Annotated in this window: 57 protein-coding genes and 1 pseudogene (2 of these 58 cut by a window edge); 29 read left to right on the forward strand and 29 right to left on the reverse strand. The window is 67.7% G+C overall.

What is annotated here, in order from left to right; translation table 11 throughout:
* The 4 genes from EAX62_RS07555 to lipB all read right to left on the reverse strand — a co-directional run.
* A protein-coding gene (locus EAX62_RS07555; RefSeq protein WP_121901103.1) for an ABC-F family ATP-binding cassette domain-containing protein crosses the window boundary here: on the reverse strand, positions 1-622 show its beginning. It extends 1,139 nt beyond the left edge of the window; 622 of the gene's 1,761 nt are visible here — the first part of the coding sequence; it begins with the start codon at positions 620-622; the stop codon falls past the left edge of the window.
* A gap of 6 nt (positions 623-628) precedes the next feature.
* The gene (locus EAX62_RS07560) at positions 629-1,396 is read right to left on the reverse strand and encodes a DUF4191 domain-containing protein (protein WP_121901104.1); all 768 of its coding nucleotides are present in this window, start codon (positions 1,394-1,396) and stop codon (positions 629-631) included.
* Positions 1,393-2,337, reverse strand: coding sequence for a lipoyl synthase (gene lipA, locus EAX62_RS07565; protein ID WP_121901105.1), 945 nt, complete (start codon positions 2,335-2,337; stop codon positions 1,393-1,395). The genes EAX62_RS07560 and lipA overlap by 4 nt, the downstream gene beginning before the upstream one ends.
* A gap of 69 nt (positions 2,338-2,406) precedes the next feature.
* The gene (lipB, locus tag EAX62_RS07570; RefSeq protein WP_121901732.1) at positions 2,407-3,090 is read right to left on the reverse strand and encodes a lipoyl(octanoyl) transferase LipB; all 684 of its coding nucleotides are present in this window, start codon (positions 3,088-3,090) and stop codon (positions 2,407-2,409) included.
* A 194-nt stretch (positions 3,091-3,284) separates the two neighbouring features.
* On the opposite strand from lipB, the gene EAX62_RS07575 reads away from it, so the two are divergent.
* From EAX62_RS07575 to rarD, 4 genes are read left to right on the forward strand one after another with little or no spacing between them, the layout of a single operon-like run.
* Positions 3,285-4,448: a glycosyltransferase gene (locus EAX62_RS07575; protein WP_121901106.1), complete on the forward strand. Its 1,164-nt coding sequence runs from the start codon at positions 3,285-3,287 to the stop codon at positions 4,446-4,448.
* Complete coding sequence (locus EAX62_RS07580; protein WP_121901107.1) at positions 4,445-5,515, forward strand: hypothetical protein; 1,071 nt, start codon at positions 4,445-4,447, stop codon at positions 5,513-5,515. Before EAX62_RS07575 ends, EAX62_RS07580 begins: the two co-directional genes overlap by 4 nt.
* Positions 5,516-5,519: 4 nt before the next feature.
* Entirely contained in the window at positions 5,520-6,443 is a 924-nt protein-coding gene (locus tag EAX62_RS07585) for a glycoside hydrolase family 130 protein (RefSeq protein ID WP_121901108.1), read from the forward strand.
* 30 nt (positions 6,444-6,473) lie between these two features.
* The gene (gene rarD / locus EAX62_RS07590) at positions 6,474-7,382 is read left to right on the forward strand and encodes an EamA family transporter RarD (protein ID WP_121901109.1); all 909 of its coding nucleotides are present in this window, start codon (positions 6,474-6,476) and stop codon (positions 7,380-7,382) included.
* Positions 7,383-7,515: 133 nt separating this feature from the next.
* On the opposite strand, the gene EAX62_RS07595 is transcribed toward rarD, so the two are convergent.
* The 3 genes from EAX62_RS07595 to EAX62_RS07605 form a co-directional block, all read right to left on the reverse strand.
* Positions 7,516-8,613, reverse strand: a complete 1,098-nt coding sequence (locus EAX62_RS07595; protein WP_233557862.1) for a ScyD/ScyE family protein — start codon at positions 8,611-8,613, stop codon at positions 7,516-7,518.
* Positions 8,614-8,843: 230 nt separating this feature from the next.
* The gene (gene sucB / locus EAX62_RS07600) at positions 8,844-10,688 is read right to left on the reverse strand and encodes a 2-oxoglutarate dehydrogenase, E2 component, dihydrolipoamide succinyltransferase (protein ID WP_121901110.1); all 1,845 of its coding nucleotides are present in this window, start codon (positions 10,686-10,688) and stop codon (positions 8,844-8,846) included.
* 57 nt (positions 10,689-10,745) lie between these two features.
* Positions 10,746-12,149 carry a dihydrolipoyl dehydrogenase gene (locus EAX62_RS07605; protein WP_121901111.1) on the reverse strand — a complete coding sequence of 468 codons (1,404 nt, stop codon included), beginning with the start codon at positions 12,147-12,149 and terminating at the stop codon, positions 10,746-10,748.
* 171 nt (positions 12,150-12,320) lie between these two features.
* Between EAX62_RS07605 and EAX62_RS07610 the strand changes: the two genes are divergently transcribed.
* Both EAX62_RS07610 and EAX62_RS07615 read left to right on the forward strand, forming a co-directional pair.
* Entirely contained in the window at positions 12,321-13,112 is a 792-nt protein-coding gene (locus tag EAX62_RS07610; RefSeq protein WP_121901112.1) for a hypothetical protein, read from the forward strand.
* A gap of 110 nt (positions 13,113-13,222) precedes the next feature.
* Positions 13,223-13,558, forward strand: coding sequence for a hypothetical protein (locus EAX62_RS07615; protein WP_147454055.1), 336 nt, complete (start codon positions 13,223-13,225; stop codon positions 13,556-13,558).
* Between the two features lie 9 nt (positions 13,559-13,567).
* On the opposite strand, the gene EAX62_RS07620 is transcribed toward EAX62_RS07615, so the two are convergent.
* Positions 13,568-15,064 (reverse strand): leucyl aminopeptidase, encoded by a 1,497-nt coding sequence (locus EAX62_RS07620; protein ID WP_121901114.1) that lies wholly within the window; start codon positions 15,062-15,064, stop codon positions 13,568-13,570.
* Positions 15,065-15,129: 65 nt separating this feature from the next.
* On the opposite strand from EAX62_RS07620, the gene EAX62_RS07625 reads away from it, so the two are divergent.
* The gene (locus EAX62_RS07625; protein WP_199711203.1) at positions 15,130-15,450 is read left to right on the forward strand and encodes a hypothetical protein; all 321 of its coding nucleotides are present in this window, start codon (positions 15,130-15,132) and stop codon (positions 15,448-15,450) included.
* Here the strand turns inward: EAX62_RS07625 and EAX62_RS07630 are convergent.
* Together EAX62_RS07630 and EAX62_RS07635 are read right to left on the reverse strand one after the other, a co-directional pair.
* Complete coding sequence (locus tag EAX62_RS07630) at positions 15,423-15,629, reverse strand: hypothetical protein (protein WP_121901115.1); 207 nt, start codon at positions 15,627-15,629, stop codon at positions 15,423-15,425. The genes EAX62_RS07625 and EAX62_RS07630 overlap by 28 nt on opposite strands.
* Positions 15,629-16,333 carry a DUF3043 domain-containing protein gene (locus tag EAX62_RS07635; protein WP_121901116.1) on the reverse strand — a complete coding sequence of 235 codons (705 nt, stop codon included), beginning with the start codon at positions 16,331-16,333 and terminating at the stop codon, positions 15,629-15,631. Before EAX62_RS07635 ends, EAX62_RS07630 begins: the two co-directional genes overlap by 1 nt.
* A gap of 161 nt (positions 16,334-16,494) precedes the next feature.
* Between EAX62_RS07635 and EAX62_RS07640 the strand changes: the two genes are divergently transcribed.
* From EAX62_RS07640 to EAX62_RS07670, 7 genes are all read left to right on the forward strand, one after another.
* Positions 16,495-17,274, forward strand: a complete 780-nt coding sequence (locus EAX62_RS07640; protein WP_121901734.1) for a PspA/IM30 family protein — start codon at positions 16,495-16,497, stop codon at positions 17,272-17,274.
* Positions 17,271-17,588 carry a PspA-associated protein PspAA gene (gene pspAA / locus EAX62_RS07645; protein WP_233557863.1) on the forward strand — a complete coding sequence of 106 codons (318 nt, stop codon included), beginning with the start codon at positions 17,271-17,273 and terminating at the stop codon, positions 17,586-17,588. Before EAX62_RS07640 ends, pspAA begins: the two co-directional genes overlap by 4 nt.
* Positions 17,585-18,466 carry a glycerate kinase gene (locus EAX62_RS07650; protein ID WP_147454056.1) on the forward strand — a complete coding sequence of 294 codons (882 nt, stop codon included), beginning with the start codon at positions 17,585-17,587 and terminating at the stop codon, positions 18,464-18,466. Before pspAA ends, EAX62_RS07650 begins: the two co-directional genes overlap by 4 nt.
* Positions 18,467-18,551: 85 nt before the next feature.
* Positions 18,552-18,899, forward strand: a complete 348-nt coding sequence (locus EAX62_RS07655) for a HesB/IscA family protein (protein ID WP_199711204.1) — start codon at positions 18,552-18,554, stop codon at positions 18,897-18,899.
* A gap of 153 nt (positions 18,900-19,052) precedes the next feature.
* Entirely contained in the window at positions 19,053-19,919 is an 867-nt protein-coding gene (ctaC, locus tag EAX62_RS07660) for an aa3-type cytochrome oxidase subunit II (RefSeq protein ID WP_456119769.1), read from the forward strand.
* A gap of 44 nt (positions 19,920-19,963) precedes the next feature.
* Positions 19,964-21,643 carry an aa3-type cytochrome oxidase subunit I gene (gene ctaD, locus EAX62_RS07665; protein WP_325048818.1) on the forward strand — a complete coding sequence of 560 codons (1,680 nt, stop codon included), beginning with the start codon at positions 19,964-19,966 and terminating at the stop codon, positions 21,641-21,643.
* The gene (locus tag EAX62_RS07670; protein ID WP_121901118.1) at positions 21,640-22,038 is read left to right on the forward strand and encodes a cytochrome c oxidase subunit 4; all 399 of its coding nucleotides are present in this window, start codon (positions 21,640-21,642) and stop codon (positions 22,036-22,038) included. Before ctaD ends, EAX62_RS07670 begins: the two co-directional genes overlap by 4 nt.
* Before the next feature lie 76 nt (positions 22,039-22,114).
* On the opposite strand, the gene EAX62_RS07675 is transcribed toward EAX62_RS07670, so the two are convergent.
* From EAX62_RS07675 to ctaE, 9 genes are all read right to left on the reverse strand, one after another.
* The gene (locus tag EAX62_RS07675) at positions 22,115-23,275 is read right to left on the reverse strand and encodes an ABC transporter permease (protein WP_121901119.1); all 1,161 of its coding nucleotides are present in this window, start codon (positions 23,273-23,275) and stop codon (positions 22,115-22,117) included.
* Entirely contained in the window at positions 23,272-24,153 is an 882-nt protein-coding gene (locus EAX62_RS07680; RefSeq protein WP_121901120.1) for an ABC transporter ATP-binding protein, read from the reverse strand. Before EAX62_RS07680 ends, EAX62_RS07675 begins: the two co-directional genes overlap by 4 nt.
* Positions 24,154-24,252: 99 nt before the next feature.
* Entirely contained in the window at positions 24,253-24,903 is a 651-nt protein-coding gene (locus EAX62_RS07685) for a response regulator (RefSeq protein ID WP_199711241.1), read from the reverse strand.
* The gene (locus EAX62_RS07690; RefSeq protein WP_121901121.1) at positions 24,903-26,153 is read right to left on the reverse strand and encodes a sensor histidine kinase; all 1,251 of its coding nucleotides are present in this window, start codon (positions 26,151-26,153) and stop codon (positions 24,903-24,905) included. Before EAX62_RS07690 ends, EAX62_RS07685 begins: the two co-directional genes overlap by 1 nt.
* A complete protein-coding gene (locus EAX62_RS07695) occupies positions 26,153-27,619 on the reverse strand; it encodes a GuaB1 family IMP dehydrogenase-related protein (RefSeq protein WP_121901122.1) in 1,467 nt (488 codons plus the stop codon). The genes EAX62_RS07690 and EAX62_RS07695 overlap by 1 nt, the downstream gene beginning before the upstream one ends.
* Before the next feature lie 78 nt (positions 27,620-27,697).
* Positions 27,698-29,410, reverse strand: coding sequence for a cytochrome bc1 complex cytochrome b subunit (gene qcrB, locus EAX62_RS07700; RefSeq protein ID WP_121901739.1), 1,713 nt, complete (start codon positions 29,408-29,410; stop codon positions 27,698-27,700).
* On the reverse strand, positions 29,410-30,474 hold the full coding sequence (gene qcrA, locus EAX62_RS07705; protein ID WP_121901123.1) for a cytochrome bc1 complex Rieske iron-sulfur subunit: 1,065 nt from the start codon (positions 30,472-30,474) through the stop codon (positions 29,410-29,412). Before qcrA ends, qcrB begins: the two co-directional genes overlap by 1 nt.
* Positions 30,471-31,271 (reverse strand): cytochrome bc1 complex diheme cytochrome c subunit, encoded by an 801-nt coding sequence (gene qcrC / locus EAX62_RS07710; RefSeq protein ID WP_121901124.1) that lies wholly within the window; start codon positions 31,269-31,271, stop codon positions 30,471-30,473. The genes qcrA and qcrC overlap by 4 nt, the downstream gene beginning before the upstream one ends.
* A 27-nt stretch (positions 31,272-31,298) precedes the next feature.
* The gene (gene ctaE / locus EAX62_RS07715; RefSeq protein ID WP_456119770.1) at positions 31,299-32,003 is read right to left on the reverse strand and encodes an aa3-type cytochrome oxidase subunit III; all 705 of its coding nucleotides are present in this window, start codon (positions 32,001-32,003) and stop codon (positions 31,299-31,301) included.
* Positions 32,004-32,102: 99 nt separating this feature from the next.
* On the opposite strand from ctaE, the gene EAX62_RS07720 reads away from it, so the two are divergent.
* Genes EAX62_RS07720 through trpD form a run of 3 tightly spaced genes read left to right on the forward strand, consistent with a single transcriptional unit; the run spans position 32,103 to position 34,569 of the window.
* Entirely contained in the window at positions 32,103-33,131 is a 1,029-nt protein-coding gene (locus EAX62_RS07720) for a cytochrome c oxidase assembly protein (protein WP_121901125.1), read from the forward strand.
* Entirely contained in the window at positions 33,128-33,538 is a 411-nt protein-coding gene (locus tag EAX62_RS07725; protein ID WP_121901126.1) for a response regulator transcription factor, read from the forward strand. Before EAX62_RS07720 ends, EAX62_RS07725 begins: the two co-directional genes overlap by 4 nt.
* Positions 33,535-34,569, forward strand: a complete 1,035-nt coding sequence (trpD, locus tag EAX62_RS07730; protein WP_233557864.1) for an anthranilate phosphoribosyltransferase — start codon at positions 33,535-33,537, stop codon at positions 34,567-34,569. The genes EAX62_RS07725 and trpD overlap by 4 nt, the downstream gene beginning before the upstream one ends.
* Here trpD and EAX62_RS07735 read toward each other — a convergent pair.
* Positions 34,556-35,206, reverse strand: a complete 651-nt coding sequence (locus EAX62_RS07735; RefSeq protein ID WP_121901128.1) for an A24 family peptidase — start codon at positions 35,204-35,206, stop codon at positions 34,556-34,558. The genes trpD and EAX62_RS07735 overlap by 14 nt on opposite strands.
* 129 nt (positions 35,207-35,335) lie before the next feature.
* Positions 35,336-36,250: a sunset domain-containing protein gene (locus EAX62_RS17380; protein WP_121901129.1), complete on the reverse strand. Its 915-nt coding sequence runs from the start codon at positions 36,248-36,250 to the stop codon at positions 35,336-35,338.
* 132 nt (positions 36,251-36,382) lie between these two features.
* Between EAX62_RS17380 and EAX62_RS07745 the strand changes: the two genes are divergently transcribed.
* The gene (locus EAX62_RS07745; protein ID WP_121901130.1) at positions 36,383-36,892 is read left to right on the forward strand and encodes a peptidylprolyl isomerase; all 510 of its coding nucleotides are present in this window, start codon (positions 36,383-36,385) and stop codon (positions 36,890-36,892) included.
* A gap of 122 nt (positions 36,893-37,014) precedes the next feature.
* Here EAX62_RS07745 and EAX62_RS07750 read toward each other — a convergent pair whose 3' ends face one another.
* The gene (locus EAX62_RS07750) at positions 37,015-38,790 is read right to left on the reverse strand and encodes a DEDD exonuclease domain-containing protein (protein WP_121901131.1); all 1,776 of its coding nucleotides are present in this window, start codon (positions 38,788-38,790) and stop codon (positions 37,015-37,017) included.
* Positions 38,791-38,929: 139 nt separating this feature from the next.
* Between EAX62_RS07750 and EAX62_RS07755 the strand changes: the two genes are divergently transcribed.
* Both EAX62_RS07755 and EAX62_RS07760 read left to right on the forward strand, forming a co-directional pair.
* Positions 38,930-39,151, forward strand: coding sequence for a hypothetical protein (locus EAX62_RS07755; protein ID WP_233557865.1), 222 nt, complete (start codon positions 38,930-38,932; stop codon positions 39,149-39,151).
* Positions 39,152-39,197: 46 nt separating this feature from the next.
* Positions 39,198-40,334, forward strand: a complete 1,137-nt coding sequence (locus EAX62_RS07760; RefSeq protein WP_121901132.1) for a C40 family peptidase — start codon at positions 39,198-39,200, stop codon at positions 40,332-40,334.
* Between the two features lie 18 nt (positions 40,335-40,352).
* Here EAX62_RS07760 and EAX62_RS07765 read toward each other — a convergent pair whose 3' ends face one another.
* Positions 40,353-41,099, reverse strand: a complete 747-nt coding sequence (locus EAX62_RS07765; protein ID WP_121901133.1) for an alpha/beta hydrolase — start codon at positions 41,097-41,099, stop codon at positions 40,353-40,355.
* Positions 41,100-41,200: 101 nt separating this feature from the next.
* On the opposite strand from EAX62_RS07765, the gene EAX62_RS07770 reads away from it, so the two are divergent.
* The 5 genes from EAX62_RS07770 to EAX62_RS07790 all read left to right on the forward strand — a co-directional run bounded on the left by EAX62_RS07770 (position 41,201) and on the right by EAX62_RS07790 (position 46,282).
* Positions 41,201-41,962, forward strand: coding sequence for a lysophospholipid acyltransferase family protein (locus tag EAX62_RS07770; protein ID WP_121901134.1), 762 nt, complete (start codon positions 41,201-41,203; stop codon positions 41,960-41,962).
* Positions 41,959-43,152: a sensor histidine kinase gene (locus EAX62_RS07775; protein ID WP_121901135.1), complete on the forward strand. Its 1,194-nt coding sequence runs from the start codon at positions 41,959-41,961 to the stop codon at positions 43,150-43,152. Before EAX62_RS07770 ends, EAX62_RS07775 begins: the two co-directional genes overlap by 4 nt.
* A 19-nt stretch (positions 43,153-43,171) precedes the next feature.
* Positions 43,172-43,813 (forward strand): response regulator, encoded by a 642-nt coding sequence (locus EAX62_RS07780; RefSeq protein WP_121901742.1) that lies wholly within the window; start codon positions 43,172-43,174, stop codon positions 43,811-43,813.
* A gap of 61 nt (positions 43,814-43,874) precedes the next feature.
* Entirely contained in the window at positions 43,875-45,260 is a 1,386-nt protein-coding gene (locus tag EAX62_RS07785; protein WP_121901136.1) for a class II 3-deoxy-7-phosphoheptulonate synthase, read from the forward strand.
* Positions 45,257-46,282, forward strand: coding sequence for a threonine aldolase family protein (locus EAX62_RS07790; RefSeq protein WP_121901137.1), 1,026 nt, complete (start codon positions 45,257-45,259; stop codon positions 46,280-46,282). Before EAX62_RS07785 ends, EAX62_RS07790 begins: the two co-directional genes overlap by 4 nt.
* Here EAX62_RS07790 and EAX62_RS07795 read toward each other — a convergent pair.
* From EAX62_RS07795 to pknB, 4 genes and pseudogenes are all read right to left on the reverse strand, one after another.
* Positions 46,270-47,520, reverse strand: a complete 1,251-nt coding sequence (locus EAX62_RS07795) for a hypothetical protein (protein ID WP_121901138.1) — start codon at positions 47,518-47,520, stop codon at positions 46,270-46,272. The two genes, EAX62_RS07790 and EAX62_RS07795, sit on opposite strands and share 13 nt — an antisense overlap.
* Before the next feature lie 85 nt (positions 47,521-47,605).
* Entirely contained in the window at positions 47,606-48,526 is a 921-nt protein-coding gene (locus EAX62_RS07800) for a DMT family transporter (RefSeq protein WP_147454057.1), read from the reverse strand.
* 28 nt (positions 48,527-48,554) lie between these two features.
* Entirely contained in the window at positions 48,555-48,746 is a 192-nt protein-coding gene (locus EAX62_RS17510; RefSeq protein WP_407703320.1) for a PASTA domain-containing protein, read from the reverse strand.
* Between the two features lie 30 nt (positions 48,747-48,776).
* A pseudogene (gene pknB, locus EAX62_RS07805) lies at positions 48,777-50,636 on the reverse strand (Stk1 family PASTA domain-containing Ser/Thr kinase); the annotation flags it as partial.
* 124 nt (positions 50,637-50,760) lie between these two features.
* On the opposite strand from pknB, the gene EAX62_RS07810 reads away from it, so the two are divergent.
* Complete coding sequence (locus tag EAX62_RS07810) at positions 50,761-51,426, forward strand: hypothetical protein (RefSeq protein WP_121901141.1); 666 nt, start codon at positions 50,761-50,763, stop codon at positions 51,424-51,426.
* 56 nt (positions 51,427-51,482) lie between these two features.
* Here EAX62_RS07810 and EAX62_RS07815 read toward each other — a convergent pair whose 3' ends face one another.
* On the reverse strand, positions 51,483-52,580 hold the full coding sequence (locus tag EAX62_RS07815; protein ID WP_233557866.1) for a polyprenyl synthetase family protein: 1,098 nt from the start codon (positions 52,578-52,580) through the stop codon (positions 51,483-51,485).
* A gap of 47 nt (positions 52,581-52,627) precedes the next feature.
* On the opposite strand from EAX62_RS07815, the gene EAX62_RS07820 reads away from it, so the two are divergent.
* Complete coding sequence (locus EAX62_RS07820; protein WP_121901744.1) at positions 52,628-53,557, forward strand: methylenetetrahydrofolate reductase; 930 nt, start codon at positions 52,628-52,630, stop codon at positions 53,555-53,557.
* Here the strand turns inward: EAX62_RS07820 and EAX62_RS07825 are convergent.
* Positions 53,481-55,685 carry a HelD family protein gene (locus EAX62_RS07825; RefSeq protein ID WP_121901142.1) on the reverse strand — a complete coding sequence of 735 codons (2,205 nt, stop codon included), beginning with the start codon at positions 55,683-55,685 and terminating at the stop codon, positions 53,481-53,483. The two genes, EAX62_RS07820 and EAX62_RS07825, sit on opposite strands and share 77 nt — an antisense overlap.
* A 151-nt stretch (positions 55,686-55,836) precedes the next feature.
* Here EAX62_RS07825 and EAX62_RS07830 point away from each other — a divergent pair, with 151 nt between their 5' ends.
* Positions 55,837-56,667, forward strand: coding sequence for a DsbA family protein (locus EAX62_RS07830; RefSeq protein ID WP_147454059.1), 831 nt, complete (start codon positions 55,837-55,839; stop codon positions 56,665-56,667).
* A protein-coding gene (locus tag EAX62_RS07835) for a cytochrome c biogenesis CcdA family protein (protein WP_121901144.1) crosses the window boundary here: on the forward strand, positions 56,667-56,921 show its beginning. It continues 582 nt past the right edge of the window; the window shows 255 of its 837 coding nt (coding positions 1-255); the start codon lies at positions 56,667-56,669; its stop codon lies beyond the right edge, outside the window. The genes EAX62_RS07830 and EAX62_RS07835 overlap by 1 nt, the downstream gene beginning before the upstream one ends.

Below are 56,921 nucleotides of genomic sequence, written 5' to 3' on the forward strand. Positions count from 1 at the left end.
CGTAGCCACCGTCGTAGGCGTCGATGACGCCGTCGTGGACCTCCCAGATGCGGGTGCAGACGGCGTCGAGGAACCAGCGGTCGTGGCTGACCACAAGCATGGCGAGACCGGCCCGGTTCCGGGCGGCGAGGTGGTCCGCGAGGAAGGCTATGGCCTCGACGTCCAGGTGGTTGGTGGGCTCATCCAGCACCACGAGGTCGTGGCGCTCGAGCAGCACCTCCACGAGGCCGACGCGGCGGCGCTCGCCGCCGGACAACGTCCCGATGAGACGGTCCAGGTCAATGCCGGCCAGCAGGGACTCGACGAGCCCGCGACGCTGCGCGTCGGCGGCCCACACGTGGTCGGGTTCGCCGTTCAGGATGACGTCGCGGACGCTCTCATCCGGATGCCCGACGTGCTCCTGTGTCAGGACACCGATGGAGGTGGAGCCGGAGATGGTGACGCGGCCCTGGTCGGGCTCCAGTTCGCCGGTGAGGATGCGCAACAGGGTGGTCTTGCCGTCGCCGTTGCGGCCGACGACGCCGATGACCTCACCCGCACCGATGCCGGTGGAGATGGAGTCGAGGAGGATACGAGTACCGAATCCGTGCGTGACGGATTCCAGGTTGACGAGGTTTGCCACAGTGGATCAGCGGCCCCGCATGGCCTGGCGGGCGCCCTTGGTGGACATGGGCCCCTTCGGGACGGGCATCTTGGGCCGCATGGCATCCAGCGCGCGCAGCCGGGCTGCCACCTCGTCGATCTTGGCGGGCGCGAGCTGCTTGGGCAGCTTCTTGATGTGGGCCGTGAGCTTGTCCAGCGGTACCTGTCCGCCGCCCTTGCCCATCTGGATGACCTGCACGGCAACGCCGTAGGCCACCTGCTCATGCTTGCGCTTCTCGCTCGCGAGCTGGGCCTTGAGTGCCTTCGCATCCCCTTCGCCGATGAGCACGAGTCCGCCGGGGCCGAGGGCCCGGTGGATGACGTCGACGGAGTCGCGGTTGCGGGTGGCCGTGATGACGGGGGTGTACTTCCACTTCTTGCCCAGCATCTGCAGGGCCACCTCGGCGGAGCCTGCCTGGCCCTCGAAGCGTCGGTAGGCGGCCTTCTTGGCCCGCAGGACGAACAGGCCCATGGCGGCAAGGACGCCGACCGACAGTCCCAGAACGCCCCAGATGAGCGGTGAGCTCAGCAGGAAACCGATGATGAGGAACACGGCGAACACGCCGAGGCCGGCGCCGAGCAGGATCCACGGCAGGGGCTTGTCGTACTTCGCCGTGACCTTGTACGTCTCCGCGAACTGGCGCCACCGGCCCCAGTCGGCAGGGTCCTTCGAGTGCTTGCGGCGCTCCTTCTCCGCGCGCATCTCTGCCTTCTGCTTGGCCGCCAGGGCCTTGGCCTTCTCGCTTGCCATCACTTCTCCGTCGTACTCGTCTTCTTGCGGGCGTCCATGGCCGTGCGGTACAACCGGCCGGCTCGATAGGAGGAACGGACCAACGGCCCGGACAACACGCCAGAATAACCGATGTCTCTGGCCTCATCCTCCAGGGCCTCGAACTCGGCGGGCTCCACCCATCGGTCAACGGGAAGCAGGGTGGCGTTGGGACGCAGGTACTGGGTGATGGTGATGAGCTCCGCGCCCGCGTCGTGGAGGTCCTGCAGTGCGCTGGAGATCTCCTCGCGCGTCTCGCCCATGCCCAGGATGAGGTTCGACTTGGTGACGAGCCCCTTGTCCCGCGACATCCGGAGGACTTCCAGTGAGCGCTCGTAGCGGAAGCCGGGGCGGATGCGCTTGAAGATGCGGGGGACCGTCTCCACGTTGTGGGCGAACACTTCGGGGGCGGCGTCGAACAGTTGGTCCAGCAGTTCTGCCTTGCCGGAGAAGTCGGGGGCGAGCATCTCCACCCCGACGCCCGGGTTCACGGCGTGGATCTGGCGGATCGTCTCGGCGTAGAGCCAGGCGCCCTCATCTGCGAGGTCGTCGCGGCAGACACCGGTGACGGTGGCGTAGCGCAGCCCCATCTTCTTCACGGAAGACGCCACACGCAGCGGCTCGGAGGGATCGTAGCCCTCGGGTTTGGCGGACGTGATCTGGCAGAAGTCGCAGCGCCTCGTGCACTGGTCGCCCCCAATGAGGAACGTCGACTCCCGGTCCTCCCAACACTCGTAGATGTTGGGGCATGCCGCTTCCTGACACACCGTGTGCAGTTCGTTGTCGCCCACGATCGCCATGAGGTCCTGGTAATTCGGACCCATCCTGGCCGTCGTCTTGATCCACTTCGGCTTGCGCTCGATGGGCGTCTGTGAGTTCAGAGCCTCGACGCGCAGCAGCCGTCTGCCATCTGGTTTCACTGTCACGGGGTCAGCCTACTCGGTTGGCCGGTGCGGTCGTCTCCTGAGCGCAGCGCGAGCAAAGCCCCCAGGGGTTCACCCGGCGGGGGTGTAGCGCTCGAACGACATCATCTCGAGGAGGAACGGCTCCAAGTCGTGTGCCGTCCCCGCGACACTCCACTGGCCCGGCAGTTCTTCGGCCATCGAGGTGACGCCGGCGTCGGCGATGCCGCACGGAACGATGTTGGCGAACGCCCCGGTGCTCGGGGCCACGTTGAGGGCGAAGCCGTGGAGGGCGGTCCGTTGGGCGACGCGGACGCCGATGGCGCAGATCTTGCGCTCGGGTCGGTCGCCGTTGGCGTCGAGCCAGACCCCCGTGCGTCCTTCTATCCGGCGTGTGGTCAGCCCCTTGGCCGACAGCATGCGGATCACCGCCTCCTCGAGGCGCCTGACGTGATCCACCACTCCGATGCCCTCAGGGAGCCGGAAGATCGGGTAGCCCACGAGCTGGCCGGGTCCGTGGTAGGTGATCTTGCCCCCACGATCCACGTCGATGACGGGCGTCCCGTCGAAGGGCCGTTCCTGGGGTTCGGTGCGACGGCCCGCGGTGTAGACGGGGGCGTGTTCCACGAAGATCACGTGACCGGGACGAGCGCCCCGCGCCACGTCCGCGTGCACCAGCCGCTGGTAGTCCCAGGTCTGCTGGTAGTCGCTGAGGACCGGATCAGCACCGAGGCCCCGGTACTCGACGGTGGGGCGTCCCGACGCGTGGTCGTCCATGGGGATTGACGGGGGCAGCGGTGATGGCTTGGACAGCACGCGACCACACTACTCGTCGGCCCGACGGCGTACAGATCTTGTGTCCTACCACCCGTAGGGGTGGACCGTGGGGGGAAGTGCTGATAACACGGACGCGGAGGACTATGGTCGGGGCACAACCCTGTTGAGGGAAAATATCGCTGGGGGGTCTCGTGATGAAAGTTGCCATCGTTTCGACCTATCCGCCGCGCAAGTGCGGAATCGCGACGTTCGCCAAGGACGTGAGGGACTCGCTGCGTGCCCACACGGAAGAGGTGATGATTGTCGCCTCCGTGATGCGGCGCGAGGCTGAGCGCAGCGAGGTGATGACCCGGATCCGGCAGGGGGAACGCTCCGACTACTCCCGGGCTGCCACGATCATCAACCGTTCCGGAGCCGACGTTGTACTGGTCCAGCATGAGTTCGGGATCTTCGGTGGGGCGCAGGGAGCATTCCTTCTGGATCTCCTGCGCGATCTGGACGTGCCGTACTGCGTGACGCTCCACACCGTCCTGGAGAAGTTCACCCGAACCCAGGCGTCCGTGATGCAGGAACTGTGCGACGGTGCCGCTCTGGTGTTCGTGTTCTCGTCCCGGGCGAAGGATCTCCTTGCCGGGGCAGGTCTCGTTGATCCCGCCAAGGTGGCCGTCATCCCGCACGGCGCTCCGCTTGGACTGATCGACCCGGCCCACGACGCCGACCTCGTGGCGCGCCTGTCGAAACTGGTGGGCAGGGACACCGCCGGCCGCCCCGTCATGTCCACCTTCGGTCTGCTGTCACCCGGCAAGGGGCTGGAGCATGCCATCGAGGCGATTCCTGCCGTGCTGGAGGTGAGTCCGGACGTCCTCTACGTCGTGGCCGGGCGTACACATCCGGAGATCGTGAAGCGGCAGGGCGAGACGTATCGGGGCTCGCTGGAGTACCTCGTGGAGGTGCTGGGGATTGAGGACAACGTCGTTTTTGTCGACAAGTACCTCAGCGATGACGAGCTCGTCACGCTGCTGCGGTCCAGCCAGGTTTTCGTGACCCCCTACCCGGGAAGGGAACAGGTGGTCTCCGGGACGCTGTCCTTCGCCGTGGCAGCCGGCTGCGCAGTGGTCTCCACTCCGTATTACCACGCTGAGGACCTGGCGGAGTCGGGGGCGGTGGTCCTCGTGGACTTCGGTGACACACCCTCCCTTGCTCGCGGGATCGCAAGCCTCCTGGGTGACCCGGAGGCGCTGGCCCGGGCCCGTGCGGCCTCGCACGGTCTGGCCGCACAGATGTCGTGGGACGTCGTGGGTCAAAGGACGGCCCGGATGCTGGAGCTGTCCACGGACCGCGGGATGGTCACTGCGTGACCCGCGGGCACGGGCGCGCGCAGTGGGATGTGCTCCTGGCGACGCGCCACCTGGACGTGCTCGTCGACGACATCGGGATCCTGCAGCACGCGGATGGCTCTGCGCCCAACCTGTCGCACGGGTACTGCGTGGATGACGTGGCTCGCCTGTTGATCGTTGCCGCGGGGCTGCATCGGCGCCACCCGGAACGCGACGTGCACTGGCGGATGATGAACAGGGCACTGTCCTTCCTCATCGACGCCGAGGGCGGCGGTGTGATGCGCAATTTCATGTCGATCGAGCGTCGGTGGCTTGATGAGCCACACATGGGCGACCATGTGGGCCGCACGGTGTGGGGGTTGGGCGAGCTGCTGCGGCAGTTCCCGGACGTCGACTCCCTGGCCGTCCCCGCCCGCGACCTTCTGGATAGGTTGCTGCCGGCGTTGGAACGGCAGGACACCATCCACGAGTGGGCCTACTCGCTCCTGGGGTTGTCACGGTTGACCCCGGCGCAGTGGGGTCCACGACACGCGGGTGTGGCGCGGGACGGTTGTCGCTTCATGCTGGAGGCCAGGTCGGGACACGACGCCGCATGGCCATGGTTCGAGGACCGACTCACCTACGACAATGCCCGGCTGGCGCAGGGCCTCATCGCAATGGGCCACCGCGTGGGCAATGACGAGGCTGTCGCACTCGGCGCCGAGGCGCTGGGGTGGTTCTGGGGGCTGTGTGACACAGGCGCTCACGTCGACACCATCGGCAATGGGTGGCTCCAGCGGCGGCAGGACCACACCGCTTTCACGGGGGATGAACAACCAATCGACGTCGGTGGCCTCACGGAGGCATGTGTCGAGGCATTCTTGGTGCTGCAGGACGAGACATGGGCGGCGCGGGCCACAATGGCCTTCACGTGGTTCCTCGGTGTCAATCGGCTGGGACTGGCGTTGTTTGATGTGAACAGCGGCGGCTGCAGGGATGGGCTGGGGCAAACTGCCGTCAACAACAACCAGGGTGCCGAATCGACCCTCGCCTTCCTGCAGGCGGGGCTGGCGCTGGAAGGAGCGGGCACCACGGTGCCCGCGGTGTGACCACATGAGCGCTGAACTCTTGACCCGTTCCCCCCACAACCCCATCCTCACGGGTGACCAGTGGCCCTATCCCATCAACTCCGTCATGAACGCCGCGGCCACCCTGGTGGATGGGGAAACGCTGCTCCTGGTGCGGGTGGAGGACCGACGCGGCTTCTCGCACCTGACGGTGGCGCGATCCGCCGACGGGGAGACGGACTGGCGCATCGACGAGCAGCCCCTGATCGCGCCCGAGCACCACTACGAGGAGTGGGGTGTTGAGGATCCCCGCATCACGTGGCTGCCGGATGAGAACGTCTGGGTGATCGCCTACACGGCGTTCTCACCGCGGGGCACGATGGTGGCGCTGGCGCGCACAACCGACTTCGTCACCGTGGAACGTCTGGGACCGGTGGTGATGCCAGATGACAAGAACGCCGCGCTGCTGCCCTGCCGCGTCGACGGCGACTACCTCATGTACCACCGCCCGTCGCTCCGCAGCGAGATGCCCGGGGTGTGGTGCTCCCGTTCAACCGACCTCGAATCGTGGTCGGATGAGCGGCGGGTCATGGGCCCCCGGATGGGCAACTTCTGGGACTGCAAACGCATCGGCATGGGAACTCCGGCCATCTGGACGGAGCACGGGTGGTTGGCGTTCTACCACGGGGTCCGCGAAGCGGTGGCAGGGGACCTGTACCGGGTGGGGGCCGTCCTTCTCGACCTCGAGGATCCGGCCATCGTGACCCACCGCACCCAGGAATGGCTACTCAGCCCACATGAGGACTATGAGCGGATCGGCGACGTCCCCGGGGTGCTGTTTCCCTGCGGCGTGGTGGTGGAAGGCGACGCTCTGCGCCTCTACTACGGCGCTGCCGACACCTGCCTGGGGGTGGCGCACGGATCTCTCGCGCAGATCACACAGCACCTGCTGGGCTGTCCACCGGAATGATCCGACGGTGTTGGGTGCCATGATGCAGGGGTGAGAGCCGGAGTTGTCTACAGCGCAGCCGCCTACCTGCTGTGGTCGCTGTTTCCGCTCTATTTCACGTTGCTGGCCCGCTCCGGCCCACTGGAGATCATCGGCTACCGCGTGGTCTGTTCGCTCGTGTTCTGCGTGCTCATCCTCGCGGTGGTGGGCGGCTGGCGCGACGTGAGGGGCTTGCTGGCGCAACGTCGCACTGCTCTGATGCTGGTGGCCGCTGGGGTGTTGGTGACCGTGAACTGGACCGTGTACGTGGTGGGGGTGAACTCCGGACGCACCCTGGATGCTGCGCTGGGGTACTTCATCAACCCGTTGGTGGCCGCTGTCCTCGGCGTGGTGGTGCTGCGGGAAACCATGAGCCGGGTGCAGTGGGTGGCGTTCGTGGTGGGTGTTGTGGCCTGCGTCGTCCTCGCCCTCGGGTACGGCAAGGTCCCCTGGATCGCGTTCGGGGTCGCCAGCACCTTCGGGGTGTACTCGCTCGTCAAGAAACAGGTGGGGGCCAAGGTGACGGCGCTCTCAGGGCTGACCGTGGAGACGGCCACCGTGGCCCCCGTGATGGTGGCCTATCTGGTGTGGCTGACCCTCTCGGGCGGCTCAACCGTGGAAGTCGCCTCCCCCTACGGCCTGCTCATGATGGCGGCCGGCCCCATCACGGCCATCCCGCTCCTGCTGTTCGCGGCAGGTGCGCGGCGCGTCCGTCTCGTGACCCTGGGGATGATCCAGTACATCGCGCCCATCGGGCAGTTCCTTCTGGGATGGCTCGTCTTCCACGAGCCCATGCCACCGGAGCGCTGGGTCGGTTTTGCGCTCGTGTGGGTGGCCGTGGCCCTTTTTGCCGGCAGCGCATTGTGGCAATTGGCCCGCACATCAAGCAAGGTGCCTGCCCCCACAGTGGGTGAGAAGTGATGGAGCGGGCAGTCCTGGGGTGACGCGATACACCCTGGGAGCTGCAAAAGTGTCGGCCACCCGTGGAATGCGGCGTGCACCCCCGCCCTGATGGGGAAGGGGTGCACGCCGCCACGGGGCGAGGGGCGGTGCGTCACTTACCGCGTCGGGTGATCTCCACGATGGTGCCGGGAGCCTGGGACTCCTCGTCGCCGAGTGTGGCGGCCCAGACGGACCTGCCGCACGTCTCCACTGCCACGACGCCGGGCAGTTCGAGGAACGTGGATACCTTGCCGTGGTGCACCACGGAGATCTTCCCACCGAAGAGCTCCGCCACATAGATGTCGCCGTTGGGCGCCAGCGCGAGGTTTGTGGCGCCGAGGAATCCGGTCGCCACGGTCTTCAGATGCTTGCCGTTGGCATTGAGTCGATAGACCGACCCGCGAGCCCCCAGCACCGGCGATTCAGGCCCGCCCGGCAGTGTGGTCACGTAGAGCGCGCCGTCCCGGCCCACCTCGACGTCGGTGGGCACCGACTCGAAGTTGTACGTGATCCCCACGACGCACGCAGGCAGGCCCAGCGCCCCGGCCTGCTCGGCTGTGATCTTCAGAGGCTGTGCCGGCAGGACCGCCAGAGTGCTGAGCCTGCCGCGACGGTCAACCTTCCACACAACGTTGGCGCCGGCATCCGCGACCACCCAACCGTCGCCGTAGGCGGCCACCGAGTAGGCATGGGAATCCACCTCACCGGTGTAGGTGACGGGCAACCCGGCTGCGGTGAGCGCATCGGTGACGCACTTGCTGGGATTCTTGACGCCGTAGTGGATCACCTTGTCGGGATTGTTCTTCACCTCGAAGGCATGCGTGTCCACGTACGTCTTGTGCCCCCGCGGCCCCCAGATGTTCAAGCCGCTCTCGGTGTTGATGAAGCTGCCGGGATCGCTCACCGTGGTCGTGAACGCCATGGTCCGCCCGTTACGGGAGAGGGCCACGCCGGAGGCGCCGGGCTGATCCTTGGCCAGCGTGGTGATGGAGCCGTGCCGTGCCACCTTTCCGATGAGGTTCAGGCCGCCGTCCGCGACGAGGATTCCCCGCGACGTGACCTCCAGGTTGAAGGGGGCGGCGAGCGCCGTCGACACGACCGTTGTGTGCAGCGTGGGTGAGTCCTTGCCGTGTGCACCGGCCATCGTCGGTGTGGCCACGAACAAACCCACTGCGGCCAGGGCCGCGACTGCGTAACGCATTTTCCTCATGACGCCTCCAGAAAAGTGACGGGGCATGCGGCGTCGCAGGCGGCGCCGGAGGAGGGGGAGGCTCGGCGGGATCCTCTGGGAGGACTGGGTGCGTCGTTGCTTGCCGTGGGCTCCCAGTCTCCGCCCGACAAATATCCGGAGTCAATACTTGGAGCTGAAGAATCTGAGAAAAAACGGCCGGCGCGGGGATCCCGCGCCGGCCGTGGTATCTCGTGGTGGATGTCCGGGTGTTACAGGCCCAGTTCCCCGCCGAAGTCGCCCTCTTCGAGGCGAGCCTTGACGTGGCTGAGGAAACGGGCGGCGAGCGCACCGTCGACGAGTCGATGGTCGTAGCTCATGGAGAGGTACATCATGTCGCGGACCGCGATGACGTCCTGGCCGAACTGATCCTTCACCACCACTGGGCGCTTCACCAGTGCGCCGGTGCCGAGGATGGCCACCTCGGGCTGGTTGACGATGGGCGTGTCGAACAGCGTGCCTGCTGACCCGTAGTTCGTGATGGTGAATGTGCTACCGGACAACTCGTCCGGCCCCACCTTGCTGGCGCGTGTGCGGGCAGCGAGGTCACCGATCTTCTTGGCCAGTCCGGTGAGGTTGAGATCCCCGGCGTCCTTGATGACGGGGACGAGCAGGCCCTTCTCCGTGTCGACGGCGATGCCGATGTGCTCGCCGTCGGCGTAGGTGACGGTGCCGGCGTCGGTGTCAATACGGGCGTTGATCACGGGGAACGCCTTGAGCGCCTCGATGGCCGCCATGGTGATGAACGGCAGGTACGACAGTGATGCACCCTCGCGCTTCTTGAAGTCGTCCTTGGCCACCGCACGGATGCGGCTGATGGCCGTGACGTCCACCTCCACGGTCGCAGTCAGCTGCGCCGACACCTGCAGGGAGTGGACCATGCGGTTGGCGATGGTCTTCCGCAGACGGCTGAGCTTCTCCGTGGTGCCGCGCACCTCCGGCTTGGCCGCGGGGGCCGGCTGCGCGGAGGGCCTGTCGGCTGCTGCCGAGGCTGCAGGCTTGGCTGCTGCCTGCTTCGCGGCTTCCTTGGCTGCCTCCCCAGCGGCGAGCACGTCCTGCTTGCGGATACGGCCGCCCACACCGGTGCCCTTCACCGATGTGAGGTCCACATCGTGCTCGCGTGCGAGCTTGCGCACGAGCGGGGTGACGTAGGTGGCGTCCCCGTCGGCTTCGGCGGCCCGGCGGGCCACAGCCGCCCGAACGGCGGGCGACTGCTCCTGCGACGGCTTCGCAGCGGGCTTGGAGGGTGCCTTTTCCTGTGGCGCCTCGTCGGCAACCTCGGCGGGAGGCGTCTTGCTCGGCTTCACGTCTTCGGGATCTGTGCCGGCCTGCGTCGGGGCAGCCTTCGGGGTTGCCTGCTTCTGCTCGGGCTCGGCGGCGGGTTCGACCCTGGCCCCGGCGTCGGCTGCACCGACGACGGCCAGAACGGCGCCCACCTCGGCGACGTCGTCCTCCTTGAAACGGATCTCCAGGAGCGTGCCCGCGACGGGGGAGGGGATCTCGGTGTCGACCTTGTCGGTGGAAACCTCCAGGAGAGGCTCATCGACTTCCACGGCCTCGCCCACCTCCTTGAGCCAGCGAGAAATGGTGCCCTCGGTGACGGACTCACCCAACGCGGGCAGTGTCACCTCGGTGCCGGAGCCGCCGGAGGCCGGGGTCGAGGAGTCACCCTCGACGTCGTCCGCGGCCTTCGCCAGGGCGCCGTCAGCGGCCTCCTGTGTGGCGTCCTCGGGGACTTCTTGTGCCTGTGCCTCGTCCTGCTGGGAGGAGTCCTCGGCGGAGGGGGAATCGTCGGATGAGTCCGAACCTCCCGCGTCGGCGGCGTCGCCGACGATGGCGAGGACGGCGCCGACCTCGGCGATGTCATCCTCCTCGAAGCGGATCTCGAGCAGCGTGCCCGCCACGGGTGACGGGATTTCGGTGTCGACCTTGTCGGTGGAAACTTCCAGCAGGGGTTCGTCGACCTCGACGGTTTCTCCGACGGCCTTCAACCATCGGGAGACGGTTCCTTCAGTGACGGATTCGCCCAATGCCGGCAGCGTTACTTCGGTTGACATGGTGACAATTGCTCCTTCGCGGACCTGGAGTGTTCTCCCCAGCAACACTATCCCCTGTCAGGAGTGCATGTGCAGGGGACTGCCCGCCAACTTCAGGTTCGCCTCCGCCAATGCCTCGGACAGGGTGGGGTGGGGATGGACGATGTCGCGCAGGTCCTCGGGTGTTGCGCCCCAGCCCACCAGGAGTGCTCCCTCGGCGATGAGTTCCGCCACGTCGTCGCCGACTGCGTGAACGCCGAGGATCTCGCCGCCACTGCGACGTATCACGCGCACCAGCCCGGTCTCTCGCTCACCCGGTGGCCGGGACATCAGCGCCCGACCATTGCCGCGCAGCGGGTAGTCCGCCACCTCGACGGGTCCCTCCGCCTCGGCCTGCGTCGTGGTGAGACCCACCGAGGCCACCTGCGGATGCGAGTAGGTGATGCGGGCGATGTCGCTGTCGGCACACAGGGTGGTGCGGGACGAATGCTTGCCCTGGGTGTGGGCGATGTGTTCGGCCAGGAACAGGCCGTGCGCGTAGCCGCGGTGGGCGAGCTGCGGTCCCCGGACGACGTCGCCGGCGGCATAGACGCCCTTGACGCTCGTGCGCAGTGAGCTGTCCACGCTGATGTGCGCCCCGGCACGTTTCACCCCGGCCTCGTCGAGGCCGATTCCCTCCAGCATGGGTCGGCGCCCGGCCGCCACCAGCAGCACGTCCGCCTCCAGCGTGTCACCGCCCAGTTCCACGCGGACGCCGGAATCGGTGGCGTGGGCAGCTGTGATGGGACAGGACAACAAGACGTCCACGCCGCGTTTGACCAGTGCAGCCTGCAGGACTTTGGCCAGGTCAGGTTCCTCGGTGGGGAGGAGCGACGGGGTTGCCTCCACGAGTGTCACGGCCACGCCGAGGTCGGCCCACATCGACGCGAACTCCACCCCGATGACCCCGCCCCCCAGCACGATGGCCCGCTCGGGCAGCGTCGAGCGCTGGAGTGCATCCCAGCTCGTCAGAATCCGGGTGCCGTCCACGGCAAGCCCCAGGGTGATGGGTTCCGCGCCGGTGGCGATCACGACGGCGCGGGCACGCAGCACGGACCCGTCCACGTCGATGCCCGGCCCGCGCTGGTCCGTCACCAGGGAGCCGCGGGCGTTGACCAGCTTGATGCCGCGGGAGGCGATCAGCCCCTGGAGGCCCTTGTGCAGCTGACCCACGACGCCGGTGGCGTAGCCCAGGACGGCAGCCGCGTCGACGTCGCCCAGCGTGGCCCCGATCCCGAAGGCGGAGGCTGAGATGACGCTCTGCCTCACCTTGGCGGCCTGCAGCCAGCTCTTGGTGGGTATGCAACCGCGGTGCAGGCAGGTGCCACCCACTGGCCCCTCGTCGACCAGGGCCACGGACAGGCCCAACTGTGCGGCGCGCAGGGCGCAGGCGTAGCCGGCTGACCCGGCACCGAGGATGACGACGTCGAATTCCTGACTCATGGACGTCAGTCTGTCACGGGCGCCTCCGGGGGCCGGGCACGGTGAGTGCGCGCAACAGGGGCAATGGGCTCTGCCGCGCGCCCCGTGATGCCAAAGGTGCCTGTCAACCGCTATTCTCTTGCCCGGGTCACTCGGCCCGCACCCACGCATCCCCCCAGGAGTCCCAGCAACGTGAAGCTCTTCAAGAAGGTCGGCGCGCTCACCAGCGCCAGCGCACTGGCCGGCCTCGCCGTGTTCGCCGGCGCCGTCAGCGTCGCCAACGCTGCCCCCGTCACCCTTGTCATCGCCCCCAACTACGTCGTTCCAGGCGAAAGCGTCACGGTCACCATTGATGGGTGCAGCGTCGGTTCAACCCTGGACTTGATGGAAAACGGTGAGCCCTCGCTGAGCGAGACGGTCATCGAGGGCGGTCTCCCCTGGACGGCTGAATTCGGCTACAAGGAACTCGAAGCCGGAACGGTGTATGACTTCTCCGTCACCTGCACCCCCGCCGAGGGTTCCGACGAGGCCGTCACCTCCGCCAGCGACACCGTCACCGTCTTCGGTGCGAGCTACCTCGAGGCCGAGCCGGACACGTTCCACACCGGTGAGACCGTCAGCATCACAGCGGGCGACTTCCTGCCGGGCACTGCCGTGACCCTGGCTGTCATCCCGTCGGGCTCCGAGGTCTCCGTGTACTCGAGCGCGCTCGGAACCGCTGCCGACGACTTCTCCGTCACGGGCGACGTCGTGTTCCCCGAGGACCTCGAGTGCGGCACCTACACCGTCGAGATCACCGGCGGCGACGACTCCGTCTCCGCCGAGCTGAGCATTTGTGGGGCCACCACCCCCGAGCCCAGCCCGTCCCCGTCGGTCTCCGCCTCAGCGACCCCGACGCTCGCCCCGTCCGCCTCGCCCCAGCCGAGCGCCACGGCCTCGCCGACGCGGCCGACCAACCCCGGCCTGCCGTCCACCGGCAACTGATTCCGCTACTCGCTGACCAGCCATCCCCGTCCTGCCTCGGCAGGGCGGGGATGGCTGCGTCCGGGTCCCCGTATAGGGCCACTGTGGGAAGTCACGGCATACTGGGGGGCGTGGGTTGGTTCAGCAGGAAAAAGCAGCAGGCGCAGGTGGCCCGGGACGCCCGTGAGGTCCCCGACGTCCTCCGGGATCACCTGTCGAGTTTCGTGACCACCCGGCGAGGCGTGGAGGCGTGGCTGGAGCAGCCCACCAGCTTCAACAAACCGTCCATCCTTCTCGTGGCTGCCGACGGCGAATCGACCCGGCGCGCCCTCCCGTCCATCGACTACGGGTACGACTTCGCCGCTGGCCACGACATCCCCGCCTACGATGCGGGCGTCGTCCCGTACCCCAGCCGGATGCGTGAGTACGGGGTCCGCCACCGGAGCCAGCGGACCCCCCACGCGTGACGCCGGGCGTCAGCCCGCGAGCTGACGCGCCAGCGCGACCAGGGTGCGTACTGCCACCCCTGTTCCGCCCTTGGGCGTGTAGCCGTACTCGCCGTCCTCGTTGTTCGCCGGCCCGGCGATGTCGAGGTGGCCCCATGCAACGCCCTCGGGAACGAACCGCTGCAGGAACGCACCGGCAGCCAGTGCTCCGCCGTAGCGGTTCTTGCCCCCGGAGCGCATGTCGGCCACGGAGGATTCGAGTTGGGAACGGATCTCGTCGGTGATGGGCAGTTGCCAGAACTCCTCGCCGCCCGCCTCGGCAGCATCCAGCAGGCGATCAGCCGTCTCGTCATCGCTGGCCATGAGCCCACCCACGCGCATTCCCAGGGCGACCATGCAGGCGCCCGTGAGGGTGGCGACGTCGACGATCATCTGGGGCCCGTCAAGAGCTGCGCGGGCGATGGCGTCCGCCATCACGATGCGACCCTCGGCGTCGGTGTTGTAGTTCTCCACGGTCTGACCGTCGAACATGGTCATGACGTCGCCGGAGCGGTAGGAGGTGCCGGACGGCATGTTCTCGGCCATGGCGGCGTAGGCCGTGACCTTGATTTTCAGACCCAGCGCCGCGATGGCACCCACGGCTGAGATCACGGCTGCGGCACCGGACATGTCGTACTTCATCCCCGCCATCTGCCCGGCGGGCTTGATGTCCAGGCCGCCGGAGTCGAAGGTGATGCCCTTGCCCACCAGTGCCAGGTGGAATGATGCGCCGCGGGGGGCGTACTGCATCCGCACGAGTCGCGGGCGGTTGGCGGAACCCCCGCCGACGGCGAGGATGCCGCCGTAGCCGCCCTTCTCGAGCGCCTTCTCGTCCAGAACCTCGACGGTGACACGCTCGTCACGGAGGCTTGTCCTCGCGGCCTCGGCAAACACTGCCGGTGGCAGCAGGTTGGGGGGCGTGTTGGTCCAGTCGCGGGCCTGACACACAGCGTCGGACACCACGCGGGCCGCGTCGAGGGCCCCGCGCACGTCCGTGCGACCTGCCGAGACGACCGTGACCGCGGCCACCCTGGGGGAGCGTGCGACCGTGGAGAACTTCTCGGGCTCGTAGGCGCCGAGGATGGCGCCCTCCGCGGCCGCCTGGACCAACTCGGGGCCGGCCAGTTCCAGGGACACCGACACCTTCAGCCCCACGGCGTCCGGGATCTTCGAGGCGGCACGCAGGGCGGCTCCGACGGCGCGACGCAACTGGTCGGGCGTCACGTCGGCGTCACCGAGGCCCACGATGACCACGCGCTGGTTGGCGGGTGGAAGCACCACGGTGGCTTCCAGCCTCGTCAAGCCGCCGAGCGCCAGGGCGAGTGTTCTCAGCGGTGTGCCGAAAGCCTTCTGATAGGACTTCTCGAGGTCGCTGGTGGCTCCCACCAGTGTCGGCTCCCCGCCGACCGCCGTGAGGCCCAGGACGACGATGTCGGCGTCGCGCTCAATGTTCTTCGACAGGCTGAGGTTCGGGTTGTTTCGAGTCACGGCATCAGCCTACCCATCGGTTCGCCGGTTGGGGGTTCAGGGGTGCGGCGGGTAGCTTTGCCCCCGTGACGAGACGGGTTGCGCTGTGGGCGTTCGTGATTGCTGCGTTGGCACTTGCCGCGTGGGGGGTTGCGACGTGGGTCGCCCCGTCCACACAGTGCCGCGGCGAGCAGATGGGCCCCGGCGACGTGTGCAGCTATTCCAGCTACACCGACGTGGAGACGACCCGCACCCAGACCTACGAGGAACGCGTGGCGGCCGCCCGCCAGTCGGCCCCTGTCGTGGTGGTTCTGGGGTTGGCGGCCGCAGGGTTCGGCGTGGCCGTGGCGTTGCGGGGGCAACCACGGGAGGCGTCGGCTCAGGCGTCCAGCGACATCGGCCCGTAGACCGGGCGCTCTTCCTCGTACAGCGTGACGTCGGCGACGCCGCACTCCACGAGGTCCGCGAAGAACGACGACAGCCACTCCTCTGCCCGCCCCTGGTCCTCGAACCGGGGCATGAGGCCCTCCTTCTGCAGCGACTCGGGGGAGTACGAACCGGAGCCCGGCTTCCACCAGTACGCCATCAGATCGATGCCCCGCGGGCCACCCTCGGGCCAGGGCGACGGAAGCGACGGATCATGAGCGAACGGTTGAACATGTACATCAGAAGGCCGCGCTTGGAGGCGTTGGGCACCCGCTGGGCCAGGACCTTCTTGAATCCCGACCACATGACAGCGGTGTTGATGAAGGACAGGCCCAACAGCACCCACAGACCCAGTGCCAGGTAGGTGCTCACACCGAGCCAGCGCGTGGTGGCCGCCACACCGGCCATGAGGACGAGCATGGCGGGAAGCATGAACTCGGTGATGGTCCACCGCACGTCGATGTAGTCACGCAGGAGGGTTCGCTCCGGTGAGTTCTCCACCTTGTCCCAGGTGTCAACCCGGGACTTGTAGCGGGAGTCGCGGTCGGCGCGTCGCTGCTCCGACTTGCTCAGGTTGGGGTGAAGTCGCTGCATGCGATCCGCCTCGGCCTGCCTGCGCGTGGGGGTGGCACCCTCCTTCTTCTGCGGGGTGCGCGTCACGACTCTGGGCCCGGCGGGGGCCTCGACGGTGGGGGCCGTGGCCGGGGAGGTTGCCGTGGCCACCGCCCGCTTCTCGCCCTTGGGTGTCAGGGAGGAGATCCGGCTGCTGCCGGTCGCCTTCTCCTGCGGGGCGGTGCCTGGCGCGTCGGCGGCTTTGCGCTCGTAGGGGCGGAACAGTCCCACCGGGTGTCCTTCCAGAAACATCGGAACCCCTGCGCTCAGGGCGGGCGAAAGGGTGTGGCGTGCAACCCCCAGTCTAAACCAGAGGGAATGACCAGGGTTCCATCAGGGTGCTGGGGCCCACGGCGGACGCGTCATGAGGGTACCGTGGGACCCTCCGGCAACAGATGTGGAAGGACTATCTCGTGGCAGGCATTTTTGAGCGCATCGCCTTGATGTTCAAGACCAAGGCGAACAAGGCACTCGACAAGTATGAGGACCCTCGGGAGACCCTCGACTACTCCTACCAGCGTCAGCTGGACCTCCTCCAGAAGGTGCGACGTGGTGTGGCAGACGTCGCCACGAGCCGCAAGCGCGTGGAACTCCAGGCGCAGAAGATGAACTCCGAGGTGGAGCGTCTCCAGGTGTCCGCGCAGCGTGCACTCGAGGCCAACCGCGAGGACCTGGCGCGGGAGGCGTTGACCCGGAAGGCGGGGCTGCAGGAGCAGCTCTCCGACTTGCAGACGCAGCACGCGCAGCTTCAGGGCGAGGAGGAGAAGCTGGTACGCGCCAGCTCCCGCCTCCAGGCCAAGGTTGACGCCTTCCGGACCCGCAAGGAGACCATCAAGGCCACCTACTCCGCCGCCGAGGCGCAGACCCGGATCAACGAGGCGTTCTCGGGCATCTCGGAGGAGATGGGCGACGTGGGCCTCGCGATCCAGCGTGCTGAGGACAAGACACTGCAATTGCAGGCACGCGCTTCAGCGGTGGACGAGTTGCTGGCCTCTGGTGCGCTGGAGGACCCGTCCGGCACCTACAAGGACGACATCACACGCGAGCTGGACGCTCTGGCGTCCGACACCTCGGTGGAGAACGAACTGGCTGCGATGCGCGCCCAGCTGACGGGTGGCGCCCCCGCGACCCCGCAGATCGACGCACCGGAGACCACCGTCACCACCGACAGGACGCAGGGGGAGCAGGCATGATCATCCGCATCATGGGACTCGGCCAGTGGTCGATGGAACCTGACGAGCTCCTGGCGCTGAACGGCATCGACGAAACCGTTGAGAGGGCCGTCGCAGCCGGAGACCAGACAGCACTCAGCGCCGCGCTGGCGGAGCTGGTGGCCGGGGTGCAGAAGGTGGGCACCCCCGTCCCCGACGACGTCATCGTGGAGTCAGACCTCGTGCTGCCCGACCCCGAGGCCACGGTCGAGGAGGTTCAGGCGCTGCTCGACAGCACCAAGGAGTTCTACGGGTTGATTCCCGACACCCATGAGGGCGAGGACGTCCGTCCTTGAGAGTTCTCGTGGCAGCCGACGCCATGGCGGGCGTCGGCCCCCGGGACGCGTCGGAGATCATCGGAGGGGCCTTCGCTGACGCGGGGGCACAAGTGGCTGTCGTGCCGCTGGTCGACGGCGGGCCCTGGTTCCCGGACGCCGTCTCCGCATTCGACGCTGACGCCGTCGTCGTGCAGCCTGCCACGCTGCAGGACGCCCTCGACGCGCTGTCGACGGCAGGGGCGTCCCTGTACCTCGACCTCACAGGGCTGACACGCCATGCATGGGCGGAGCTCGTGCAGGTGGATCGCCACCGGCTTGAGGCGTTGCGCGCAGCAGCGCCGCATCGCGATGTGGTGGCTGTGGTGCGATCCGGCCAGCAACGGTCAGCCCTCACGGGACTCATGGGGGTCGTGGCGGAGCGTGGCCGACTCGAGGGAGGCGACCTGGCCGACACACTGTCCAGTGACGCACTCGCCTCCGCGTGGCTGAAGGACCTTGGCCTGGACGGCACGGCACCGGGTGCGGGCGCGGCTGACGGCGTGGGCGCCATCGTCCTGGCCTTGGGCGGCCGTGTCGCATCCGGCATCGACGTCTGCGTCGACGGTTTCGACGTCACCGCCACCATGAAGGCCGCGGACCTCACCGTCACCGGTGCCTCCGTACTCGACTTCCACGCCGTTGGCGGGGACGTCGTGAAGGAGGTCGCACGCCTGGCAACTGAGGCGCTGCGTCCGGTGATTGCCGTCGTGGGACGCAACTTCGTCTCCTCGCGGGAACTCCGGCTGGCGGGCATCGAATCGGCGCACCCCGTTCTGGAGGGTGCAGGCGAGGACGAGCCCATCCCTGCGCAGGTTGCGGACGTGGCCGCCCGCGTGGCCAGATCGTGGATCTGGTGATTGCCGGACAGGGTATTTCGGTGGCAGCGCTACAGCGCGTAAACTCGGGCCAGTCAACATCACTTCACCCACAATTGGAGCCACTGTGACCGACACACAAGCTGTAACAACGGGCGTCATCCTCACCGACGTCGCCGTCGACAAGGTGCGTGCGCTGCTGCAGACCGAGGGTCGCGACGACCTCCGCCTGCGTATCGCCGTGCAGCCGGGCGGCTGCTCCGGTCTGCGCTACCAGCTCTATTTCGACGATCGCGACCTGGACGGTGACGTCGTCAACGACTACGACGGCGTCAAGGTCGTCACGGACAAGATGAGCGGCCCCTACCTGGGAGGCGCCAGCATCGACTACGCAGACACCATCGACAAGCAGGGGTTCACCATCGACAACCCCAACGCGGGCGGTTCATGCGCCTGCGGTGACTCCTTCCACTGAAGTCCGCTTAGCTGACCCGCAGTGCAACAGGGCCACCCCGTCTGGTACAAGTGCCGTGGGGTGGCCTTTTGCGTTATCCTTTGGGTCTCAGTGACAGCCCGTCGCGAAAACCCTCAGGGGCAGGCGGCGAGAACGCTCGACGAAAGGCAACTGGTGAGTGTGGAAGTAGCGGGCAAGTCCCGGTTGGGACGTGTCGGACGCCGGTCGGCCGCAGCCCTGTCGACGGTGGCCCTGGTGGCGCTTGCTGGCTGCTCAGGCCAGGGCGCCCGGCTGGGGCTTCCGGTGCAGGCGTCTGCCGAGGGTTCCAACATGAGCAACCTGTGGATCGGCATGTGGATCGCGGCCTTCATCATCGGAGGCATCGTGTGGGGGCTGATCGGCTGGGCCGTGATCGTCTACCGCCGCCGCGACGGTGATCGGCCCGCCCCCCGGCAGACCAAGTACCACCTTCCTCTGGAACTGTTGTACACCCTCGTTCCGTTCCTGATCATCGGTGTCCTGTTCTTCTACACGGTCAGGGCGCAGGATGCCCTCGTGTCCCAGGACGGTGAACCGGACGTCACGGTCAACGTGATCGGCCAGAAGTGGTCGTGGACGTTCAACTACATGGAGCAGGACAACCCGGCCATCGGCACCAATGCCCACGACGTGGGCACGCTGCAGGAGATCCCGGACCTGTACCTGCCGGTGGACCAGAAGGTCCGTTTCAACCTGAACTCCGCCGATGTGATCCACTCGTTCTGGGTGCCGAGCTTCTACTTCAAGATGGACGTCATTCCCGGCCATCCCAACTCGTTCGACGTGACCCCCAACCGGATCGGCACGTACGACGGCAAGTGCGCTGAGCTGTGCGGCACGTACCACTCCCTGATGTTGTTCAAGGTGCACATCGTCAGTGAAGAGGACTACAACGCACACGTGAAGGAACTCGCCGCCAACGGCAACGCCGGCGAGGTGCTTGTCCCCAACAGCTCCGTCAACACGCTTCCGAACACCGAGGCCGAGGAGGACCAGCAGTGACCACCCAGACCGCTCGAGTTGCCACGCAGGCGGAGGCGCGCCCGGTGCGTGTCGCCGACACCGCCCTCGGCACGAAGGTGGTGAAGTACATGACGTCGACCGACCACAAGGTCATCGGCAACATGTACTTCGTCACCACGATGATTTTCTTCATGTTCGGTGGTGTCCTGGCGCTGTTCATCCGCGCCGAGCTCGCCAACCCGGGTGTGCAGTTCCTGAACTACGAGACCTACAACCAGTTCTTCACCATGCACGGCACCATCATGCTGCTGATGTTTGCGACGCCACTGTTCGCGGGCTTCGCCAACGCGCTGATCCCGTTGCAGATCGGCGCCCCTGACGTGGCGTTCCCGCGTCTCAACGCCTTCTCCTTCTGGCTGTATGTGTTCGGGTCCCTCATGGCCTGCGTCGGCTTCCTGATGCCGGGCGGCGCCGCCAGCTTCGGCTGGTTCGCCTACGCCCCCCTCAGTGACGCCATCAACTCTCCGGGTTTCGGATCCAACCTGTGGGTGATGGGCCTCTACATCCTGGGTCTGTCGACCATCCTCGGCGCCGTGAACTTCACCACCACCATCATCACCATGCGCGCCCCCGGGCTCACGATGTTCCGGATGCCGATCTTCACGTGGAACATCCTGGTGACGTCGCTCATGGTCCTCATCTGCTTCCCCGTGCTGGGTGCGGGCCTGCTCGTCCTCGGCGCCGACCGCGTCCTGGGTGCCCACATTTTCGACGCCAGCCACGCGGGCGCCGTCCTGTGGCAGCACCTGTTCTGGTTCTTCGGGCACCCCGAGGTCTACGTCATTGCCATCCCGTTCTTCGGCATCATCACCGAAGTCCTGAGTGTCTTCAGCCGCAAGCCCGTGTTCGGCTACTACGGCCTGGTGTTCGCGACGCTGGCCATCGGCGCCCTGTCGATGTCGGTGTGGGCGCACCACATGTTCGCCACCGGCGCCGTCAACCTGCCGTTCTTCTCGTTCATGACGTTCATGATCGCGATCCCGACGGGGGTGAAGTTCTTCAACTGGATCGGAACCCTCTGGCGAGGATCCATATCCCTGACGGCGTCGATGCTGTTCGCCATCGGTTTCCTGGTCACGTTCCTGTTCGGTGGCCTCACCGGCATCATCCTGGCGAGCCCAGCGTTGGACTTCCACGTCACCGACAGTTACTTCGTGGTGGCGCACTTCCACTACGTGGTGTTCGGCACCGTGGTGTTCGCGATGTTCGCCGGGTACTACTACTGGTGGCCCAAGTTCACCGGCCACATGCTGAACGAGACCTGGGGCAAGGTGCACTTCTGGCTGTTGTTCTTCGGTTTCCACATCACCTTCCTCGTCCAGCACTGGCTGGGTGTGGCAGGCATGCAGCGACGCATCGCTGACTACGGCGCATGGGAGGGCTTCACCTTCCTGAACCAGGTCTCCACGTTTGGCGCGTTCCTGCTGGGCATCTCCATGCTCCCGTTCCTGTGGAACGTCTGGATCACTCGCAAGTCCCCGAAGGTTGAGGTCAACGATCCCTGGGGTTGGGGCCGTACGCTGGAGTGGGCCACCTCGTGCCCGCCGCCGCGTCACAACTTCGACTCCCTGCCCCGCATCCGTTCGATGCACCCCGCCTTCGACCTGTCCCACCCGGACCTGGCGGAGGAGGACGAAGCGGAGTTCGCCGAACTCTTCGATGAGAACGACGAGTCCAAAATCGCGGAAGGACAACTCACGTGAGGCCAGAGAAGCTCGTCTTCGCATTCATTGCCGTCTTCTTCGCGGTGGTGACCCCCATCTACTGGTTCATGGCTCATGAGGTGGCTGGGACCTTCGTGCTGGGCTTCGCCGGTGTGCTGGGCGCCATGATCGCCGGCTATCTGGCGATTGCTGCCCGCGGCTTCGACCCACGCCCGGAGGACCGCCGCGACGCGGAGGTCTACGAGGGTGCCGGCGAAGTCGGCTTCTTCCCGCCGCAGAGCGCGTGGCCCATCATGGGTGCACTCGTCGTCACGCTGATCTTCCTGGGCCCCGGCGTGGAACAGCCGTGGATCACCCTGGTGGGCATCGGCGTCGGCATCTGGGCGTTGTCCGGTTGGGTCCTGGAGTACTACCGGGGCGACTACCAGCACTGAGCATCAGAGCACAGATGAAGGCCCCCGTCGCATGTGCGACGGGGGCCTTCGTCTGTGTCTCCGGGGACGGGGCCGATCACCCGGCCCTGCTGAAGGCCTCCTTGAGGTTCAGGATCCCCGAGGTCTTCAGGATGCCGCGGCGATAGATCTGCGCGCCCACCAGAATGGCGGCGCCCATGAAGATCAGGCACAGCACCAGCGCGATGACGGCGTCGATCCACGTGGACTGCCCGGAGAGCAGCCGCTGCGGCATGATCACGCTGGAGACGATGGGGACGTAGCTCAGGACCTGGGCTGCGGTCCCACGGGCCAGGAAACCGGCGAAGTAGACCCCCATGAGGATGAACGTCAGGGGCATGGTGGTGTTGTTCAGGTCCTGGACACGGGTGGCCATGGCACCCGTGGCCGCCCACAGGCAGCTGAGGGCGGCGAACCCGACGAGGAAGAAGACGATGAACCAGCCGATGTTGGGTGCCAGCAGGGGCAGGAACTTCCCGAACTCCGTGAGGGAGATGCCGATGACCCCGACGGTGAGGAAGATGAGCAGCTGCCCCATGGCCATGATGGTGTTGCCCAGCACCTTGCCGATCAGCAGGTGGCGCGTCGGCACGGCAGCCGTGAGGATCTCCACGATGCGCGACTCCTTCTCCTCCACGACACTTTGTGCGATCTGCAATCCGTAGGTGAGGGCGGACATGAAGAACAGCACCGAGAACACCAGACCTGTGACAAGGGCGATGGCGGCGTCCTGCTCCACCTGTTCCCCGGTGAGCTGCAGCGTGACGTTGGAGCCCTTCTGGAGGGCTGCAGGATCAATGCCCAGTTCGCGGGCGTTCTGGTTCGTCATGTAGGTCGAGACGGCCTGCTGGACGTCGCCCACGTTCGTCTCGATGCTGTCCACGAGCAGATCCCACCCGTCATCGGTGCGTACCAGGCCCGCCTCGATGTCGCCGTCCTCCACGGCGGCCCGGATCTCGTCCTGTGGCAGGGTGGAGGACTGGATGTCGCGGCCACTGCTCTGCGCCGCCAGGGCCACCACCTGGGCCCCTGCCTCGTCGGTGACCCCGACGGTCATCTTGTCCTGGGAGTTGGCGAACAGGAAGGTGAAGAAGAAGCTGCCGATCAGGATCACCACCACGACGATCGTGGAGATCCAGAACGCCTTCTGGGTGAGCTTGGCCATGATCTCGCGGCGGGCGACGATCCACCATGGCATGGACGGGGCTGGGTAACTCATCGTGTGATCTCCCTGTAGATGTCGCTGAGGGGACGGATGGTGGGGCCGAAGGCCCGCACGGGACCGCGTTGCATGGCCTCGGCGAGCACTGCCTGTTCGGCGGCGACGTCGGCGAAGACGACGGACGCCTCCGCGCCGTCGAGGTCGAGGACCTGCACGCCGGCGTGGTCCCGGAGCCAACCGAGGTCGGACTCGGTGCGAATGCGGTGGTGCGTCTCGCCGGCGCGGCGAAGACTGTCGACGGGGCCGTCGGCCACGACCTTCCCCTTGGCGAGGATGACGATGTCGTCGCACAGACGCTCCACGAGGTCCAGTTGGTGCGAGGAGAACAGCACCGGCACCTGCCGCTTGGTGAACTCGCTGAGCAGGGCGAACATCTCGTCGACGGCGTCGGGATCGAGGCCGTTGAACGGCTCGTCCAGCACGAGGCCGATGGGTTGAGCGATGACGGCTGCCGCGATCTGGACGCGCTGCTGGTTGCCGAGCGACAACGTCTCCAGCTTGTCCTTCGTCCGTTCACCCAGACCGAACCGGTCCATGAGGGCACCGGCCGCTTCGCGTGCCTCGCTGCGGGACATGCCGTGCAACTCCCCGAGGTAGACGAGCTGGGTGAGTATCGGCTGCTTCGGGTACAGGCCGCGCTCCTCGGGCATGTACCCGAACTGCGCCCGCACCCTGGTGGTGATGGGCTTGCCGTCCCACAACACCTCCCCTGCATTGGGCTGCAGCAGGCCCATGATCATGCGCATGGTGGTGGTCTTGCCGGCACCGTTGCCCCCCACGAAGCCGGTGAACCTGCCTGGCTCCACGCTGAAGGAGACGTCGTCGACGGCTGTGAGGTCGCCGTAGCGACGGGTGAGGTTTCGTATCTCGAGCATGACATCCACAATGCCAGCAGGGACCGCCGCGCCGCATCGGCCGCTGTGCTGAAGAACCCACGCTGGTCCTCCCCCGGAAGGGGGAGAGGGCGCCCGCGCCTACCGGTCGATGGTGGGGGAGATGAGGCCGTGCTCGTATGCGTGGATGACGGCCTGCACCCGGTCGCGTACGCCCAGCTTGGACAGGCAGGAGGAGACATGTGTCTTCACGGTGGCGTCACCGACCACGAGGCGGGCGGCGATCTCCGCGTTGGAGAGGCCGCGGGCCATCAGCACGAGGACACCGCGCTCCCGCTCGGTCAGGCGTGCCAGTCCGGGGCTCGGCGCCGGGGCGGTGCGGGCCCCGTGGACTGCACCCTCGATCACGCGTCGGGTCACCTCTGGTGCGAGCAGGGCCCCGCCGCCGGCGACGACGCGGATGGACTCCAGCAGCTTCTCCGGCTCGGCGTTCTTGAGGAGAAACCCTGCGGCGCCGCAGCGCAGGGCCTCGAAGAGGTAGTCGTCGCGGTCAAAGGTGGTGAGCATGATCACCTCGGCCAGGTTCGCGGCACGGATGCGCCGGGTGGCCTCCACACCGTTCATGACGGGCATCTCGATGTCCATGAGGACGATGTCAGCCGTATGGGCCATGGCGAGCGCCTCCGCCCCGTTGGCGCACTGCCCCACCAGTTCGATGTCGTCCTCCACGCTGAGCATCAGCGCGAACGCCTGCCGCACCAGCGTCTGGTCGTCCACCAGCAGCACGCGGATCACCGGGACCTCCCATGCACGGGAAGGCGGACGAGTACCCGGTAGCCACGCGCGGGGCGGGAACCGATGTCTGTGGTGCCCCCCAGCGCTGACACCCGCTCCCGAATACCGAGCTGCCCCAGCCCCGAACCGCCGGTGCCGCGCAGGGGCCGGCCGTCGTCGATGATCTCCGCCTCCGCGAGATCCTCGCCGAAGCGAACCGTGAGGCGGGCGGCGGTGGCCGTGGAATGGGTCCGGACGTTGGTGAGGGCCTCCTGGATGACCCGGTACAGCGTCGTCGACTGCGTGGGGGTCAGGCTGTCCAACTGCGACGGGTCGCCGACCACTGTCAGATGCACAGCCATGCCCAGTGTTGCGTTGTCCTCCACCAGTGCGGGCAGTGACTCCAGACCGGGAGCCGCCGCGTCCTCGTCGCCCGAGCGGAGTGACCCCAGCACGGTGCGCAACTCCTGGACGCTCTGGCGTGCGGAGCGTTCCGCCGCCAGCAGCGCCTCCTTGGCCTCCACGGGCTTCCTGTCCATGCTGCGTCGAGCCGACGCCGTCTGGACCCCGATGAGAGCGACGTGGTGGGCCAGCGAGTCATGCAGTTCGCGCGCGATGCGCAGCCGCTCGCCGAGGACCGCCTGATCGGCCAGCTGACGTGCCTGGTGGTCCACGATGACGCGTGATGCTGCCAGCTCGGCCTCGCTGCGCGCCTTGAGCCACGCGTTGCGGCCGAGCCAGGTGGCGGCACCGAAGTAGGCCACGTTGATGAAGATCTGGCTGATGACCAGCAGCAGGGGCGAGGCGCCCATCTCGGCGATGCGGAGCGCACCGAAGACGGAGAAGGCGAGCGAGACCCAGACGGTCATGGCCAGCAGGACCACGATGGTGGCCAGCATCAGGGCCTCCCGGTTGCGCGCCCACGCCATCGCCGAGTACAGGCCAAGGAAGTAGAGCACCTGCATGCCGGGCTGCGACGCCGCCAGGGGAATCAGCGAGCCGAGCACCACGAAGTGCACGCCCGTGCACAGCAGCAGCACCCCTACCGGGAACAGCCGGCGAACGGCGATCATGGCACCGGCCAGCAGGGTCAGGGGGATGCTCCACGCGAGATGCATCTCCGCCTGGAAGTCGGGGATCGACCAGTACCCGAGCAGGCCCGTGATGGACAGGGCCACGAGGGCCGCGGCCAGGCCGACGTCGGTGCGCAGCGCACCCCGGGGTACGGTGCGTGTGAAGCCGTCGTCGACCCCGAAGAAGTCGCGCACTACCAGCTCCGGTCCACCGGGCGGCCCTCCTCGTAGCCGGAGCCGGACTGGACGCCGACGACGGCGCGGTCCGTGAACTCCGCAAGGGTCCTGGCGCCGGCGTAGGTGGCCGAGGACCGGACGCCTGACGTGATCCAGTCGAGGAGGTCCTCCACTCCGGGGCGCTGGGGGTCCAGGTACATCCGCGAGCTCGAGATGCCCTCCTCGAACAGTGCCGCGCGGGCCCGTTCGAAGGCTGACTGCTCCCGCGTGCGGTGCCGGACCGCGCGGGCCGAGGCCATGCCGAAGGATTCCTTGTACACCCGGCCCTGGTGGTCGGTGAGATGGTCGCCCGTTGACTCATGCGTACCGGCGAACCAGGAACCGATCATCACGGAGCCGGCGCCGGCCGCCAGCGCCAGGGCGACGTCGCGGGGGTGACGGACCCCACCGTCGGCCCACACGGAGGTCCCCAGTTCGCGTGCGGCTGTGGCGCATTCGAGGACGGCGGAGAACTGCGGGCGCCCCACACCCGTCTGCATGCGGGTGGTGCACATCGCGCCGGGGCCCACCCCCACCTTGAGGATGTCGGCCCCAGCCGCGCTCAGGTCACGGACTCCGTCGGCGGTCACCACGTTGCCCGCCACGATCAGGATGCGGCGACCAGTGCTCCTGGTGAACTCATCGCGTGCCGCGGCCGCCACTCGGAGCGCCGCGATCATCTTCTCCTGATGGCCGTGGGCGGTGTCCATGACGAGCACGTCGGCGCCTGCGGCCAGTGCCGCGCGCGCCTTGCCGGCCACGTCGCCGTTGATGCCGACGGCAACTCCGGCGCGGAGACGACCGTCGGGGTCGAGGGCGGGGGAGTAGATCCGGGAGCGCAGCGCCCCCTTGGCGCTCATGACACCCACGAGGTGAGAATCGCCGTCGACTGCGACCGCAACCCTGCGGTGCTGGCTCGACAGGGCGTCGAACACCTCCTCGGGCACGGCGTCCGAGGCGACGAAGGCCACGTCGGTGGTCATGACGTCCTTGGCCTGGGCGAAGCGGTCGACACCCTCAGCGGCGGAGGGGGTGACGAGGCCGACGACTTTGCCGTGGTCGAGAACCACGGCCACACCGTGGGAGCGCTTGGCGATGAGGCCCAGCGTCTCACCGATGGTGGTGTGCAGGTCGACGGTGACGGCAGTGTCGAAGATGGGGTGGGCGGCCTTGACCTTCGTGATGGCTGCGGCCACGACGTCGGTGGGGATGTCCTGCGGGAAGACGGCCAGGCCGCCACGCCGGGCCATGGTCTCCGCCATGCGGCGGCCGGAGACGGCCGTCATGTTGGCGGCCACCAGGGGCAGGGGGGTGTCGAGTCCGTCCGTGGAGGTGAGGTCCACGTCGAGTCGGGACGTGACGTCGGAGCGGCTGGGAACCATGAAGACATCGGAATACGTGAGGTCATGGGTGGGCTTGTCGTTCAGGAATCGCACGTACTCCATTGTTGCACCGATCGCCCGGGCACGACGCAAACGACCCGACCCCCGGGGAGGGGGACGGGCCGTGTGCGGATGGTGCGATCAGCGGTTCGAGGACTCCTCGAGGGCGCGCGCCTCGGCGGCTTCGATCTCTCGGACTCCGCCGACGCCGTGGGACGCCGCCTCCTCCAGTTCGGCTGCGGTCGGCTTGGCCGCGTCGTGCTCGAGGAACCAGCGGGACAGACGCGCCCGCAGGGGGGACACCTTCTGCTTGATCCGGATGCCGTTCTCGTCAGCGGTGGGACCCGCTTCCAGCACGGCGTGCTGGAGGTGGGACGTCAGTGTGTACTGCTCGTCCACGCTGATGGGCAGGTGCGGCTCCGAGTAGCCACCGTCGGGGGCGCGGCTGATGATCCCGGACTCGGACCCGTGCAGCACCCGCTCCTTGTCCGCCCGCTGCAGACCGATGCAGACGCGGCGGGTGATGAGGAAGGCAATCACGGGTAGGACGAACACGGCGACCCGCAGGAACAGCGTGATGGCGTTGAGGTCCAGTCGGAAGCGTGTGGCGATGATGTCGTTGCCACCGCCGATCATGAACAGCGAGAAGGCGGTGATGCCTGCCACGCCCAGCGCTGTCCGGGTGGGGACGTTGCGGGGACGGTCCAGCACGTGGTGCTCACGCTTGTCGCCCGTCAGCCACGCCTCCACAAATGGCCACGCCGCGAGCAGACCGAAGAGCAGCCCCATCATCCCGAGTCCGGGGACGAACACATTCCAGGACCATGTGGTGCCCCAGATGTGGGTCTCCCAGTTCGGGACGATCCGAATGGCGCCCTCCACGAAGCCCATGTACCAGTCCGGCTGGGAACCAGCCGTGATCTTGGCCGGGTCGTAGGGGCCGTACAGCCACACAGGGTTGATCTGGAACAGGCCACCCATGAGGACCAGGAGTCCGAACACCACGAAGAAGAAGCCGCCAGCCTTGGCCATGTAGACGGGGAACAGCGGGTAGCCCACCACGTTGTTCTCGGTGCGGCCGGGGCCGGGGTACTGGGTGTGCTTGTGGTAGACCACGAGAGCCAGGTGGGCCGAGATCAGGCCCAGCAGGAGGCCGGGGACCAGAAGGATGTGGACCATGTAGAGCCGGGGGATGATGATGTCGCCCGGGAACTGGCCGCCGAAGACGAAGAACTCCGCCCAGGTGCCGATGATCGGGATGGAGCGGATCAGGCCGTCGACGAAACGAAGACCTGTGCCCGAGAGCAGGTCGTCGGGCAACGAGTACCCGGCGAAACCGGCGATCAGGGACATCGACAGAAGGCCCACGCCGATGAGCCAGTTGACCTCGCGGGGCTTGCGGAACGCGCCCGTGAAGAAGACCCGGAGCATGTGCACGAAGGCGGCGGCCACGAACAGCAGGGCGGCCCAGTGGTGGATCTGGCGGACCAGGAGCCCGCCGCGGACGTCGAAGGAGATGTTGAGTGTGGAGGACAGGGCCTCCGACATTGGAATGCCCTTCATGAGCTGGTACGAGCCGGCATACTCGATCTCCGCCATGGACGGCTTGTACCAGATCGTGAGGAACACGCCCGTGAGCAGCAGGATGACGAAGGAGTACAGCGCGACCTCACCGAGGAGGAACGACCAGTGGTCCGGGAACACCTTGCGAAGGTTGCCGCGGCCGAGCTTGGCCAAACCGAGGCGGTCGTCGGCCCAGCCGAGCGGGCCAGCTACCGGGGACTTCTTGGTGACCGGGGCCTCCTCCGCCTCGAGGGCAGGAGAGGATTCGGTGATGATCGTCGGCTTTGCCATCATGCGTCACCCTTCTGGAAATCGACGCGTGAATCGCGTTCGAAGAAGCTGGGACCCACTGGCACCGTGAAATCGCTTTGTGCCACCAGGTAGCCCTCAGAGTTTACCTTGATGGGCAACTGGGGCAGCGAGCGTGCTGCCGGCCCGAACACCACGACGCCGGAGTCCGAGAGATCGAACATCGACTGGTGGCAGGGGCACAACAGATTGTGCGTCTGGCGTTCCCACAGACTGATGGGACACCCGACGTGCGTGCAGATCTTGGAGTAGGCGAGGATGCCGCCCACCTGCCAGTCGCGGCGGGACTCGGGAATCTTGATGGAGGCCGGGTCCATGCGGACCACGATGAGAGAGCACTTGGCCTTCTCGATGGCCATCTGTGCCCCGTGGAAGTCCTGCAGGTTCTCCGGCTGGGCGTTGATCAGCTGGCCGATCTCGACATCGGATGGCTTGATGGGGGTGAAGGTGACGTCGTTGACGATGCGCACGCCCTCGGCCCAGATTGTCGCCTCGATGGTTTCCTCGCGCTTGGAGCGCGTGGGCCACGGGCCCATGTCGGCGAACAGCACCACGGCGGGGATGATGCTGAAGCCCAGGGCCCCGGCCAGCGCGCCGCCGATGAGCTTGCGACGGCCGAAGCGGGACTGCTCCACGCCCTCGGAGAACTGCTCTGCCACGGCAGCGCGCGCCTCCGGCGGGGAGCCGGCGCTGTGGCGGTATTCCACGCTCTCGGCGTCGGTCATGATGACGCGTGCCCACTGGACGCAGGCGAGGCCGATGAGCAGCACGGCGAGGCCGCCGGTGATCCCGAAACCGACGTTCTGCGCGTTGGCGTTGATGACGCCGAACTTGACGTAGGTGTCACGGGGGACCGCGAAGTAGATCACCACGAAGGCGATGGCAAGGACGGGGACGGCGGCCAGCATGCCGACGATGGCGGCGTAGGCGCGGTTGCCTGCGGCCGGGTTCTCGTCGGTGTAGCGCTCGACGTGTTCCTCGAGGCCGGGGTTCGCCACTGGCTGACCGAGACCCGGGTCCTTGACGGGGAGATTGTCGTGACTCATCGGGCTCGCGCCCCCTTCTTGGCGATCCAGGTGGCGATCAGGGCGAGTCCGCCGATGCCGAAGATGAAGACCCAGAAGCCTTCAGAGACGGGGCCGTTCTCACCCATGCCCAGACCACCGAACGTGGGCTGGGAGTGGGCCTCGTTGAGGTAACCGATGATTTCGCGGGCGTCGTCGTCGGAGATGACGTCCTTGGAGAACACGGGCATTTGCTGGGGACCTGTGCGCATGGCCTCCCAGACGTGGATGTTGGCGGTCTCCAGGAGCGATGGGGCGTACTTGCCGCCCGGGAGCGCGCCGCCGCCGCCGACGATGCCGTGGCAGGCGGAGCAGTTGGCGCGGAACAGGGCGCCGCCGCGGGCGATCTCTTCTGCTGAAAGGCCCTCGGGGGAGTACTGGGATTCCTTGGGGCTCTCGACTCCGGCACCCCAGGTGGAGATGTAGGCGGCGAGCGCGTTGACCTGCTCAGCCGAGTAGAGCGGGGTGCGAGCCGGGATCTGGGCCTCGGGGCGGGCTGCCGGCATGCGGCCCGTTGCCACCTGGAAGTTGACGGAGGCGGTGCCGACGCCGATGAGGCTGGGCCCCTGCGTGGTGCCCTCGCCGTTCAGGCCGTGGCAGGAGGAGCAACTGACGTTGAAGAGCGCTTTGCCCTCCTCCACCTGCTGGCTCATGTCGGTGTCCGCGGAGGTCTGCTGCGGTGAGACGACGGAGTAGCCCACACCCACCACCAGCAGTGCCAGGAGGAGGAGCAGGGGGCGCGCAGCAGCGTGACGACGTCGCTTCGAGAGGAAGTTCATGAGTGGGTCTCCTGGTGGGGTGCCGGCTCAGCGGAGGAAGTAGATGACGCCGAAGAGGATGATCCAGACCACGTCCACGAAGTGCCAGTAGTAGCTGACGACGTGGGCGGTGACGGTCTGTTCATGCGTGTGGGTACGGGTCATGTACGACCGGGCCAGCACGAACAGGAAGGCCACGAGGCCACCGACGACGTGGATGCCGTGGAAACCTGTGGCGAGGAAGAAAGCGGACCAGTAGGCGTTGGTGGAGACCTGGAAGCCCTCACCGAACAGCGTGAAGTACTCCCAGACCTGGCCGCCCACGAACAGGGAGCCCAGGATGAACGTCACGATGAACGCCTGGCGCAGCCCCCACTTGAGAGGGTTCAGCCAGGACCCGTTCACCCGGCCGTGCTCCGCCGCGTTGGCGCCGAGCTGGCAGGTGATGGAGGACGTCACCAGGATCGCCGTGTTGACGCTGGCGAACGTGATGTCCAGGTGCTGGGTACTGGCGTCCCACAGGGACAGGGTGTTGCCCGCGGCGGCCTGCTCGTTGGTGGCGTTGCGGATCCAGAAATAGGCGGCGAAGAGCGCCGCGAAGAACATGAGTTCGCTGGCCAGCCACACGATGGTGCCCACAGCGACGGTGTCGGGGCGCCCCTTCGGCTTGTTCAGCCGGGCGGAGGACACAGCGTGGATGGCGTTGCCGGGCAGCACGGCGGGCGCGATGAGGGAATCAGGTTGGCTCGTCACCCGACCAGTATGCCCGCATTTTCTGGTTGGAGTACAACGTGTCGCCTACTTTGGGGACCCCCAGTGCGGAGGGGGCGGCAGATGGGGCATAATGCGCCCATGTTTGGCGGCCTCACACTGCCCGGATTCCTACCACTGCACGCCGACCCCGGCGACGACGTCATCCCGCTCGAGGGATGGCGATATCTGACTGCCTGGACGTTCGAACCAGTGCCCCTGGTGATGATCCTTCTCACCGCGGGCCTGTACCTGTACGGCGTCCACGTATTGCACAAGCGCGGAGACACGTGGCCCGTCCTGCGCACCGTCTACTTCGTCGTCCTCGGGCTCGGGACGCTGTCGGTGGCGCTGTTCAGCTTCCTCGGCACCTACGACACGGTGATGTTCTGGCTCCACATGGTGCAGCACATGATGCTCAACATGATTGCTCCCGTCTTCCTCGTGGCGGGGGCGCCGATGACGCTGGCGCTGCGCACCCTGCCGAAGAGGCCGCGCAAGTGGTTGCTCGTGGCGCTGCACTCCACCGTCGCCAAGATCGCGCTGTTCCCGCCGCTGACCACCTTCCTGATGATCGCCAGCCCGTTCGCGCTGTACATGACGGGTTGGTACAACCTGACGCTGCGCAACAACGTCGCCCACGACATGCTCCACATCTACATGGTGGTGGTGGGGTGCCTGTTCTTCTTCCCCCTGCTCGGGGTGGACCCGGTTCCCATCCGGATGCCCTACCCCATCCGCATCCTGCTGTTCTTCCTCACCATGCCGTTCCACGCCTTCCTCGGCGTCACCATCATGGGCTCGACGCGTCTCATCGCGGAGGACTGGTACCTGGCGTTCAACCGCACGTGGGGGTTCAGTCCGCTGGAGGACCAGACGTGGGCGGGCGGTTTGATGTGGGCCACGGGTGACATCACCATGTTCGCCGCCATGTTCACGATCTTTCTCCAGTGGATCAAGGACAGCAAACGCGAGGCCAAACGCGTCGACCGCGCTCTGGATCGGCGGGATGCGCTGGCCGCCAAACAGGCCGCCATGGCCCGGGAGGGCGGCGTTGGATACGATGCTGGACGACGCCAACCCCCAGCCAGGTCCGACGCCGACACCGTCGGGGATGAGGAACAACCATGACAGACGCAGCGGACCGCCTCAGGATTCTCCTGTTCTCCGATGACCGCACGGTGCGAGAAGAGGTCCGGCTGACGCTGGGACGCAAGGTGGCCAGTGACCTCCCGGAGATCGACGTCGTGGAGGTGGCCACCGGCCCGGCGCTTCTGCGCACCCTCGATGCGGGAACGGACTACGCCCTCATCATCCTCGACGCCGAGGCGCAGCCCGAGGGTGGGATGGGGCTTGCGCACCAGATCAAGGACGAATACTCCAACTGCCCGCCCGTGCTGCTGCTCGTGGCACGTCTGGCGGACGCATGGCTGGCGACGTGGTCCCGGGCCGAGGCCATCTCGCCGTACCCCGTCGACCCGCTGCAACTGCCGGAGCAGGTGGCAGGCATGCTGCGTCGCGCGATCGTGGCTCCGTGACCTTTTCCTGGCCGGACATCCTGACGGGGCTGGTGCGGAGGGAGGGCCTCGAGTCCGAGGCGGCCGAATGGGCCCTCAACGAGATCTTTGCGGGCAGGGCCAGCGAGGTGCAACTGGCGGCCCTCCTGGTGGCACTGCGGGCCAAGGGTGAGACCGAGGACGAGATCGCGGGCCTGTCCAACGCCATGCTCGGCAACGCCCTGCCCATCACGCTGGCGCACGAGGCGGTCGACGTCGTGGGGACGGGTGGTGACAGGGCCAACACGGTCAACATCTCCACCATGGCCGCGATCGTCGCGTCGGCGGCCGGCGCCAAGGTCATCAAGCACGGCAGCCGGGCAGCGTCGTCGATGGCAGGCACGGCCGACACACTGGAGGCTCTGGGCGTCAACATCTCGCTGGATCCATCCCGTCAGGCCTCCATCCTCGGCGAGGCCGGGATTGTGTTCCTGTTCGCCCAGATGTACCACCCGGCCATGAAGTACGTCGGGGGGGTCCGCAAGCAGTTGGCCATCCAGACCACGTTCAACTTCCTCGGCCCGTTGTCCAACCCGGCACAGCCGCGCGCCATGGCACTGGGTGTCGCCAATGACGAGATCGCACCGGTGATTGCCCGTGTGCTGGCGGGTCGGGGCGTCCGGGGCATGGTCTTCCGAGGCTTCGACGGCCTGGACGAACTCACCACCACGTCCTCCTCGGACGTGTGGATCGTGTCCGACAGCCGGGTGCACCGCACCACGCTGGACCCCCGCGACCTGGGGCTCGAGCCCGCGGCCCCCGCTGACCTCACGGGCGGGGACGCGGCACACAACGCGACGGTGGTGCGGGACCTCGTCAACGGACGCACAGGACCCATCCGCGACATCGTGGTCCTGAATGCGGCAGCGGCCCTGCTCGCATACCGTGGCGTCAGCGTCGTGGTGCCACTGGCGGAGCAAATGCAGGAGACGAAGATCGACGTCGAGGCAGCACTTGACTCCGGTGCGGCGCTTCGCACGCTCGACCTCTGGGTGGAACTCACCAACCGCTGACGGCCGCGGCCACCACCGGCCCCAGCCAGAGGGCGGGACCGTACGGAAAGTGTGCTGCGTGCTGGGTGCCGCGACGGGCAAGCGTGTGGGCGATGCCCCAGATGGCACCGATCAGGGTGCCGCACAGCAGCGACAGCAGCCACCCTTCCAGGCCCCACAGTGCCCCCATGGCACCCACGGTCCCGGCCAGGCGGACGTCGCCGTAGCCGAACGTGGCGCTGAACCGCCACACCAGGTGGAACAGCCCATACGCCGCACAGCCGCCGGCCACCGACCCCAGTGCCGTCGGCCAGTCCTTGACGGCCACGTATGCCAGCCCCATGACCACCTGGGCCGCGCAGATGCGGTGCAGTGTGAGGGGCAGCCACGTGGTGCGCAGGTCCACCCACACCAGCGCGGCCCCGGCTCCCAGGTACCCGAACCAGACGCCCCACTGCTCCGCCGGGACCCGGTGGAGCACGTGGGCAAGTGCCATGACGGACCCACCCAGCAGGAGGATGGCGCGGGCGCTCACCAGGGTTGCGTAACCGGGTGCCGGTTCACCTTCTGCGGTGGGAGGCTCCGTCAGCCGCGGCACCACGCACGCCAGGTGCAGGGCGGCCGATACCGCGCAGAGCAGCGCTGCGAGCCACGTCATGAAGCCGAGGCTAATCTCACCGCCGTGCGCGCGGGGCGTCGGCGGCCGTTTCTCCCGGGAGCTGTGGAAAAGCAACGCGCCCACCGCCCCGGCACGGGGCGATGGGCACGTTGGTGCGTGGTGCAGCGGTCAGCGCTGGGCGCGGGTGAAGCCAGCCTTCTCGGCGGCCTCCTCGGAGCTGAACCAGACCTCGGCGATCGTGCGGTCGTAACCGCCCGAGCCGGCGAGGTGGTACTTCTTCGAGCGCTCGTTGCCCTTGATGGTGAATTCCTCCGGCGGGTTCTCCCCGACGTAGGACCCGTCACCGTAACCGGCGTGGGCCTCGGCGTCACCGTCGCCTGCGTCAGCATTGGCCACGGCGTCCTGCGGCGCCTCGGCGTCCTTGGCACCCTCGAAGTCATCGCTGGGTGCGGGGACCGCGTCGGTGACCAGTTCATCGTCGGCCTGTGAGGTGGCTGCCTCATCGTTGGTACCGGCGACCTTCGCGGCCGTGGCGAACGTGTCGTTGTTGTTCACATACGCCTTGGACGGTTCATGCGCGGTCCAGCCGTCGTCCTTGGGGGTCAGGAAGTGACGAACCGCAGCCACGGCGCCGGCGACGGCGGCCGAGATGGCGATGAACTTCACGAATCCCTTGAACTTGCTCTTCTTGCGCTTCGGCTCCAGCTCGCCCTTCAGCGCCTGAACAGTTGCCTCGCCGCGGCGACCGGCCTCGGCGACGACGGGGTTCTCCGCGGCCTCGTGCAGCAGTTGCTGCAGCTTGGGCAAGATGTCGTCCGACACCTTGTCGCGGGCCGCGTCAACCACCGGGGTGACCTTGCCCAGGGCGTCCTTGATGTGTGGTTCCCAGGCGTCCAGCCGCTTGGCTGCAAAGTCGGCGGTGCGGACCTTGGCATCGTGCGCCGCGGGTCCTGCGGCCTTCTGGGCATCGGCCAGCAGTTCGCTGGCCTTGGCGAGGGCGTCGTTCAGCGCGCTCTGGCCGACTTCGGCAGCGGCGGCGGCAGAATGCGCGGCGGCCTTCTTCAGCTCTGTGGACTTCTTCACAGTTCCTCCAAAATAGGTGTGGCTCGTGATCGAGCAGTCTTCACGTTACCGGGTCATTGGTTCGAGGAAAGGGGAAACCTCGGCGTCGGGTAGGTTTGTCCTCGAGATCTGACACCAACCGAAAGGATGCGGATGAGCATCGCGACCCTGCACACAACCCTGGGCGACATCGTCATCAACCTGTTCGACGAGCAGGCACCCAAGACCGTGGAGAACTTCACGGGCCTGGCTGGCGGCACCAAGGAATACTCCGACGCCAAGACCGGACAGAAGACAACCGGGAACTTCTACGACGGCGTGATCTTCCACCGCGTCATCTCCGGCTTCATGATCCAGGGCGGCGACCCGCTGGGCACCGGCACCGGCGGACCGGGGTACACCTTCGCTGACGAGTTCCACCCTGAACTCAGCTTCGACCGTCCCTACCTGCTGGCCATGGCCAACGCGGGGCCGGGTACCAACGGCTCCCAGTTCTTCATCACGGCCGGGCCCACCCCGCACCTGAATCGTCGCCACACCATCTTCGGTGAGGTTGCCGACGACGCCAGCAGGAAGGTCGTCGACGCGATCGAGGCCACCCCCACCGACGGTCGTGACCGCCCGAGCACGCCGGTGGTCATCAACTCGGTGACGCTGTCCTGACGCAGGAAACTGCACCTCTGACACCGTGAACGGTGGTCGGGCCCAAGGGTTCCGGCCACCGTTTCGTCTGTCTCCGTGCGTGAGTGTGCCCCGAGCCACGGGCGTTGCGGGGTGGTGCCCGGTCACACCACGTGCACGCTCTGACCGTGGGCGGCCCCGAACTCCAGGTCGCTCACCAGTGCCGGCGCCGCGTCGCCCAGCAACTCGCCGGCCAGCCGATCGGCGGGCAGCCCGGCGTTGACGGGCCACGACCACTCCCCGTCGGTGTCCAGAAGCCGCACCCCGGGGGTCTCCAACCATGCGGCGACGCGTTCGGCCTCCTCGTGCGTGCAGGCCGGCATCCCGCCGGGTGGCGCGACCACGGTCGCCGCGGACGCCACCGCCTCCGCGGCCACGGCCTGCACCATGGGGGTGCGGGCGAAACTGGCGGCCGCCAGCCGTCCGTGCCGGATCACATGGATATCCCATCCCCCTGCGACGGGGGCGGCCGCCACGAGTTGGCGGCAGGCAGCGATGGAGCGCACCCTGTGGTGCCGGACCGAGGTGGCGTGGAAGTGCTGGAGCCGGCTCGTGAGGACTCCCGCCTCCTCGTACCGCTCCGCTGCCACCAGCTTCGTGAGGCGTTCGCGGGCCGAGCGCAGCACGCCCCGGGCGTCGGAGTCCCAGGCCCGCTGCACCTCCTCGACCGCCACGGCGTGCGCCGCCACACCGTCACCGAGCAGGCACGGGGCCGAGCACCGCCCCATCTCCCTGAGTGCGCAGTCCGCGCTGGGTGTCCTGGCGGAAAGCCTCGTGGTGCACTGGCGCAGCCGGAAGGCCTCCTGCAGCACCATGGCAGCCTCCTGCGCGGCGTCCATGGAGGTGAACGGGCCCCAGTGGGTGGCGGACTCGTCGGTGACGCGGCGCACGGCCGACAACCGCGGGAACGCCTCACGCGTCAGCTTCAGCCAGATCTGCCGGTGCTGATTCTTCGACCTGCGGTTGTAACGCGGAGAGTGGCTCGCGATCATCCGCAGTTCCCGCACCTCGGCCTCCAGTGACGTGGCGCATTCCAGGAACTGCACGCCCGTGGCCACCCGCACCATCTCGTGGATTCTGGAGCGCTTCTCGGCTGCGGAGAAGTAGCTGCGCACCCGACGGCGCAAATGGGTGGACTTCCCGACGTAGAGCACCTCGGTGCGTGGCCGCTGGTCGGCGTCGAGGCCGTCGTGCACGAACCAGTAGACGCCCGGGGCCTCAGGGGCGGCTTTCGCCCAGCCCCGCTTGGCGCGGCGGTCCGGGGAGACCCGGGCGGTCATCTCCGACAGGTCCTCCAGCGTGTGCACCCCCAGGTTGCCCACCCGCTCCAGCAGGGCATGCAGGACATCGACGGTGGCGCGGGCGTCGCTGAGAGCACGGTGGTTGGGAATGGTGGTGGCGCCGAAGTGGGCGGCCAGCGTGGACAGTTTGCAGTTGCGGACCTCCTCGGCCGGCATCACCTGCCGGGCCACGGCCACGGTGTCCACCACGTGGGGGCGCGGCCAGGGCAGGGACAGCAGTTCGTGTCCACGCCGCAGGAAGCCGATGTCGAAGGGTGCGTTGTGGGCCACCATCACGCAGCCTGCGCTGAAGGTGGCGAACCGGGGCAGCGCGTCGTCGAGCCGTGGGGCAGACGCCACCATCTGGTTCGTGATCCCGGTCAGCACCTGGATCATGGGCGGGATGGGCACCTCGGGGCGTACGAGCGTCTGGAACTCGCCGAGGATCTCGCCGCCCCGAACCTTGACGGCGCCGATCTCCGTGATGCAGCTGTCCTTCCCGCCGCCCGTTGTCTCCAGGTCCACCACGCAGAACGTCACCTGGGACAGATGCGTCCCCAGATCGTCGAACGACGGTTGTGCGACAGGAGCCAATGACATGGTCCCCACACTAGGAAGACCCACCGACAAACCCACAACCCGAGCGTCCACGTCCCTCCGTCGTGGACGGGGCGTCAGGGGGAGTGGAGTGGCGACGCGGTCCTCCAGGAATGTCAGTGGGGGCCGCGACGATGGGGACATGGCTACTTTGCATGTGGATTGTGACGGGTGTGCTGCCCGTGGACCCGGCTGCGCTGACTGCGTGATTTCGGTCCTGCTGGGCCCACCGGCCTTCGTGGAGTTCGAGGACCAGGAGGTGGAGGCCATGGCCGTGCTGGCGGATGCCGGACTCGTGCCGCCTCTGCGTCTCATGAGCACTCGACGTGACCAGGGGTTTGGGGATATCCTGAAGGTGGTTTAGCCTTTTCTCAGTTGAGAACGGTTTTTCTATGCTGGGGGTTTACTCGATGAACAGGTTGCGCGCAGCCATTGCCATGGCTGTCTCGACGCTCTGCATCGCGAGTCTGGTGGTACCGGCCCACGCCGACCCGGACGCCGTGGCGCGTGCCAAGTCGGATCTGGAGCGCATCCAACAGGAGTCCTCCGCCATCGACCAGGACATCATCGAGGCCAGCGCACGCGCTGACGAGGGTGCCAGCAAGCTCGCCGAGGTCACAGCTGACCTCCACAAGCAGCAGGAAAAGGTCAGGGCCATGGCCTCCGATCTCGGCGACATCGCCGTGGTCCAACTGCAGTCCGGCGGACTCGACATCACGGCCCAGTTCCTGACGAGTGACTCCGAGGACAGTTTCCTGTCCGGCCTCGCCACCATCCAGAACGAGGCGAACCGCAGTAACGCCAGCCTTCAACTCCTCCAGGTGGAGCAGTCCGAGGCGGACACGCTGCAGGCGGAGGCCGACCGTACCAACGCCTCACTGAAGGCCGATCTGGCCGCCAAGGAAGAGCTCGCGGGGCACTACGCCGCGAAGGAAGCCGAGGCCAAGTCTGTCTACGACCGTCTGGGCGCCGAAGAACGCGAACGTCTGCGCCAGCTGGAAATCCAACGCCAGCGCGAGCAGGAGGAGGCGGACCGTCAGGCGCGCCTCGCCGCGCAGCAGGCCGCGCAGCAGGCTGCCGAGCGTGCCGCGGCGCAAACCCCCACCACCACCGCCGGTGAGGACACCGGGACCTCCCAGGGTGAACCCGCCGGTACGCCCGCGGGGGAGACTGTGGCCGCCCCGGCCACTGGTTCCAGTTCCCGTGCCCTGACTGCCATCTCGGCGGCCACCTCCAAGGTCGGCAGCAGCTACGTGTGGGGGACTTCTGGCCCCAGCACCTTCGACTGCTCGGGCCTCACCAGCTACGCCTACCGTCAAGTGGGCATCTCACTGCCGCGAAGCTCGCGCGCCCAGTTCGCCATGGGGACCAAGGTCGCGAAATCCGACCTGCAGCCCGGTGACCTCGTGTTCTACTACTCACCCGTCAGCCATGTGGGGATCTACATCGGCAACGGCAAGATCGTTGACGCCGCGAACCCCCGCAGCGGGGTACGCATCACGAGCGTGAACTCGATGCCCTTCTCCGGCGCCCGTCGCGTCGGCTGAGCCTCACAGGCGCCCTCCTCAGCCTCCGCTGTGCTCATTCACGAAGGCCACGGATCGGGAGAAGATGACCTCGGCGTCATTGTCGAGCGTTGCCACGTGGTAGCTGTTCGGCAGAGGAACCACCTCGGTGGCCGGTAGCGACCTCAGCAGCGTCTCGTGGCTCGAGTCGTCCACCACATGGTCGACGGCGGAGCGGAACAGGACCACGGGCGCGTCCACCCGGGACAGGTCCGCTCTGACCTGCTTCCACAGCTGCGTCATCGACCAGGCCGCTGCCACGCTCACCCGGTCATAGCCCAACTCCTTCACACCATCCTTGCGAATATCGGAGGTGATGCCCGGCTGTGTCCTGACCACATGCTGCAGGAGACGGGAAAAGGGGAGCAGCCGGTTCCGGCTGGCGATGGCGGGATTCACCAGCAGCACACCCGCCACCGGCCTCTGCTCGGCCAGTCGCAGCGCCAGCGCGCCACCCATGGACAACCCCCCGACGAAGACCGTTCGGCAACGGGAGGACAACTCCTGCCACGCCGAGTCGATGTCGTTGTCCCATTCCTCCCACCGGCTCTCCGACAGGTCGTCGATGTCGGTGCCATGGCCCGTCAACCGTGGCGCGATGACCGTGGCGTTGCACCCGTCGGCGATGGCGTGCGCCCAGGGTGCCACCGACGACACGGACCCCGTGAACCCGTGGCTCAGCACCACACCGATGTCGCCGTCGCCCACCCGCAGCGTCTCCGCGCCTGACCAGATCTGTTTACCCATGCCAGAACCCTGCCCGCTGCGGCGCGTCACGGCAAGGGGCGCCTCACGGGAGGCACTCCTCGATAGAGTGACCCTCGAATCCGCCAGAGGGGACAGACAGCGTGTGGTACGCAATCTTCAAGGCCGCGATCTTCAGGCCGCTCGTCAAGTACGGCTTCCGGGCCCGGATCATCGGCGCCGAGAACGTGCCTCGCAGCGGCGGTGCCATCCTCGCCAGCAATCACATCGCCACGATGGACTCGCTGGTGGTGCCGGCCATGGTTCCGCGCCGGGTGACCTACCCCGCCAAGGCTGAGCTGTTCACCGGCAAGGGAGGCCCAGGGGCCGCCCTCGTCGCATGGTTCCTCAAGGCCGTGGGCATGGTGCCCATGGATCGCGGCGGTGGCCGAGCCAGCGCGACGGCGCTGGACAGCATCTCCGAGGTGCTGGCCACCGGCGCACTGGTGGGCATCTACCCCGAGGGCACGCGCTCCCCGGACGGCCGGCTGTACAAGGGCAAGACGGGGCTGGCGCGCATGGTGCTGGCCAACGACGTGCCCGTCCTGCCCGTGGGCGTCGTGGGGACGGAGACACGCCGGGGACTCTTCGGGATCCCCTATGTCAGCCGCCCCATCGTGATCGTGGGTGAGCCGCTGCACTTCTCGGAGCTCGCCGGTCGCGACAGGGAGACCAAGGCCCTGCGCTGGGTCACCGACGAGACCCTCGCGGCCATCCAACGGCTCACCGGCCAGCAGTACGCCGACGTCTACGCCAGCCGGGTGAAGTACGGGGACCTCAAGGACACCGGCTCCGACGCGCACGTGCTGCCCCGCCCCGGCGGTGGCCCGGCCCCCCTGCCCGTGGTCAGGGACGACGCGGAGTGAACCAGCGGAACGAGGCCGTCGCACCACCAGGGAGCGGCCGGCTGCGGGCCTCGCGGGCCTGGTTCCGCCACGCCCACGACGTGCTCGGACGGGTCTACACGGTCTGTACCACGGTGCGCGCCGTCATGGCGCTGCACGCGATCTTCCTGAACCTCTTCCTCGTCCTGCCCGAGGCACACAACAAGCCGGGCGTGGTGCTGGTCTGCTTCGTCATCGCGGCCTGGACCGTACTCGTGTCCATCCTGCTGCGCCGGCCCCGCCGCCGCACCCCCTGGGTGTTCGTCGCCGACCTCCTCGTCACCGTCGCCGTCGTGCTTGCGACGCCCCTGGTGGCTGAGGGCGGGGACGTGCCACTGACGCTGGCGGCCTACTGGGGCGGGGGTTGCGCGGTGTACGCCGCCATCCTGCTGTCGACGCGGTGGGGGATGCTGCAGGCGGTGATCATCTCCGCCGCGTACGTGGCGGTGCCTCCGTACCTGACCCTGCGCCGGATCGACATGGTGGTGCTCATCCTCGCCACCACGTTCTGCCTGGGCGCCCTCATCAGCCAGTTCCGGATGACCCTTGCGGAGCAGGAGCGAAACCGTGTCCGCAATGCCTCCCTCGCCGAGCGTGAGCGACTGGCCCGCATCGTCCACGACGGGGCGCTGCAGGTGCTGGCGCTCGTCGAACGTGAGGGCCCGTCGCTCGGCCCCCGCGGGATGAGGCTGGCGTCGCTGGCACGGGAGTCGGAGTCGCAGCTGCGGAACCTGTTGCAGGACCGCGAGATCGGCGACGATGCCCCGGATTCGCTGGTGGACCTGGCGGCAGCTCTCGACAAGTACCAGAGCGCGCGGGTGACGGTGTCCACCATGGCAGGCACCGTCATGTTGCGCCGGCGGGTGGTGGACGAGGTGGAGGCCACGTTGCTGGAGGCACTCACGAACGTGGAGAGGCACGCCGGACCGGATGCCTCCGTGTGGGTGCTCCTGGACCAGGAGAGCGACGACGAGGTGATCCTGTGGGTGCGCGACAACGGCACGGGGATGAGCGCCGACGCAGTGACGGATGCCTCCGCCCGCGGCAGGCTCGGAATCCGCGACTCCATCGTCGGCCGGATGTCCGCACTGCAGGGCTCTGCCATGCTGAAGTCAACGCCCGGACTGGGCACCGAGTGGGAACTGCGGTTCCCCGTGGACATGGGGGAATGACGTGAAACGCAACAAGGTGATGCTGGTCGATGACCACCCCATGTGGATTGATTCGCTGAGCGAGGACCTCACCGAGGTGGGATTCGAAATCGTGGCCGTCGCCAAGAACGGCACCGAGTGCCTGGCCCGGGCGCGAGCGACCCGGCCGCAGGTGGTGGTCATGGACCTGCAGATCCCCGACCCGGACGGCGCCACCTGCACGGAGATTCTGTTGAAAGAGTTCCCCGACCTGCACGTGCTGGTGATGTCCGCATCGGGGGAACGCGACGACGTGCTGCGGGCCATGCGTGCCGGGGCCAAGGGGTACCTCGTGAAGTCGGCGTCCAAGGCCGAACTCATCGAGGGGGTGCAGCGCACCGCCGACGGCGACGCCGTCTTCACACCCGGCCTCGCGGGGTTGGTACTGGGTGAGTTCCGACGCCTCGTCAACGTGGCGCGGGCCCACAACGAGGAGGGGCCCATCCTCACGACCCGCGAGATCGAGGTGCTCCGCCGCGTCGCGAAGGGGCTTGCCTACCGGGAGATCGCGGAGGAACTGTTCGTCTCGCACCGCACGGTGCAGAACCATGTCCAGAACGTGTTGCGGAAACTGCAGCTGCACAACCGGGTGGAACTGACGCTCTACGCCATCGACCAGGGCCTCCACAACCCGGACGAGTGAGGTGTTCCACGGCCGGGGCTGCGGTCGGGACAGCGTTGCGCATTGCGGTAGCCTGACGGCCATGTCCTCCATCATGTCCCGGGAAGAACTGCGTGCCCTGCCACAGGTCCAGCAGCCGTCCTACCCGGACCCCGCAGCGTTGGAATCCGCCATCGACACGATGGAGAAGTTGCCGCCGCTCGTGTTCGCGGGCGAGTGCGATGACCTGCGCCAGAAGCTGGCCGACGTCGCCGACGGGCGCGCCTTCCTGTTGCAGGGGGGTGACTGCGCTGAATCGTTCGAGGCCGTGACGGCCGACAACATCAAGGCCAAGCTGCTCGTCCAGCTCTCCATGGCCGTCGTCATGACCTACGCCGCGCAGGTGCCGGTGGTCAAGGTGGGCCGCATCGCCGGCCAGTACGCCAAGCCGCGCAGCAACGGCAACGAGACCCGCGACGGCGTGACGTACCCGTCGTACCGAGGCGACGCCATCAACGGCTTCGACTTCAGCGAGGCCTCCAGGGTCCACGACCCGCAGCGGCTCGTGCGCATGTACAACGCCTCCGCCGCCACCCTCAACCTGGTGCGCGCCTTCGTCAAGGGCGGCTTCGCCGACCTCCGCGGCGTCCACACCTGGAACCGCGACTTCGTCGGCAACTCCTCCGTGGAGACGGAGTACGAGGAGCTGGCCAGCGAGATCGACCGTGCCCTGGCATTCATGGTCGCCTGCGGCGTCGACGACCGGGCCCTGTCCACCATCGACTTCTACGCCAGCCACGAAGCGCTGCTGCTCGAGTACGAGCGCGCCCTCACCCGCGTCGACTCACGCTCGCAGAAGCTGTACGGCGTCTCCGGGCACATGCTGTGGATCGGGGAGCGCACACGCCAGCTCGACGGCGCCCACGTGGAGCTGCTGCGCCGCGTGCAGAACCCCCTGGGTATCAAGCTGGGCCCCACCACCTCGCCCGCCGATGCCCTGGCACTGGCTGATCGACTGGACCCCGACCGCATCCCCGGCCGCATCACGTTCATCACACGGATGGGTGCGTCGAAGGTCCGGGACGTGTTGCCCGCCATCGTGGAGGCCGTCGAAGCCAGCGGTCGCAAGGTCGCGTGGGTGTGCGACCCCATGCACGGCAACACCTTTGAATCCACGAACGGGTACAAGACCCGCGCCTTCGCCGATGTGGTGGAGGAGGTCCACGGCTTCTTCGACGTCCACGATGCGCTGGGCACCTGGCCAGGCGGCGTCCACGTCGAGCTGACGGGTGACGACGTGACCGAGTGCGTGGGAGGTGTGCACCAGTTGTCCGAGGAGGACCTGGGAAGCCGCTACGAGACGGTCTGCGATCCGCGGCTCAACCGCAACCAGTCGCTGGAACTGGCGTTCATGGTCGCGGCCAGGCTGCGTGCCGGACGCGCTCGCCACGACAATCCCGTCCAGGCCTTCCACGCCCGCGACCTGTGATCGACCTCCGCAGCGACACCCTGACCCGCCCGTCGGCGGGGATGCTTGCTGCGATGGTGGCGGCCCCCGTCGGTGACGACGTCTACGGCGAGGACCCCACGGTGGCCGAGCTCGAGGAGCGCGCCGCGGACCTGCTGGGGCACGAGTCCGCGCTGTTCTGTGCCACGGGGTCCCTCGCGAACCTGCTGGGCATCTGGCTGCACGTTCCACCCGGCGGGGAGGTGCTGTGCGACTCCCTGGCCCACATCGCCCGCGCCGAAATGGGTGCCCACGGCGCCCTGCACGGCGTGACCATGCGCACCTGGGCCTCGCAGCGGGGCAGGCTGGTGGCGCAGGACGTGCTGTCGATGCTCGCACTCGATTGCGGACCCTACCTCGTGGAGACCTCCGCCGTTGAGGTGGAGGACACCAGCAACTTCGGTGGCGGCACCGTGCAGGATGTCGACGAGGTGACCCGCCTCAGCGGCGAACTGGCCCGGCTGGGGATCGCCCGCCACCTGGATGGTGCACGCCTGGCCAACGCGGCTGCCACCACGGGGCTCAGCCTCGGCGACTACGGCCGGCTCTTCGACACCGTCACCCTCTGCCTCTCCAAGGGGCTCGGTGCCCCCATCGGCACCGTGCTCGCAGGCTCGGCCGCTGACATGGCGCGAGCCCGGGTGCAGCGCAAGCGACTGGGCGGTGGTTGGCGGCAGGCGGGAATCCTCGCCGCCGCCGGACTGTGGGCGCTGGAGCACAACCTGCCACGCATCGGCCTGGACCACGCCTCCGCCCTGTCCTTCGCCCGCGCCGTCGCGGACAGGGTGCCCTCAGCGGTGGACGTCGACACCGTCGAGACCAATGTGGTCCTCCTCGAGACAGGCGACGCCCGTTCCGCCGCGTCAGCGTGCGAGGCCGCCGGCGTGCGGCTCAGCGTGCTGGGGCCCCACCAGTTGCGTGCCGTCACACACCTCGACGTGACTGCGCGGCAGTGCCGGGACGCCGGCGCCGTCGTCGCAGCGGTGCTGTCTCAGGCGCTGTAGTTCTCGATCTCGGCGATGGGGCGGGGCCAGGCGCCCAGCTCCTTCCACGCAAAATCGGGGATGCGGGCGAAGAAGCCGTGCAGGAACTCCGAGGTCCTGTCCAGCTCCGCCGGTGACCAGTCGCCGCCCTCCACCCGGATGGTGCCGTCCCCCTCGATGATGAAGCCGAGACCCCCGGTGCGCAGGAAGTACTCGAGTTGACGCGGGTGGAACACGTCGGAGGCGAACCGTGGCACGGGGCAGCGGACCTTGAAACGCTGGTTGAACGCCGTGGACTCGAACTCCACCTTGTTGCCGCCGAAGCCGCCGAACAGCCCCCAGTTCACGGACACCTCCCGGAACGGGAACGTGGTGCGGAACTGCGCGATGTGCTCGGTGTGTCTCTGCGTGTGGGTGGTGGTGTTGCCCTTGGAATCGGTGGTGGTGTAGGTGGTCTCCCACGTGTGGGTCAGGCGTATGAACGGCAGGCCCTGGTTGTCGGACACGATGATGTCCTTGGCCTGGTGGTTGGACCCCCCCGAGGAATGGTTCACGTAGGAAAGCATGGAGTCGTCGTAGGGGCGGTAGACCCAGTGTTCGCGGTCCTGGAAGGACAGGTGCTGCGGGGGTGGCGTGCCGTCGAAGGACATGGCGTTCGACGAGGTGAGGGCCTGTTGGACCCCCTCCAGCCAGGCGACGGCCAGTTCGAGGTCTTCCGGCTTGCGGGGCACGTGCAGCATCACGAGCTGGTCGTGGTCCACCCCGACGTCCACCCTCATGGCCTGCTGCTGGCTGTCCCGCAGCCCGCCGAGGGCGGGGATGACAGCGGCGGCGAACTCCCGGCCGAAGTCCGGCCGACGGGCAACCACGTGCACGGGGGAGGACGTCACGAGTGCCCCGGACACGCCCGCGCGTGGCATGTCGGGCAGGAACGCCGACGCCTCGGGCAGGGATTTGGGGAGTTTCATGCTCACCACGTAGCCGCTGCTGCTGAACGCGTCACTGGAGTACCGGAAAGCCTGGAAGGGCACACCGGCGGGTCCGCGGCCGATCACCTGGTCGTCGACCCTGCGCTCGAACCCGACCCCGAAGGGGGCCGTGTTCAGGCCGATGATGATGTCGATGCCCGGTGACTCCACCCACGTCCAGCCGCGCTCCTCGATGGACTTGATGTAGCGGCGTTTGGTGTAGTACCAGATACCGCCGACGATGATGGCGATGGCGAGCATGACGAGCAGCAGCACGACGACGTTGTTCACCGGGTTGACTCCTCGAAGTGTGGGGGGCTTGACCCGAGTCTAGGGAACTTCCCTGGCCTTGGTCGCAGGGCCGCAGGGCACGCGGCTACGCCGGGCGGGAGCGACGCCGTCGGACTTCCTCCACGAGGGCGTCGATGACCCGACCCCGCTTGCGCGGCCAGGCGGTCAGCAGCAGCGCCACCACCACGAGCGAGCCGCCCACGATGATGTGGACGGTGAGCGGCTCGAACCCGAACCCGATGGCGAAGATGGCCGAGAACACCGGCTCCGAGCACATGATCACGGCGCTGGGTGTGGCGGCCACGTAGCTCTGCGCCCAGCTCTGCAGGAACAGGGTCACGGCGCCGCAGAAGATGCCGAGGTAGAGCAGTTGCCCCCACAGGATGGGGTCGCGCGGCATGTCGAAACCCGTGAACGGGACGACGACCAGCGCCACGGCTGTCCCCATGAGGGCCTGCATGACGGTGAGCTGCTGCACCGTCTCCGGCCTGACCCAGCGGCCCAGCAGGACGATGTGGAATGCGAACATCACCGCGCCGAAGAGCGTCAGCGCTGCCCCGAAGCCGAATCCTGCGTCACCCCTGCTGGCACCACTCGCGAGGATCACGATCCCGACGATGGTGAGACCCACCGCGAGCCACGTGGTGGCGGGCTGGCGCTGGCGCAGCAGGACCGCGGAGATGATGGCGGTGAACACCACGTAGCTGGCGGTGACGAACCCTGACAGGGACGCCGGGGTGTATTGCAGGCCGATGATCTGGGAAGCGATGCCGGCGGTGAACAGAGCCCCGAGCACCATCCCGCGCACTGCGACGGCACGCGGCATCCGCAGCCGGGTGGAGAACACGGCGACGAGCACCACGCCCGTCAGGACAAGCCGGACCACCAGCAGGTTGATGGGGGAGATGGACTCGAACGCGCTCTTGGCCACCACCACCGTGGAACCCCACGCCATGGCCGCCACCAGCAGGGCTGCGAATGCCCACGGCATGCGGTTCGAGGTCACCTTCGCAGCCTAGTGGGGGAGGTTCGGCTCAGGCGACGAGGAGGACCACAGTGCTGCCGTCGGGGACGCTGGTGCCGGGGGGCGGTCGGGTCCCCACGGCGAGTTGGCTGGGGAGCGGGAAGCCGGTGACATTCTCCACCTCCACCACGAGGCCGGCGGACTCCAGGATCCGCGTGGCCTCCTCAGTGCTCTTGTACTTCACGTCGGGAATCTCCACCATGACGGGGCCCAGCGACTCCACGAGCGTGATGGTGTCGCCGCGCCTGCCGGTGCCCGAGGCGGGCGTCTGGGAGATGACGAGGCCCTTCGTCACGGTGTCCGAGTTCTCGGGGGTGACCTTGACCGTGAACCCGGCCTTCTCGAGCTGGGTCTTGGCGGTGGTCGCGGGTCGGTACACGAAGGCTTCGATGGCGATGGGTTCAGGGCCCTTGGAGACGGTCAGGTCGATGGGGGTGTCGCGTTTGAGCGCGGTGCCCGGTTCCTGGGAGGCCGACATGACCACGCCCGCTGCCACGTCGTCGGAGAACGTCTCCGTCACGGTGCCGACGGCGAGGTTGGTGGACTCCAGCGCGGCCCGTGCCTCATCCAGGGATGAGCCGACCACTTTCGGCATGCCGAATCGCTCCGGGCCCAGCGAAATCACCAGGGTCATGGTGTCGCCGCGCAGGATCCTGGTTCCGCCGCCCGGATCCGTCGAGATCACGAGTCCGGCGGCAACATCCTCCGAGTACGCCGTGACGGTGTCCACACCCACATTGTTGACGTCGGCCGCCTTCCGGGCTGCCGCCTCGCTGACCTGAGTGACACTGGGGACGGTGGTGAAGCGTCCTGCGGTGAACCACCAGGAGCCGACGCCCGCGCCGGCGGTGACGAGCAGCACCAGCAGCAGCAGCAGGACGCCACGGCGTCGGCGGTGCACCGGGTTCTGGGAGATGTGGAGGTTGGGGAACACGGGTGTGCGGTGCATGCGCGGTTGGCGTCCCGAGTCCTCGGGGTTGGGCGCGATGGGTTGGCGGGCATTGCGGGTCAGGGCGGGGGAGGCAGGTGATCCGGGGGAGAGGGGGTGCCATGCACGCGCCTCCACAGGCCCGTTCCCGCCGCCGGCGGCAGCCTGGAGTTCGCCGTCGGCCAGGGGTCGGGGTCTCGCATCCGGGCGCGGCTGGATGGGCTGGGTGAGATCGCCCGGCACGGAGGGGTGCGGTCTGAGTTGTGCCGCCAGCACGGGGTTGTCGCGGCCGCCGGTGGCCAAGAGTTCCTTGCGTACCTGGCGCACGCGCTCCAGCATCACCCTGCCGTCGAAGAGCCGGGAGTCCGGGTCGCGGGCCGTGCAGGCCTCCACGAGGGCATCCACGTAGTCGGGGATGCGCCAGCCGCTGTGTCCCACCTCGGCCAGCGTCGCCGACGGCTTCTCAATGTCGACGTTCACGTGAGCGTAGGCGATCTGGTAGTTGTTCTCGCCGGTGTGGGGTTTCTTGCCCGTCAACATCTCGAACAGCACCACGCCTGCGGAATAGACATCGCTGCGGGAGTCCGGGCGCGAATGGGTCACGAGTTCCGGGGGCAGGTAGCTGGCGGTGCCCACCAGGACGCCCGTGGCGGTCATCTGCGGGGACGTCATGAGGCGCGCCAGGCCGAAGTCGGCCACCTTCACCTGGCCGCGGGTGGAGATGAGGACGTTCTCCGGCTTGATGTCGCGGTGCACGAGCCCGCTCTCATGGGCGCACGCCAGCGCCGCCACGACGGGCTCGATCAACTCCAGCGCCTTCTCGGGGCGCAGCGGGGCCTCCCTGCTGATGCGCCGGCGCAGCGTCTCGCCCTCCACGAACTCCATGACGATGTAGGGCTGACCCTGCGCGGTGCCCTGGTCGAACACCCCCACGACCGCCGGGTGGTTCAGGGTGGCCGCCGCGCGCGCCTCGTGGTCGAACTTGGCGGCGAAGTCGTCGTCCTCGCCGAGATCGCGACGCATGATCTTGACGGCAATGGTGCGCATCAGTCGAAGATCCCGCGCCCGGTACACCGTGGCCATGCCACCGCGTGCCAGCTTCGCCAGGATTTCGTATCGTTCGTCCAGCACATGGCCGACCAACGGGTCGTAAGTGCTGTTCATGAACGCAGTCTCCAAAACACGCCTCAAGGGTAAGTAGGCCGTGTCAGCCCGTGGGCCGATTGTAGAGGGGTTTGATGACAGAGCGTGAAGCGGCGCGCCCGGCGTGTCCCCCTAGGGTGGGGGCATGACTGCTCTGGTTTCCCTGGCGACCCGCCTGTCCCTGGCGAAGGTGGCGTTGCACGTGCATGCCGATCGGGCCGATGTTGAGGCGCTTGCGCCGGTGCTTGCCGCGGGCGTCGATCTCCTGTTGCTGGGCGGATCCGGCGATGTGAAGGACGACGTCGAGACGTTGCGCACGTTTCGCCGACGGTTCGCCCACACCCGCCTGTTGCTGGGAACCGACGACGAGGATGTGGCGGAGCCGGCCGCCGCGGACGTGGTGCACTTCCGCCGCCGCCACTGGGTGCGGGCGCACACGAAAGGTCACGAGTGGGGGCTGCGGGGCGTCGACGTCCTGCACGAGAGCGCGCTGGAGTCCCCCGGGGAGGACTTCGACTACCTGTTCGTCGGGTCCGCCATTGGCCTGCCCGGTGACCTCCTGGCTGCTGCCGTGGCGCTGCAGCCTCCGCTCACGGCGGGTGCGGTGCCCTGGTTCGCCGTGGCGACACCCTTCACCGGTGAGGTGGCGGGATGCCTGGCCGCCGGTGCGCGTCGCATCGCACTGACCGACGAGATCGTTCAGAGGGACGATGCCGCGGACGTCGTCGGCAGCATCGCCGAGGCCGTCTCACGGGCGTGGGCCGACGATGAGCGCACCCCCGACTACCGGCGCGGGGCACTGCGGGCCTGAGCACGGCGCCCAGCCCGGAAGCCAAGCCGACGTGCTGGGACGCACCCAGGAGTCACTCAGTGGTCCCGCTGCCCGCTCAGCTGGGCCAGCCGGATCAGGGCGGTCCGGCCCTCGTCCGTCATGGACGTGGCACGCAGTGTTGCGACGGCGCGGTCGACGTCGTCGGCGATGATCCTCTCCGCCTCGGCGAGGGCCCCCGTGGCCCCGATGGCGGCGCGGGCGGCCTGCAACTGCCCGTCGGACATCGCCAGGTTGCCCAACGCATCGTCCAGGGCGGACCGCTGCGCCGCGTCGGCCCGCTGCAGGGCGGTGAGGACCAGTACCGTGCGTTTGCCCTCGCGCAGGTCATCGCCCGCTGGTTTGCCGGTGACGTGCGGATCCCCGAACACCCCCAGGACGTCGTCGCGGAGCTGGAAGGCGCGACCCACGAGCGATCCGATCTCCGCCAGCACGGCTTCGAGCCGGTCGTCCCCGCCGCCCAGGGCCGCCCCCACCTGCAGGGGACGCAGCACGGAGTAGCGGGCGGTCTTGTACTCCAGAATGCGCCGCGCCACCTCCATCTCCGCCTCCAGGTCCGTGACATCGGTCACCCCGAAGGAGGCCCCCACGTCCAGGTACTGCCCGCAGACCACCTCGGTGCGCATGGTGGACAGCAGGGTTCGAGCCCTGGACATCCTGCCGGGGTCGAGGTCGCTGTCCTCGAAGAGTTCGACACTCCACATCAGCAGGAGGTCGCCCAGCAGGATCGCGGCGGCACTCCCGAAGGTGTCCGCGTCGCCGCGGCCGTGGTGCGCGACGTGGTGTGCGGCGAACTGGTGGTGCGCCGCGGGGATGCCGCGGCGGGTGTCCGATGCGTCGATGATGTCGTCGTGGACGAGGGCGGAGACGTGCAGCAGGTCCAGCGACGCTGACGCCCGGAGCAGCCCCGTCGGGTCCTGCGGATGCCCCGCGGCCGCCACATGCCCCCAGTAGCAGAACGCGGGCCTCAGGCGCTTGCCACCATCGGTGAAGGTGCGCGCAAGCTCCAGCAGTTCACCGGTCACCACCTGTGACGTGGTGGTTTCCTGCGTGTCGAGGAAGAGCGTCAGCTCACGGGAGATGGCGTCCAGCAGGGCCGGGCCGAGCGGATTTGCGGAATCGGGGATCTCAGGCACGTGAACGAGCTTATGGGACCGTCGTGGCGTTCCCTATTGTTGTGGCCATGTCCGCTGAGCCCACCACCACCGCAACGATCGCCGACCTGCTGGCAACCGCCACCGAGCCGCTGCTGTCCTTCGAGTTCTTCCCGCCCCGCACCGCGGAGGAGGAGCCACGGTTCTCCAACGCGGTGGACAGGCTGGAGCGCTTCGCGCCCGACTTCGTCTCCGTCACCTACGGCGCCAGCGGATCCACCCGTGAACGCACCATCGACGCCAGCCGTGAACTGGCCCGGCGGGGTGACGTCACCGTCGGCCACCTGACATGTGTGGCCCAGTCGCGGCGCGACACCACGGAGGCGCTGGAGGCCTACCGTGCCTCCGGCATCACCAACATCCTGGCCATCCGCGGCGACATGCCGGGCGGCCCTGCTCAACGGTGGGAGCAGCACCCCGAGGGATTGGGGACGGCGACCGAACTGGTGGAGTTCATCCGCGACAGCGGCGACTTCTGCGTAGGGGTGGCCGCGTTCCCCAACGTGCACCAGCCGGACAACGACCCCGAACTCGACGCCCGCCTCGTCGTGGAGAAGGCCCGCGCCGGGGCGCAGTACGCCATCACACAGCTGTTCTTCGAGGCGAGCCGCTGGGTGGAACTGGTGGATCGCGTGCGCTCGCGGGGCTGCGACATCCCCATCATCCCGGGCATCATGCCGTTGACCGTCATCACCCAGATCGAACGCTTCGCAGCCCTGGCGGATTGCGAACTCCCCGCCGACTTCGTGGCGCAGCTCCGTGCCGCGGACAACCCCGCAGAGGTACGACGGATCGGCCTGGAGCGGGCCGAAACCATGTGTCACGAGCTGCTGGAGGCAGGCGCGCCCGGCCTGCAGTTCTTCACGCAGAACCGCTGGCAGGCTACGTCAGAAGTGATCTCCAGGCTCCCGCTGTCCCGGTCACGTCCAGCACGGTCATGCGCTGCGTCGCGCGGGTGAGTGCCACGTAGAGCACCCTCGCGCCGCCGGGGGACTCGGCGATGATGTCGTCCGGAGAGACCACCAGGACGCCGTCGTACTCGAGCCCCTTGGCCTGCAGGGGGGTGACCACCACGAGGCGGTCCTCCAGTTGCGCCAGGCGCTCATCCGACATCGTCAGACGCAGCACGGACTGCATCCGTGACGGAGGGCAGATCACGCCGACGGTGCCGGTGACCTGGCCCGCCAGCTGCAGGATCTCCGCGGTGATGGCCGCGTCGGCACCCTCAGGGCGTTCACTGACCAGCCGTGGCTCCAACCCCGTGGTGCGGATGGCGGTGGGGAGGTCGGCATCGGGGTACACCTTGGTGATCACCTTTGCCGCCAGATTGAACACCTCGGCGGGGGAGCGGTAGTTGGTGCTCAGGGTGAACCGGCGAGTCGGGGCGCGGCCCACGAGGTCCCTCATGGCCTGGCTGGTCTCCGCCTGGTCCGGGTAGGAGCTCTGGGCGGGGTCGCCGACGATGGTCCACGACGACTGGGGTCCACGACGTCGCAGCATCCTCCACTGCATCGGCGTGATGTCCTGACCTTCGTCCACGAGGATGTGGGCGTAGGTGGTCTGCGGATCGTCCTCCGGGTCGATGACCTGGTCGCGCCGCAGGGAATCGGACGTGGTGACCAGCTCCGCGATGTCGCCCATGTCGATGAACACTGGCTCGTCGATGTCGGGCTCGTCCTCGATGGGTGCGGGGCCCAGCATGTCCAGGAGTTCGTCGAGCAGTGCCATGTCAGCCACTGACCATCCGGTGATGTCGGTGGTGCTGCCGCGCTGCAGCCACGTGTAGGACTCGGCCAGCGCATCGCGCTCCTCGTCCGAGAGATCCGGTGCCACGTCGGCCACCAGCGCCGGGTCCCCCAGGCGTGCGAGCACACCGGGTGCGTCCAGGGTGGGCCACCAGGCGTTCATGAACATGGTCAGCGAGGCCTGCTCCGCAATGATGCCGGGCACCTCTTCGGTGGGCACGTCGACCTCGTCGGAGACCTTGGCGGCCAGTGCGGAGACCACCATGTCGCGTGCCTGTTCGCGACCCTTGTTCAATTTGGTGCGCGTCAGGACGTTGTCCCGGATGCGGTGCAATTCGGGTGCTCTCAGTCGCAGCACCTCACCCTTCACCGTCACGCGCACCTGCAGGAGCTCGGGACCGTCGACGAGGGGTCGGCGGATGAGCCGACGCAGCAGCGTCAGCATCCGGAGGCTGCCCTTCAGAGACGCTGCCGCGGAACGGTCCACCCGTTCGCTGGTCATGCCGAGCACGTCGGCGGCCACGGAGCCGATGGACTTCAGGGTCACGGCGTCCTCACCGAGGCTGGGCAGGACCCGCTCGATGTAGTTCATGAAGACGTTGGACGGGCCCACCACCAGCACGCCACCGCGCTCCAGCCGTGCCCGGTTGGAGTAGAGAAGGTACGCGGCGCGGTGCAGGGCGACCACGGTCTTGCCGGTGCCGGGGCCGCCGGCGATGATGGTGACGCCCTGGTAGGGCGCGCGGATTGCCTCGTCCTGCTCCGCCTGGATGGTCGAGACGATGTCGCGCATGGTGCGCCCGCGCGCACGGGTGAGGGCCGCCATGAGGGCACCCTCACCAAGGATGGGCAGGTCGGTCTCCACCGAGGAGTCGAGCAGGTCGTCCTCGAGGCCGATGACCTTGTCGTCGCGGCAGCGCAGCACACGGCGACGGATGACGTTCATGGGATTGGTCTGGGTGGCGCGGTAGAACGGCTCCGCGGCGGGGGCGCGCCAGTCGATGACCAGCGGCTCGTACTCCTCGTCGCGCACGCCGATGCGGCCGATGTAGCGGGACTCGGGCCCCGTCAGGTCGAGGCGCCCGAAGACGAGGCCCTCGTGCTCGGCGTCGAGGACGGCGAGTCGGCGTGCGGCCTGATACGCGAACGCGTCACGCTCGAAGAGCGCAGTGCTGTCCTCCTCGCGGTGGAAGCTGGTGCGGTCGGTTTGGAACATTTGCTGGCCCTGATGGGCCATGGATCGGGCACTGGCCGTTGCGGTGGCCACATTGTCGTACACCTTGTCGACGTGTGCCTGTTCGAGCGCGATTTCTTGCTGGAGTTCGCCGCGCGAAGTGGTCAACAGTTTCAATCCTCACCTTGAGACGGACATTCGATCCTACCCCGGCGCGGGTGCCGTCGCACACCGCGCGCTCGTCGCCTCCGTTTTCGTGTTTCGACTTTCCCCGGGGCACGGCATAGCCTCGACGGGAACCTGAGGGGGTATCCGCACAGTGTCCACTGAGCCCACCATCCACCCGTCCACTCCACTGCCCCGGCATCCTGAGGGCCGCAACGGCGGTTCCCGCGGGAGTGACATGACCGGTTTCTACAAGGTGGCCGTGGTGGTGCTCAGCATCATCGTGGTGGGACTGCTGGCCGTCGTGACGCAGGGCCCCGGGCAGAGCGCCGCGCCCCAGGCCACCGTGACGGTCACCGTCGACGGGGAGGCGCCGCTGCAGGATCCTGCGCCCACGTCCGATGAGAGCGTGAATCCCGAGCAGGACGCCTTCCTCACCAGCCTCCCCCGCCGCGAGGACGGGGACCCGCTGGCCAAGGGGCGCGTCGACGCGCAGATCGTGATGACGGAGTGGGCCGATTACCGCTGCCCCTTTTGTTCCGTGTTCGCCGAGGACACCCTGCCGCTGCTGCAGCCGCTCATCGACGACGGCACACTGCGCATCGAGTTCCGTGACCTCGCGATCTTCGGCGACGACTCCATCAACGCCGCAGCAGGCGCCCGGGCCGCCGGGGAACAGGGCCTCTACTGGGAATTCGCCGGCGCCCTGTACGCGTCGCTGCCGAACCAGGGACACCCGCCGGTGGGGGATGACGTCGTCGGCTCCATCGCCACTGAGGTCGGCGTTCCTGACATGCAGAAGTTCCAGGCCGACTACAAAAACCCTGCAACCCGTGCCGCCATCGACGCGGACAGCTCGGAGGCGCAGGGCTTCGGCATCTCGTCGACCCCCACGTTCCTCATCGGCACCCAGGTGATTTCAGGTGCACAGCCCCTGGAGGTCTTCGAACAGGTGATCGCCTCCGAGATCGCCAAGCAGGACTGATGGGCGTCGGATTCGCCGGGGCATTCCTCGGTGGACTGGCTGCGCTCCTCAGTCCCTGCGCGGCGATGCTCCTGCCGTCCTTCTTCGCCTACGCGTTCGGCTCCTCCCGCACACGGCTCCTCGGACGCACCGGGCTGTTCTACCTGGGTCTGCTCATCACTCTGGTGCCCTTGGGGCTGGCCGCCGGATCGCTGGGCGCGCTGCTCGCGACGCATCGCAGTGTGTTGGCGCTCGGGGGTGGCATTCTGCTCATC

It is taken from the genome of Tessaracoccus antarcticus (assembly GCF_003688855.1).
In the GTDB taxonomy this organism is placed as follows: Bacteria; Actinomycetota; Actinomycetes; order Propionibacteriales; family Propionibacteriaceae; genus Arachnia; species Arachnia antarctica.

Bases quoted from the DNA above. Each gene is read 5' to 3' on its own strand.
- sucB (WP_121901110.1), bottom strand. From the start codon at position 10,688: ATGTCAACCGAAGTAACGCTGCCGGCATTGGGCGAATCCGTCACTGAA.
- EAX62_RS07725 (WP_121901126.1), top strand. From the start codon at position 33,128: ATGACAGACGCAGCGGACCGCCTCAGGATTCTCCTGTTCTCCGATGAC.
- EAX62_RS07810 (WP_121901141.1), top strand. From the start codon at position 50,761: ATGACTGCTCTGGTTTCCCTGGCGACCCGCCTGTCCCTGGCGAAGGTG.
- EAX62_RS07755 (WP_233557865.1), top strand. From the start codon at position 38,930: ATGGCTACTTTGCATGTGGATTGTGACGGGTGTGCTGCCCGTGGACCC.
- EAX62_RS07585 (WP_121901108.1), top strand. From the start codon at position 5,520: ATGAGCGCTGAACTCTTGACCCGTTCCCCCCACAACCCCATCCTCACG.
- EAX62_RS07675 (WP_121901119.1), bottom strand. From the start codon at position 23,275: ATGAGTTACCCAGCCCCGTCCATGCCATGGTGGATCGTCGCCCGCCGC.
- pspAA (WP_233557863.1), top strand. From the start codon at position 17,271: ATGATCATCCGCATCATGGGACTCGGCCAGTGGTCGATGGAACCTGAC.
- EAX62_RS07720 (WP_121901125.1), top strand. From the start codon at position 32,103: ATGTTTGGCGGCCTCACACTGCCCGGATTCCTACCACTGCACGCCGAC.
- EAX62_RS17510 (WP_407703320.1), bottom strand. From the start codon at position 48,746: ATGGTGGAGATTCCCGACGTGAAGTACAAGAGCACTGAGGAGGCCACG.
- EAX62_RS07695 (WP_121901122.1), bottom strand. From the start codon at position 27,619: ATGGAGTACGTGCGATTCCTGAACGACAAGCCCACCCATGACCTCACG.
- qcrA (WP_121901123.1), bottom strand. From the start codon at position 30,474: ATGAGTCACGACAATCTCCCCGTCAAGGACCCGGGTCTCGGTCAGCCA.
- qcrB (WP_121901739.1), bottom strand. From the start codon at position 29,410: ATGGCAAAGCCGACGATCATCACCGAATCCTCTCCTGCCCTCGAGGCG.
- EAX62_RS07785 (WP_121901136.1), top strand. From the start codon at position 43,875: ATGTCCTCCATCATGTCCCGGGAAGAACTGCGTGCCCTGCCACAGGTC.
- EAX62_RS07760 (WP_121901132.1), top strand. From the start codon at position 39,198: ATGAACAGGTTGCGCGCAGCCATTGCCATGGCTGTCTCGACGCTCTGC.
- EAX62_RS07680 (WP_121901120.1), bottom strand. From the start codon at position 24,153: ATGCTCGAGATACGAAACCTCACCCGTCGCTACGGCGACCTCACAGCC.
- EAX62_RS07780 (WP_121901742.1), top strand. From the start codon at position 43,172: ATGCTGGTCGATGACCACCCCATGTGGATTGATTCGCTGAGCGAGGAC.
- EAX62_RS07630 (WP_121901115.1), bottom strand. From the start codon at position 15,629: ATGGCGTACTGGTGGAAGCCGGGCTCCGGTTCGTACTCCCCCGAGTCG.
- EAX62_RS07765 (WP_121901133.1), bottom strand. From the start codon at position 41,099: ATGGGTAAACAGATCTGGTCAGGCGCGGAGACGCTGCGGGTGGGCGAC.
- EAX62_RS07735 (WP_121901128.1), bottom strand. From the start codon at position 35,206: ATGACGTGGCTCGCAGCGCTGCTCTGCGCGGTATCGGCCGCCCTGCAC.
- EAX62_RS07750 (WP_121901131.1), bottom strand. From the start codon at position 38,790: ATGTCATTGGCTCCTGTCGCACAACCGTCGTTCGACGATCTGGGGACG.
- EAX62_RS07745 (WP_121901130.1), top strand. From the start codon at position 36,383: ATGAGCATCGCGACCCTGCACACAACCCTGGGCGACATCGTCATCAAC.
- EAX62_RS07575 (WP_121901106.1), top strand. From the start codon at position 3,285: ATGAAAGTTGCCATCGTTTCGACCTATCCGCCGCGCAAGTGCGGAATC.
- EAX62_RS07820 (WP_121901744.1), top strand. From the start codon at position 52,628: ATGTCCGCTGAGCCCACCACCACCGCAACGATCGCCGACCTGCTGGCA.
- qcrC (WP_121901124.1), bottom strand. From the start codon at position 31,271: ATGAACTTCCTCTCGAAGCGACGTCGTCACGCTGCTGCGCGCCCCCTG.
- EAX62_RS07595 (WP_233557862.1), bottom strand. From the start codon at position 8,613: ATGAGGAAAATGCGTTACGCAGTCGCGGCCCTGGCCGCAGTGGGTTTG.
- lipB (WP_121901732.1), bottom strand. From the start codon at position 3,090: ATGGACGACCACGCGTCGGGACGCCCCACCGTCGAGTACCGGGGCCTC.
- EAX62_RS07605 (WP_121901111.1), bottom strand. From the start codon at position 12,149: ATGAGTCAGGAATTCGACGTCGTCATCCTCGGTGCCGGGTCAGCCGGC.
- EAX62_RS07635 (WP_121901116.1), bottom strand. From the start codon at position 16,333: ATGTTTCTGGAAGGACACCCGGTGGGACTGTTCCGCCCCTACGAGCGC.